Annotated in this window: 50 protein-coding genes (2 of these 50 running past the window's edge); 31 read left to right on the top strand and 19 right to left on the bottom strand. The window is 46.1% G+C overall.

The features are described from left to right. From gcvH to gcvPB, 4 genes are all read left to right on the top strand, one after another. Positions 1-80, top strand: partial view of a glycine cleavage system protein GcvH gene (gene gcvH, locus ACODJP_RS03165; RefSeq protein WP_422478381.1) — the final stretch only. 307 nt of this gene lie to the left of the window's left edge; the window shows 80 of its 387 coding nt (coding positions 308-387); its start codon lies off the left edge, out of view; its stop codon occupies positions 78-80. An 81-nt stretch (positions 81-161) separates the two neighbouring features. Then, the gene (locus tag ACODJP_RS03160) at positions 162-1,034 is read left to right on the top strand and encodes a hypothetical protein (RefSeq protein WP_422478379.1); all 873 of its coding nucleotides are present in this window, start codon (positions 162-164) and stop codon (positions 1,032-1,034) included. Between the two features lie 58 nt (positions 1,035-1,092). After that, positions 1,093-2,445, top strand: coding sequence for an aminomethyl-transferring glycine dehydrogenase subunit GcvPA (gene gcvPA / locus ACODJP_RS03155; protein WP_422478377.1), 1,353 nt, complete (start codon positions 1,093-1,095; stop codon positions 2,443-2,445). Continuing rightward, a complete protein-coding gene (gcvPB, locus tag ACODJP_RS03150) occupies positions 2,442-3,896 on the top strand; it encodes an aminomethyl-transferring glycine dehydrogenase subunit GcvPB (RefSeq protein ID WP_422478375.1) in 1,455 nt (484 codons plus the stop codon). Before gcvPA ends, gcvPB begins: the two co-directional genes overlap by 4 nt. A gap of 7 nt (positions 3,897-3,903) precedes the next feature. On the opposite strand, the gene ACODJP_RS03145 is transcribed toward gcvPB, so the two are convergent. After that, positions 3,904-5,097 (bottom strand): serpin family protein, encoded by a 1,194-nt coding sequence (locus ACODJP_RS03145; protein ID WP_422478373.1) that lies wholly within the window; start codon positions 5,095-5,097, stop codon positions 3,904-3,906. A gap of 87 nt (positions 5,098-5,184) precedes the next feature. Here ACODJP_RS03145 and ACODJP_RS03140 point away from each other — a divergent pair, with 87 nt between their 5' ends. Then, positions 5,185-6,570: an amidohydrolase family protein gene (locus ACODJP_RS03140; RefSeq protein WP_422478371.1), complete on the top strand. Its 1,386-nt coding sequence runs from the start codon at positions 5,185-5,187 to the stop codon at positions 6,568-6,570. A gap of 17 nt (positions 6,571-6,587) precedes the next feature. Here the strand turns inward: ACODJP_RS03140 and ACODJP_RS03135 are convergent, their stop codons facing one another. The 3 genes from ACODJP_RS03135 to putP form a co-directional block, all read right to left on the bottom strand. Then, positions 6,588-7,421 carry an SDR family oxidoreductase gene (locus tag ACODJP_RS03135; RefSeq protein ID WP_422478369.1) on the bottom strand — a complete coding sequence of 278 codons (834 nt, stop codon included), beginning with the start codon at positions 7,419-7,421 and terminating at the stop codon, positions 6,588-6,590. 3 nt (positions 7,422-7,424) lie between these two features. Then, a complete protein-coding gene (gene mscL, locus ACODJP_RS03130; RefSeq protein WP_422478367.1) occupies positions 7,425-7,877 on the bottom strand; it encodes a large-conductance mechanosensitive channel protein MscL in 453 nt (150 codons plus the stop codon). Between the two features lie 73 nt (positions 7,878-7,950). After that, the gene (gene putP / locus ACODJP_RS03125) at positions 7,951-9,522 is read right to left on the bottom strand and encodes a sodium/proline symporter PutP (protein WP_422478365.1); all 1,572 of its coding nucleotides are present in this window, start codon (positions 9,520-9,522) and stop codon (positions 7,951-7,953) included. Positions 9,523-9,671: 149 nt separating this feature from the next. Here putP and trpS point away from each other — a divergent pair, with 149 nt between their 5' ends. After that, positions 9,672-10,664, top strand: a complete 993-nt coding sequence (gene trpS / locus ACODJP_RS03120; RefSeq protein ID WP_422478363.1) for a tryptophan--tRNA ligase — start codon at positions 9,672-9,674, stop codon at positions 10,662-10,664. Between the two features lie 9 nt (positions 10,665-10,673). On the opposite strand, the gene ACODJP_RS03115 is transcribed toward trpS, so the two are convergent. Both ACODJP_RS03115 and ACODJP_RS03110 read right to left on the bottom strand, forming a co-directional pair. Continuing rightward, positions 10,674-11,885 carry an MFS transporter gene (locus ACODJP_RS03115; protein ID WP_422478361.1) on the bottom strand — a complete coding sequence of 404 codons (1,212 nt, stop codon included), beginning with the start codon at positions 11,883-11,885 and terminating at the stop codon, positions 10,674-10,676. Between the two features lie 12 nt (positions 11,886-11,897). Beyond that, positions 11,898-12,470, bottom strand: a complete 573-nt coding sequence (locus ACODJP_RS03110; RefSeq protein WP_422478359.1) for a helix-turn-helix domain-containing protein — start codon at positions 12,468-12,470, stop codon at positions 11,898-11,900. 176 nt (positions 12,471-12,646) lie between these two features. On the opposite strand from ACODJP_RS03110, the gene ACODJP_RS03105 reads away from it, so the two are divergent. The 4 genes from ACODJP_RS03105 (at position 12,647) to ACODJP_RS03090 (ending at position 17,173) form a co-directional block, all read left to right on the top strand. Next, on the top strand, positions 12,647-13,339 hold the full coding sequence (locus tag ACODJP_RS03105; protein ID WP_422478357.1) for an AzlC family ABC transporter permease: 693 nt from the start codon (positions 12,647-12,649) through the stop codon (positions 13,337-13,339). Next, a complete protein-coding gene (locus ACODJP_RS03100; RefSeq protein ID WP_422478355.1) occupies positions 13,336-13,668 on the top strand; it encodes a branched-chain amino acid transporter permease in 333 nt (110 codons plus the stop codon). Before ACODJP_RS03105 ends, ACODJP_RS03100 begins: the two co-directional genes overlap by 4 nt. Before the next feature lie 143 nt (positions 13,669-13,811). Then, entirely contained in the window at positions 13,812-16,037 is a 2,226-nt protein-coding gene (locus ACODJP_RS03095) for a DUF4954 family protein (RefSeq protein ID WP_422478353.1), read from the top strand. A gap of 17 nt (positions 16,038-16,054) precedes the next feature. Then, positions 16,055-17,173: a hypothetical protein gene (locus ACODJP_RS03090; protein WP_422478351.1), complete on the top strand. Its 1,119-nt coding sequence runs from the start codon at positions 16,055-16,057 to the stop codon at positions 17,171-17,173. On the opposite strand, the gene ACODJP_RS03085 is transcribed toward ACODJP_RS03090, so the two are convergent. Genes ACODJP_RS03085 through accB form a run of 4 tightly spaced genes read right to left on the bottom strand, consistent with a single transcriptional unit; the run spans position 17,174 to position 20,649 of the window. Continuing rightward, positions 17,174-18,112: an acetyl-CoA carboxylase carboxyltransferase subunit alpha gene (locus tag ACODJP_RS03085; RefSeq protein ID WP_422478349.1), complete on the bottom strand. Its 939-nt coding sequence runs from the start codon at positions 18,110-18,112 to the stop codon at positions 17,174-17,176. Continuing rightward, positions 18,096-18,887: an acetyl-CoA carboxylase, carboxyltransferase subunit beta gene (gene accD / locus ACODJP_RS03080; protein ID WP_422478347.1), complete on the bottom strand. Its 792-nt coding sequence runs from the start codon at positions 18,885-18,887 to the stop codon at positions 18,096-18,098. The genes ACODJP_RS03085 and accD overlap by 17 nt, the downstream gene beginning before the upstream one ends. Before the next feature lie 5 nt (positions 18,888-18,892). Next, entirely contained in the window at positions 18,893-20,221 is a 1,329-nt protein-coding gene (locus tag ACODJP_RS03075; protein WP_422478345.1) for an acetyl-CoA carboxylase biotin carboxylase subunit, read from the bottom strand. Continuing rightward, positions 20,218-20,649: an acetyl-CoA carboxylase biotin carboxyl carrier protein gene (gene accB / locus ACODJP_RS03070; protein WP_422478343.1), complete on the bottom strand. Its 432-nt coding sequence runs from the start codon at positions 20,647-20,649 to the stop codon at positions 20,218-20,220. Before accB ends, ACODJP_RS03075 begins: the two co-directional genes overlap by 4 nt. 299 nt (positions 20,650-20,948) lie before the next feature. Between accB and ACODJP_RS03065 the strand changes: the two genes are divergently transcribed. The 8 genes from ACODJP_RS03065 (at position 20,949) to ACODJP_RS03030 (ending at position 29,596) form a co-directional block, all read left to right on the top strand. Further along, on the top strand, positions 20,949-21,941 hold the full coding sequence (locus tag ACODJP_RS03065) for a beta-ketoacyl-ACP synthase III (RefSeq protein ID WP_422478341.1): 993 nt from the start codon (positions 20,949-20,951) through the stop codon (positions 21,939-21,941). After that, the gene (locus ACODJP_RS03060) at positions 21,935-22,879 is read left to right on the top strand and encodes an ACP S-malonyltransferase (protein WP_422478339.1); all 945 of its coding nucleotides are present in this window, start codon (positions 21,935-21,937) and stop codon (positions 22,877-22,879) included. The genes ACODJP_RS03065 and ACODJP_RS03060 overlap by 7 nt, the downstream gene beginning before the upstream one ends. Continuing rightward, positions 22,876-23,625, top strand: coding sequence for a 3-oxoacyl-[acyl-carrier-protein] reductase (fabG, locus tag ACODJP_RS03055; protein ID WP_422478337.1), 750 nt, complete (start codon positions 22,876-22,878; stop codon positions 23,623-23,625). The genes ACODJP_RS03060 and fabG overlap by 4 nt, the downstream gene beginning before the upstream one ends. 17 nt (positions 23,626-23,642) lie before the next feature. Next, positions 23,643-24,899: a beta-ketoacyl-ACP synthase II gene (gene fabF / locus ACODJP_RS03050; protein ID WP_422478335.1), complete on the top strand. Its 1,257-nt coding sequence runs from the start codon at positions 23,643-23,645 to the stop codon at positions 24,897-24,899. A gap of 76 nt (positions 24,900-24,975) precedes the next feature. Continuing rightward, positions 24,976-25,422, top strand: coding sequence for a 3-hydroxyacyl-ACP dehydratase FabZ (fabZ, locus tag ACODJP_RS03045; RefSeq protein WP_422478333.1), 447 nt, complete (start codon positions 24,976-24,978; stop codon positions 25,420-25,422). Between the two features lie 6 nt (positions 25,423-25,428). Beyond that, positions 25,429-26,616 carry an enoyl-ACP reductase FabV gene (gene fabV, locus ACODJP_RS03040; protein ID WP_422478331.1) on the top strand — a complete coding sequence of 396 codons (1,188 nt, stop codon included), beginning with the start codon at positions 25,429-25,431 and terminating at the stop codon, positions 26,614-26,616. Positions 26,617-26,669: 53 nt separating this feature from the next. After that, the gene (locus tag ACODJP_RS03035) at positions 26,670-27,842 is read left to right on the top strand and encodes a helix-hairpin-helix domain-containing protein (RefSeq protein ID WP_422478329.1); all 1,173 of its coding nucleotides are present in this window, start codon (positions 26,670-26,672) and stop codon (positions 27,840-27,842) included. 86 nt (positions 27,843-27,928) lie between these two features. Next, entirely contained in the window at positions 27,929-29,596 is a 1,668-nt protein-coding gene (locus ACODJP_RS03030; RefSeq protein ID WP_422478327.1) for a Na/Pi cotransporter family protein, read from the top strand. 93 nt (positions 29,597-29,689) lie between these two features. Here ACODJP_RS03030 and ACODJP_RS03025 read toward each other — a convergent pair whose 3' ends face one another. After that, positions 29,690-31,585: a phosphoenolpyruvate carboxykinase (GTP) gene (locus ACODJP_RS03025; protein WP_422478324.1), complete on the bottom strand. Its 1,896-nt coding sequence runs from the start codon at positions 31,583-31,585 to the stop codon at positions 29,690-29,692. 277 nt (positions 31,586-31,862) lie between these two features. On the opposite strand from ACODJP_RS03025, the gene ACODJP_RS03020 reads away from it, so the two are divergent. From ACODJP_RS03020 to ACODJP_RS02975, 10 genes are all read left to right on the top strand, one after another. Continuing rightward, positions 31,863-32,675, top strand: a complete 813-nt coding sequence (locus ACODJP_RS03020) for a hypothetical protein (protein ID WP_422478322.1) — start codon at positions 31,863-31,865, stop codon at positions 32,673-32,675. A 201-nt stretch (positions 32,676-32,876) separates the two neighbouring features. Continuing rightward, positions 32,877-33,731, top strand: coding sequence for a DMT family transporter (locus ACODJP_RS03015; protein WP_422478320.1), 855 nt, complete (start codon positions 32,877-32,879; stop codon positions 33,729-33,731). Positions 33,732-33,777: 46 nt separating this feature from the next. Then, positions 33,778-33,996: a hypothetical protein gene (locus tag ACODJP_RS03010; protein ID WP_422478318.1), complete on the top strand. Its 219-nt coding sequence runs from the start codon at positions 33,778-33,780 to the stop codon at positions 33,994-33,996. Next, the gene (locus ACODJP_RS03005) at positions 33,977-34,288 is read left to right on the top strand and encodes a YbjQ family protein (RefSeq protein WP_422478316.1); all 312 of its coding nucleotides are present in this window, start codon (positions 33,977-33,979) and stop codon (positions 34,286-34,288) included. The genes ACODJP_RS03010 and ACODJP_RS03005 overlap by 20 nt, the downstream gene beginning before the upstream one ends. Positions 34,289-34,331: 43 nt before the next feature. After that, positions 34,332-35,867 (top strand): nif-specific transcriptional activator NifA, encoded by a 1,536-nt coding sequence (gene nifA / locus ACODJP_RS03000; protein ID WP_422478314.1) that lies wholly within the window; start codon positions 34,332-34,334, stop codon positions 35,865-35,867. Between the two features lie 255 nt (positions 35,868-36,122). Then, positions 36,123-37,445, top strand: a complete 1,323-nt coding sequence (locus ACODJP_RS02995; RefSeq protein WP_422478312.1) for an ammonium transporter — start codon at positions 36,123-36,125, stop codon at positions 37,443-37,445. A gap of 13 nt (positions 37,446-37,458) precedes the next feature. Further along, entirely contained in the window at positions 37,459-37,800 is a 342-nt protein-coding gene (locus tag ACODJP_RS02990) for a P-II family nitrogen regulator (protein ID WP_422478310.1), read from the top strand. Positions 37,801-37,966: 166 nt separating this feature from the next. Next, entirely contained in the window at positions 37,967-40,090 is a 2,124-nt protein-coding gene (locus tag ACODJP_RS02985) for a glutamine synthetase III (RefSeq protein WP_422478308.1), read from the top strand. A 17-nt stretch (positions 40,091-40,107) separates the two neighbouring features. Further along, a complete protein-coding gene (gene gltB / locus ACODJP_RS02980; RefSeq protein WP_422478306.1) occupies positions 40,108-44,697 on the top strand; it encodes a glutamate synthase large subunit in 4,590 nt (1,529 codons plus the stop codon). Continuing rightward, positions 44,684-46,108, top strand: a complete 1,425-nt coding sequence (locus ACODJP_RS02975; RefSeq protein WP_422478304.1) for a glutamate synthase subunit beta — start codon at positions 44,684-44,686, stop codon at positions 46,106-46,108. The genes gltB and ACODJP_RS02975 overlap by 14 nt, the downstream gene beginning before the upstream one ends. Here ACODJP_RS02975 and ACODJP_RS02970 read toward each other — a convergent pair. The 5 genes from ACODJP_RS02970 to ACODJP_RS02950 form a co-directional block, all read right to left on the bottom strand. Beyond that, positions 46,082-46,867 (bottom strand): glycerophosphodiester phosphodiesterase, encoded by a 786-nt coding sequence (locus ACODJP_RS02970; RefSeq protein ID WP_422478302.1) that lies wholly within the window; start codon positions 46,865-46,867, stop codon positions 46,082-46,084. The genes ACODJP_RS02975 and ACODJP_RS02970 overlap by 27 nt on opposite strands. A 106-nt stretch (positions 46,868-46,973) precedes the next feature. Continuing rightward, positions 46,974-48,251, bottom strand: coding sequence for an ABC transporter substrate-binding protein (locus ACODJP_RS02965; RefSeq protein ID WP_422478300.1), 1,278 nt, complete (start codon positions 48,249-48,251; stop codon positions 46,974-46,976). 66 nt (positions 48,252-48,317) lie between these two features. Beyond that, the gene (locus tag ACODJP_RS02960; RefSeq protein ID WP_422478298.1) at positions 48,318-49,169 is read right to left on the bottom strand and encodes a carbohydrate ABC transporter permease; all 852 of its coding nucleotides are present in this window, start codon (positions 49,167-49,169) and stop codon (positions 48,318-48,320) included. A gap of 9 nt (positions 49,170-49,178) precedes the next feature. After that, the gene (locus tag ACODJP_RS02955) at positions 49,179-50,111 is read right to left on the bottom strand and encodes a carbohydrate ABC transporter permease (RefSeq protein WP_422478296.1); all 933 of its coding nucleotides are present in this window, start codon (positions 50,109-50,111) and stop codon (positions 49,179-49,181) included. 106 nt (positions 50,112-50,217) lie between these two features. Then, positions 50,218-51,708 (bottom strand): aminotransferase class I/II-fold pyridoxal phosphate-dependent enzyme, encoded by a 1,491-nt coding sequence (locus ACODJP_RS02950; protein ID WP_422478294.1) that lies wholly within the window; start codon positions 51,706-51,708, stop codon positions 50,218-50,220. Between the two features lie 235 nt (positions 51,709-51,943). Here ACODJP_RS02950 and ACODJP_RS02945 point away from each other — a divergent pair, with 235 nt between their 5' ends. Then, a complete protein-coding gene (locus tag ACODJP_RS02945) occupies positions 51,944-52,912 on the top strand; it encodes a calcium/sodium antiporter (protein ID WP_422478292.1) in 969 nt (322 codons plus the stop codon). Here the strand turns inward: ACODJP_RS02945 and ACODJP_RS02940 are convergent. The 3 genes from ACODJP_RS02940 to ACODJP_RS02930 are packed head-to-tail and all read right to left on the bottom strand — an operon-like array spanning position 52,905 to position 55,925. Beyond that, on the bottom strand, positions 52,905-53,675 hold the full coding sequence (locus ACODJP_RS02940; RefSeq protein WP_422478290.1) for an ABC transporter permease: 771 nt from the start codon (positions 53,673-53,675) through the stop codon (positions 52,905-52,907). The genes ACODJP_RS02945 and ACODJP_RS02940 overlap by 8 nt on opposite strands. After that, positions 53,644-54,753 carry an ABC transporter ATP-binding protein gene (locus ACODJP_RS02935; protein ID WP_422478288.1) on the bottom strand — a complete coding sequence of 370 codons (1,110 nt, stop codon included), beginning with the start codon at positions 54,751-54,753 and terminating at the stop codon, positions 53,644-53,646. Before ACODJP_RS02935 ends, ACODJP_RS02940 begins: the two co-directional genes overlap by 32 nt. Beyond that, a complete protein-coding gene (locus ACODJP_RS02930; protein WP_422478286.1) occupies positions 54,753-55,925 on the bottom strand; it encodes an ABC transporter permease in 1,173 nt (390 codons plus the stop codon). The genes ACODJP_RS02935 and ACODJP_RS02930 overlap by 1 nt, the downstream gene beginning before the upstream one ends. A gap of 197 nt (positions 55,926-56,122) precedes the next feature. Between ACODJP_RS02930 and ACODJP_RS02925 the strand changes: the two genes are divergently transcribed. Further along, the gene (locus tag ACODJP_RS02925; RefSeq protein WP_422478284.1) at positions 56,123-57,505 is read left to right on the top strand and encodes a mercuric reductase; all 1,383 of its coding nucleotides are present in this window, start codon (positions 56,123-56,125) and stop codon (positions 57,503-57,505) included. 53 nt (positions 57,506-57,558) lie between these two features. Further along, positions 57,559-57,671, top strand: the start of a protein-coding gene (gene osmF / locus ACODJP_RS02920) for a glycine betaine ABC transporter substrate-binding protein OsmF (protein WP_422478282.1). It continues 838 nt past the right edge of the window; the window shows 113 of its 951 coding nt (coding positions 1-113); the start codon lies at positions 57,559-57,561; the stop codon falls past the right edge of the window.

Here is a 57,671-nt window from a genome sequence, read left to right as displayed (position 1 = left end):
TGAAGGATTTTAATGCATCGGATCTGGATGATTTGCTCGATTCCGATGCATACGGGGAATTTCTGAAGACTTTAGACTGATTGGTGATGAAATCACTAGCCGTTTCCAAACGCTTTCGATAAATTGAATTCAATATAAATTTGAATTCTATCGGAGGCGTTATGAAACGTATTCTTACTCTTACTGCAATCTTCTTATTTGTCCTTGCTTCAGTGTCCGCAGTCTCCTTCGAACCTTTCGTGGAGACTGAACAGGGTACTATTGCTGTACTCTACCACACATACCGCAATGGATCAGGTCCAGATGATTCGACAATGACAACTTTCGATTATGTGAATATGGGTGGTCAAGATAGGCTCTTTCCCTTCGAACGGTACGCTGTCGGAGCTACCATCGCCGGAAGACATCGCGCCTGGTTCACCTACCAGCCATTCGAATTGGTGACAAATGTAAAAATCCCAACAACAGCAAGTCCAATCAATATTGGAGACTCGGTTTTTGAACCTGGAACTCCCATGGAGATTACCTATAGTTTCCCATTCTATCGTTTCTCCTACACCTATGATGTGTTGGGTAAGCACGACAATGCAATCTTAGGTCTCGGTATGGTTTTGCAGATCCGCAATGTGTCGATCCAATTCAAAGCTTTGGATGACAATGATTCTACAACAACTGCTCAAGATCTTTTTGTCTCCAACAACGTCGGTCTTGTTCCGGCACTTGCCATCTATAGTGAATACCGCTTCCCGTTCGGTCTCAATCTCAGTGCCGACATCGCCGGATCCTATGCCAGCTCATCGTTCTTCAATGGAGCCGATTTTGACTTCGAGGGCTCAATCCTCGATGCCTCACTAAGGATGGGTTATCAGGTGACAGATAATTGGGAGCTCTTCGGCAATGCCCGTTTCTTCGGAGGTACTTCAGATGGTACCAGCCAGTACGATGTCGATACGTGGACAGAAAGTACTTCCCGCTATTCTCAGAACAATATCGCCACGCTATCTGCTACAGTAGGAGTCAAGTGGACGAATTGACATTGCCAGCGACCCTCCGGTGATTTACACTGACTGTGTATGTCTTTCCGGAGGTGCTATGGTTCCCTATATTCCCCATACCGAGGATGAACGCAGACGGATGCTCAAGTCCATCGGCGTTGAAACGATCGATGCTTTATTTTCACAAATCCCCGAAGATATTAGACTGAAACAGGACCTCTTCTTTCAGCCAGGAATGGCCGAGGAGGAGGTTCTTCGACATATGAAGGCCTTAGCGGCGATGAATCGTGTTGGCATCTCATTTCAAGGAATGGGCTCATATGACCGCATCATTCCATCTGCGGTCCAGGAGTTGGCCTCTCTTCCTGCATTCGTTACCGCCTACACACCATATCAGCCGGAGATATCCCAAGGCTTGTTGCAAGCGATATTTGAGTTTCAGACCATAGTGTGTGAGTTGACAGGAATGGATGCCGCTAACGCGTCATTGTATGATGGGCACACTGGTGCTGCCGAGGCAGCTGCAATGATGCTGTCAGCGAAACGGAAGAGTTCGGTCGTACTCGTATCTAGTACAGTTCATCCTTACACGTTACAAGTATTGGAAACTTGGGCTTATGGTACCGATTTCCATATACAGGTAATCAACGAGTGCAATCGTACAACTGATATTGCTCAAGTCTCAGCTAATCTCTCGGAAGATATAGCAGGAGTTATCGTACAAAGTCCCAATCGATATGGATTTCTGGAGGACTATACGCAGTTGGCAGAACTCGTTCATGAGAATAGGTCGCTTTTGACCATCTCCAGCGATCCCCTATCTTTGGTTCTGCAACATTCTCAAGGAGAATGGGGAGCCGATATCGCTATCGGTGATACCCAACCATTAGGCTTACCTTCTGCGTTTGGAGGCCCCTGTTGTGGTTACATGGCCGTCAGGGAGGCCTTGATCAGAAAAATGCCGGGAAGGATTGTTGGCCAAACAATCGACCTTGAAGGAAAGAGAGCCTTCGTCCTCACGTTGCAAGCTCGCGAACAACATATTAAGCGGGAACGTGCAACGAGTAATATCTGTTCGAACCAAGCGTTGGCAGCACTTACCAGTACTATCCATGTTGCTCATGTCGGGTATGGAGGGCTTCTTGAGGCCGCCCGACAAAGTTGGGATAAGAGTCACTATCTAGCCAACCGCCTGGCTTCGCTACCGCATATGGTCGTTGGTGGCCATAGACCCTTTTGGACAGAGTTTCCTTTGGTTTTCGATTCCGTCGAACGGATGGAAACCGTATTGGAGAGGTTAGCGAGAAACAACATACATGGAGGGGTAAGATTGGGCGTCCTCTCAGAGCGGATGGAAGATCTTTCAACACTTGTTGTCGCAGTAACAGAAAAACGGACACGAGAAGAGCTTGATCGGTATGCCGATATCGTAGCGGAGGTCTTGGTATGAGTGGATTACTGGTATTTGAGAAGTCCCAGAAGGGAAGGAGAGGCTATACTTATCCACCATCTGATGTTCCCTGTGCACCCCAGCTCTCTGCAAAGTTGTGTCGTCAAGAACCTCCTCAGCTTCCTGAATTGTCGGAGCTTGATGTGGTGAGACACTATTCAAATCTTGCAAAAATTACCTGTGGAGTCGATTTCGGACCGTATCCCTTAGGCTCGTGCACCATGAAGTACAATCCAAAACTACATAATTTGGTAGCCAGAATGGAAGGTTTTTTCGCAATTCACCCATTACAAGATTCCGATAGTGTCCAAGGCGCACTTTCTGTCATGTTCCATCTACTAGAGATGCTCGCAGTTGTAACTGGCATGGATTGGGGAACCTTGCAACCGGCAGCTGGAGCCCATGGTGAGTACACAGGGTTAAAGATTATCAGATCCTACCATCTATCCAAGGGCGATAGTACTAGGACTAAGGTGCTCATCCCATCCACAGCGCATGGAACGAATCCGGCATCGGCCGCACTCAACGGATTCAATGTTGTAGAGATCCCTACCGACAAACGGGGCCTGGTTGATCTTTCATCTTTGGAGAGCCTATTGGACGAAACTGTAGCTGCAGTCATGCTCACCAACCCCAATACATTGGGATTCTTTGAGCGTGATATCACGAGAATTGCAACGCTCGTACATGAAAGTGGTGGGTTGCTCTACTATGATGGTGCTAATTTGAATGCCATTCTCGGTATGGTTCGCCCTGGAGACATGGGCTTCGATGTTGTCCATCTCAATCTTCACAAGACGTTTTCGACACCGCACGGAGGCGGAGGTCCAGGAGCCGGACCGGTAATGGTCAAATCGTTGTTGAGACCCTTCTTGCCAAAGCCTGATATGGTAAAGGACGACAGCGGGTACAATTTCGATTGGGGTAGCCAGTCATCGATTGGCAAGGTAAGTGGATTTTGGGGTAACTTCTTGGTATTGGTGAGGGCGTATGCCTACCTTCTTTCAATGGGAAGCGATGGTTTACGATCAGTGGCACACCATGCTGTGCTTAATGCCAACTACTGCTTGGAAAGATTGAAAAAAGAGTTCACACATCCCTTCGGAGGTCATTGTATGCATGAGTTTGTTCTCTCACTCCAAGATTTCAAGGATCTCTACGGTGTGGGAGCACTTGATTTTTGTAAAGCCCTGCTCGATAGAGGCTATCATCCCCCAACGATGTATTTCCCCCTATTAGTCCATGAAGCACTGATGATTGAACCGACAGAAACCGAATCTATTCAGGATCTTGATGCTCTGGTGGAAACCTTGCTTGAATTGGCTCAGATAGCCAAAACCGCTCCTGATCAACTTACGAATGCTCCTATTTCTACAGTGATCAGAAGAGTCGATGAAGTCAGAGCAGTAAAAAGGCCAATACTTCGATGGCGCCCATCCGGCGATTCATGAGCAATACTTATGGAGCTTCTGGAGTTTGCATGACTCCCAAGAAGAGTGCCTGACCGGTCGACTTGTCCAATATTCCATAGAGGAAGGGACGGTCAAAAACTATGGGGATACCGGCAGGCATCATACTGGTGAGGCGCATCGTCACAGCGGTGACTGCTGCTGCTTCAGTTCCCTTTTCATCGACTCGGATGAAAGTCTTATGCAAGACATCATCTATGAACAGATCACTTACTCCATCAGCATGCAAGCCAGAGAAATTTGCCCTAGTAGGATCGAACGGTAGCGTCATCCCGATTTGCTGCAACATGGGAGAGAGTCTTACCTCATAGTGATCGAGAAATTTTGGAAAAGCGAGTTGAACCCGTTCATAGGAACCTTTTTCCAAAGACTTAAATAGATTTTCGACTAGGGCGGAGCTCTGTGTAGCAATCCACTGTTGGATCGTGAGATTCTCTGGTGGCAGAAGAGCTACGAAAACAAAACGCCCATGTTCGTACGGAAGGGCAATACCTAGGGCTTTAGCATAATCGAGTACTAGGGTCGAACGTTCACTATGCAAGAATGGAGTTCGATAATCACCACTAGGAGCATGGAAAATCCTGTCACGGGTATCGTTGGCATCGAACGGGTCAGCCCAATCGGCAAGGAAATGGACAGCGTTGACCAAGATCATACGCATATCGGGCTTCAATTCCTCAATAATGGTATCTATCTTTCCATTGGTCTTCTGGAAGACCCAGTCGTTGATTTTAGTAGGGCTCAGGGAATTGGAGAAATCGAGTGTTTCTACCTCTGCAAAGAACAATTCCTTCGTTTGTCTAATAAAATGGGAGGACACCGGATAGCGCTCGTCCACCCAAATCGAGTTAGCTATTGATAGGCCTGTTGCATCTGGAAATGGATTTTCCAACACTTGTGGGATAGAGAGTAGCTGCTCCATCTGCCGCTTGGTCTCTCCTTCGGCGCCAAGGGCTGTCATGGAAAGTGCCGTGTGGATCGAGAGGGGTGAAAAGATCAGGTTCCCGTCTCTCTCCTGCGCTACAAGCTCTTTGGTAAGGGCTGAGGAAAACTGTTGGGGTGTCATCGTATTATGGTAGTTTCGACTCTGCACGTTGTCCTGATACTCATGGAAGGCAGCTGCAGAAAGAGGAGAAATGAGCAACAACAACATAATGCATATACTGGAAAGGTATAGTTTCATACGTGACCTCCTCCGTTTCCGGTAAAACCACTGTATCGTGGTAAAAACAATTTGCCAAGGCAACTCTTCGATAGTATGCTTTTAGTTATGAATACTACACTGATACGCGATGGATTATTGGTTGAGTCAGATCGCTCTTGGAGAGCCGACCTGTTGATAGAGGGAGAAAAAATCACAAGGATCGCTCCCAGGATTGATACAAAGACCCTACCCGACGATACCGATATCGTTGAAGCAGAGGGGCTTTGTGTCATGCCCGGTCTCATCGATTCCCACACTCATTACCATTTGGTCTCAAGAGGAACTGTGACGGCTGATAGCTTTATTGAAGGTTCCAAGCTGGCTGCCTTCGGTGGCGTGACTACGGTGGTCGATTTTGCCGACCATGACAAAAAGAGGCCATTGGTTGCTTCGACCAATGACCGTATAGATGCCATGGAGAAGGAGATGGCAATCGACTTCGCGCTCCATCAGGGAGTATATGGTATGCATGAGGGGATTGGAAAAGAGTTGGAGGAATTGCTCAAACGGGGTGTGAGTACTATTAAGATCTTCACTACCTATAAAAATGTAGGTTATCTCATTGGCATGGAAGGTCTGAGAGACCTCTTCTCCCTGTGCAAGAAAAATCAGATCATGATAAGCGCCCACTGTGAGGATGATACGCTCATAGAACAGGTTGAGAAGGAACACAAAGGAAGCTATACACCTGCCGATCATGCGTTGCTCCGACCAGCGGAAGCTGAATATCGGGCGATCAAATATCTCGGTTCATTAGCTGGAGAATTCTCCATGCCTCTTTATGTGGTCCATCTCTCTAGTTCCCGGGGCCTCGATGCTGTACGGGAGTTGCGCAGTAAAGGAATTCAGGTTGTAGTGGAGACTACCCCGCATTATCTTTTGCTCGATGCTTCCAGATTGGAGGGGCCACAAGGCCCATTGTATGTCATGACTCCTCCGTTACGGACCCATCATGATAATCGTGATATTCAGGATGCCCTTATCGCAAAAGAACTGCAGGTTGTTGCAACAGACCATTGTGCATTCACTAGAGCACAGAAACTCGCTTCGGACGATTGTCGGACTATATTCCCAGGAATTCCAGGGACAGAAGAGCTCTTGCCTCTGGTCTATACTTTTGCCGTAGCTTCCAGTCGGATGTCTCTATCCGACCTTGTTGGAATCCTTTCGTCGACGCCGGCAAGGTTATTCGGTTTGTATCCCCAAAAAGGATCGTTACAAATCGGAACGGATGCCGATATCGTATTGTTCGATCCAGAAGCCACTTGGACGCTCTCGAGTGATACCGTACATAGCGCATCTGAATATACTCCCTATGAGGGATTCAGTGTTGCCGGAAAGGCTGTGATGACCTTTCTCAGAGGCCATCTGATCATGGGTGATGATGTCTATGTGGGTAAGCCAGGGGAAGGTAAGTTTCTTAGGGCAAAAACTTCTTCAGCATACGATTGATTGGAAGGATATCTACTTTATCCCACATACAATCGACTGAGTATCCATTCAACGATGCGGTCGGGGAGCAAGCGCTTTGCTAACATAAGCAGTTTATAGCTTACCCCGACTGCAATCCTTACTGGTGGATGTCTTCTCGTTGAAACGGAATAAACGACAGATGCCACTTTCTCGGGAGCATACCCCTTGCGTTCATCCTGTTCCATTTTACCTATCGCCCGCTTTGCGTCATCTAGATAGGGCGAATCGGTGGGTATAGCTAGAACCCGCTTATTGGTGAATTCTGTGTGGGTATCACCGGCCTCGACAATCGTAGCGTGTATTCCGTGGGAGGCCCCCTCAATCCGAAGCGCTTCAACGTATGCCTCCAATGCAAATTTAGATGCACTGTAGTGGCTTTGATACGGAATGCTAATTCTTCCGGCTATAGAACCCAAGACAATCACAAGGGAACGGCTCCTGGAGCGCATCAGTGGAAGGATTTCACTGTTCACACGAAGGACTCCGAAGTAGTTTGTCTCCATCTGGTCTTGGACAGCCGCAATAGGAGTATCTTCAGCTGCTCCTCCAATACCATATCCGGCACAATGGATAATGATACCTATGCCATCTTGGGTACGTTGGACTGCATCTTTCCATATCTGCTCCATACCCACTGCTACTGAATTTGCATCAGTCACATCCATTTTCGAAAAGCGGACAGAATCTGGTACGTCGATATGATCTGCTCCAGAGCGTGAGACCGCCCAAACCTGGTATCCTTTTTTTGCGAAAAGATGCAGACAGGCGAGTCCTATGCCTGAACTCGCCCCTGTTATGAGAATATTCTGTCCGTAAGGTCTATAAGGCAACGGTCAATCCTTTTTCTTTAGAAGATCACGAATCTCGGTGAGCAGAATAATATCCTGGGGTACAACCGGTTCTGGAGCTGGTGCGGCAGCAGCTTCAGCAGCAGCTTTGGCTTTTTCCGCTCTCTCACGACGTTCTCGGAATGTGTTGATTCCACGAACGATGAAGAATACCACGAGTGCGATCAGGAGGAAGTCAATAAGAGCTTGTATGAAGTTTCCGTAGGTAATCGCAAGTCCCGGAACTGTCTCTGTAGCTTCACGAATTACAATCTTCAGTGTCTTGAAATTTACTCCACCAAGAATTACTCCGATAAAAGGCATGATAATATCGGCAACCAGTGATTTCACGATAGCCGTGAATGCAGTCCCGATAATGATCCCGACTGCCATATCCATAACGTTACCGCGAGAAATGAACTTTTTGAACTCATCTACCATTTTCGTTTTTTCTGCCATGATCGATTCCCCCTTTACCAATGATACATGTTACCACGTCACAACCTATATTGGATAGGTTATAGTTTTTACGTTACAACTGTTTTTGGTTACCGACTGCGCGGTTAAACTCGTCTTCGATTTCCTTTGATGGCTCGGGCGACAGTAGACTCGCAACGATAATACATAAGGAGCTGAATAGGAATGCGGGCAGCAATTCGTAAATAGCCCAAGGGCCACCAAGTGGGGCAACCAGATTTTTCCATACCAATACAGCGATAAAACCTCCAGACATACCAGCTACTGCACCTGCGAAGGTTGTTCTTTTCCAGAACAGGCTGAAAAGCATGATTGGACCGAATGCAGCTCCGAATCCTGCCCATGCGTAACTGACGATTCCGAATATTGAGGAGTTAGGATCAGCGGCAAGGAAGGCTCCTATAATTGCTACCATGATAATGGTGAATCTAGATACCCAAAGGACCTGACTATCAGAGGCCTCTTTTTTTAGTACGCCCTTGAAAAAGTTTTGGGAGACAGCTGAGGAGGTAACTAGAAGCTGTGAATCGCTGGTACTCATAGTAGCGGCAAGTATTCCACTGAGGATGATACCGACAAAGACCACAAGAATCCCAGAATACTGGCCAAGTAACTGAGTCATTACGATAAAGATTGTCTCGCTCTGTGCAGAGAAGGCTCCGGTTTTTACGCCATCTAGGAGTTGTGGTACGGCAGCTACCCCCACAACACCGATACAGACGGCAGCAGCAAGTGAAACAACGACCCAGACCATGGCGATGCGACGAGATCTGGTCAATTCTTTAGCATCTCTAATAGCCATGAATCTCAACAAGACGTGTGGCATGCCAAAGTATCCGAGTCCCCACGCTAGCGAGCTTGCTATCTCCAGGAAAGAAACCTTGGTACCTACTCCAGTTGCACGGTTATGACTGGTGAATAAACTTCCGAAACCTTCCATCGAAGAGATTGTAGCTGCAATTTCCTGGAATCCTCCAGCTTCTATGATTCCAGCGATAAGGATGATAATGAGAGAGAAGAACATGAGAGTTCCCTGCATAAAATCTGCTGTACTCTCGGCAAGAAAACCTCCAACAATGGTATATACGACTACAACAAAAGCCCCAATTATCATCATAAGGGTGTAATCAAAACCAAAGAGACTGTTGAACAGTTTCCCTAGGGCTGCAAAGCCTGAGGATGTGTAAACAATAAAAAAGAAGAAGATTACCAGAGCTGCCAATGTCATGATTATTTTCCTAGAATCGTGGAAGCGGTTTGAGAAGTAGTCTGGCAACGTGATTGCATTACCGGCGATATGGCTGTAGGTCCGTAGGCGATAAGCGACGAATTTCCAGTTGAACCAAGTTCCTACACCGAGTCCGATAGCGGTCCAGCCTGCGCTTGCAAAACCGGAAAGGTAGGCCAGTCCCGGAAGTCCCATCAGTAACCAACTGCTCATATCCGAAGCTTCCGCACTCATGGCTGTTACCCAAGGTCCGAGCGATCTGCCACCAAGGAAGAAGTCTTCAGTACTCTTGTTTCTTCTACTGTATAGGAGTCCTACTAGGATTACCAAAGCCATATAGATCATCATGCCGACGAAGGCAACGGTCTTTTCTCCAGGTGAAAGTATATTCAGATTCATTGCATCTCCTTTTTTCCCTCGATGATACCGGAATAGGTTGCCTATGTGAACCAAAGACTACCAAAAACTGTACAGATGCTAGGCACTTTTTCTAAAGGAGCGATTTGTTGTATACTCATGGAAAATCGGTATCAGGGAGATTCGAGACGATGGACACTGGAAAAAAGAGAATATTGACAGGCGACAGGACAACAGGAAAGTTGCATCTTGGACATTACGTAGGAAGCCTTAAGAGCAGAGTCGAATTGCAAGATGCATATGATACCTTTATTCTCTTGGCCGATATCCAAGCACTCACTACCCACTTCGAAAATCCACAGTTGCTCAATGAAAGCATTTTTGATGTAGCTATAGACAACTTATCAGTCGGACTTGATCCTAATAAGGTTACCATTGTCCAACAAAGTGCGGTAAAGTCGATCGCGGAAATGACCATATTCTATTCCATGTTGGTAAGTGTAAATGTGCTTCGCCATAATCCGACCATAAAGACTGAAGCCAAACAGTATGGGTATAGCGACATGTCCTATGGTTTCTTGGGGTATCCGGTAAGTCAGACAGCCGATATTACCTTCTGTAATGCAGATCTTGTCCCTGTCGGAGAGGACCAATTGCCACATATCGAACTCTCTCGAAGGATTGTTCGTAAATTCAATGGGATGTATGGAACTTCGATTGTCGAACCACAAGCCAAATTGAGTGAGGTCTCCCGCCTTGCCGGATTGGATGGAAATGCAAAGATGGGCAAGAGCCTCGGCAATGCCGTCTATCTCTCCGATACCGCAAAAGAAGTAGATCAGAAAGTACGAAAGGCCGTTACCGACCCAGCCAGAGTAACCGTCGATATCCCAGGAACACCTGAGATCTGTAATGTGGGTAAATATCATAAGATCTTCACACCAGACGAATGTGACAATATATGGGAGATGTGCCGAACCGCGAAAATCGGATGCGTAGCCTGCAAAAAGAAATTAACCAATAGTCTGAATACCCTATTGGATCCTATGCGTGAGAAGCGGGCCTATTATGAGGCTCATATGGATGAGGTCAAGGATATCATCGTCAGTGGTACCAAAAAGGCGAGTGCTATCGGCGATGCCCAAGTCGAGACGATGCGGCAAGCGATGCATTTGACTATCTGATGCTCTATTCTACAGTTTAAAGCCTCTATAGAGATACACTTTGATAAATGGCGCTATCGATATAATCGTAAGGATGACAGCTATCAACCAAAGCGAAGGTATACCCCATTTTCCATTGTGTAGCCAGATTGCTGCAAATAAAGATGACACCAAACCACCTATTTGAAGCGAGAATGAAGAAACCGAGAGAAGCGATGCTCTCATTCTGCTCGGAATTTCACGGTTAAGCAAAGTTTGTTCGGGAATCTGGGAAATTGCCAAGAATAGATAAAATCCACCATAGGCAATCGTGAAGACCATTGGCCCGGTAGCTAATGCGACAGCCACCATACTAAGAGCGAATATGCTTTTGAATACAACTACATATATTGCGCTCCTCTTTGGATGTTTATGGAGCAACCGACCTGCTAAGATGGACCCACCTAACGCTGCCATGAATCCAATGAAGGAGATTACTCCAAGGAGAATGACTCCTGTATGATCGGTATCGGTAATCTCCAATAGGCGTGGTTGCCAGTACTTTTCAATCGAAGAAAGTATGAATCCGAAAGCGAACGAGAGGATGAAAAATGGGAGGAGGGTGCGACTTCTGACGAGATCTACCAATCCCAGCTTACTCTGGGTTGCCTCCTCTAAAGGAGAGGATTCCAAGACTGGTTCTTTTATCCACGAGAGGGTCAAAACGATTACCAAAACCTGTATCACAGAGCTAATCCAAAAGTTTCCCAGATAGGGTGTCTCAAGTGGCTGTAAATTCTGGAATGCTAGGGTTACGAATCCGGAAGAGAGGGCGCCTCCTGAAAGTCCTAGGGTATCCCACACTGCCATGTGTGAGGTGATTCTATGGAGTCTGTCAATTCCGAATTCTTGATTATGCCAGTCTACGGTCAATGCTTCGAACGATCCGGAAATGAATGATCTGGCTAAGCCAAGTGCTAGTACTGCTCCTATGAGCGATACCGTAGATGATCCGAAAATCAAAAAGAGTGAGCCTAATAGCATCATTGTCTTTGAAACGATGAACGTCATACGTCTTCCGAACCGATCGCTGAACATACCACTCGGAATCTCCGTGGTTACGATAACCACACTGTATACTCCCATGAATAGGGCGAGGGTGCTCAAGGTTGCCCCTTTATCAAGTATCAAAAGGTTCATCACAGGTAGGGTTATTCCCAATCCGAAAGAGGATAAGATAGCTATGATTCCGAATCGAATCATTTTTGTTCCTCCTCAATGATTGGTTTCATAACAAAGGAATGCAAATTCCCATGCACTCTCATCATTTCCTGTTGGAAGTGCATGTTCATCTAAAAAGGTTCCAACCATATCATAGAGACGTTTGGCATCCGCTTGGCTAAGGTGAGCTATTCCTGTGATGAGGTCACCAGAAAAATGATTGGGATCCTTCATAGATTCATTTCGTTGGTTCGATAGCGTGTCCATGAACCGGTTTGTGATATCAGACAGGATAATTCGGGTTGTTGCCTCCCGTTGGAATGAAAGGGGGTCATCTAAATTAGTCCCAATGGAGACGTTCACATCGGTTAGGCGAAGATAGTCTGCTCGAATTCCATGTATCAATTCATACCGATCATGCTCAACCAAGCCGATTTCACGTAACTTGAGAAGATGATGACGAGAGGAAGATGGCGATATACCTAGGTGGTCGGCGACTTGTTTCGCAGTGATGGGTTCTCCATGTATTCGCATCGTCCGTAGAATCTTTTGACGGAGAGGTAATGAGTAGATTCTTAGTTGGTGTTCCGTTTCCAGACGAATAAGGGGTTTTTCGCTCTGATACATAACCTTCCTCCAGATGTTCTTACATAGCAATTTTTTTCGTTACACTTATTGTAATGTACAATATATTGTAATGAACACCAGCTGTCAATTATCCTAATTATGTTCTGTTGACAGCAAAAGACGCAGGTGATACAACAGGACAACCGTCAATCCGACGGTACTTGAGAGGATCCAACGTGCCGGAAAGGAAGATCATAAAACAAGCATTCTTGCGTACTATCCCAGTCATGATGGGCTATGGGGTATTGGGCATGGCTTTTGGGCTGCTTCTCCAAAGGGCGGGGTACCACTGGTTGTGGGCACTCGGAATTAGTCTATTTGTATTCGCAGGGTCCATGCAATTTGTTCTTGTTGGTCTTCTCGCGCAGCAGGCATCCTTGGCAACGGTACTGCTCACCACGATACTGGTCAATTCCCGTCATATCTTCTATGGACTCTCATTTATTGAACGATTCAAAGCTATGGGTAGACGAGGGCTCTATATGATATTCGGTTTGACCGATGAGACGTATGCTCTTCTCTGTGGTCTAGGCGATGTAGGAACCCAAAAAGATCGGGATGCTTTGTCCTTTTGGATAACTCTTTTGGACCAAGGGTATTGGGTTGCCGGCTCTACGTTCGGAGCTCTTCTCGGTTCCTATGTCACGCTTGATATCACCGGAATAGATTTTGCCATGACAGCACTATTCACCGTAATCTTCGTAGAACAATGGACCGCTGTGAAGAACCACATTCCGGCAATTGTTGGTGGAGTATGTTCAATTGTATCGCTTGTATGGTTGGGACCTGGGAACTTTCTTTTGCCGGCTTTGATCGCTACCGTTACGATCCTTCTGATCTTGAGAAAGCGGTTGGGGGTGCATATATGAACATCGGTTTTTCCCTCTTGATCGTTCTGGTCACTGCATTGGGTACCCTAGCCACACGTGCGATGCCGTTTGTCCTATTTGGTAACAGAAAAAGAACTATTCCCGAAGCCATTCTATTCTTGGGAAAGGTTCTCCCTCCTGCGGTCATGGCAGCATTGGTAATATATAGTCTCAAACATGTTTCCTTTTTGGACAATTCCCTCTGGATGAATGAAGCTATAGCAGTATCGGTAACTGCATTGATACATGTATGGCGTAAGAACACACTCTTGAGTATCGGTGTTGGAACATTGGTTTATATGGTCTTAGTCCAAGGTAATTTTTTGTAACCGATCACCAGTCATTGCCAAACGAAGTGAGTGGAAAGGGACCATGAAATGTTCCTCTTCCGAGCGAGTGCAGGCAATGAAAGCTTACTAGCATGCCATTCATTTGTTGCCTATGGGTAGCAGAGGGTGTATGATCAGAAACCATGAAAAGACAACCTATCGATGATTACGGTTACGGCTTCATTACTGATGGATTCGTACCTACTGGGAAGGATGAATATTACTATCGGAACATGCAGATAGCCGATTGGCAAGCAACGTGGCGTAACCTTACGACCGGAGAGCGATCCCAGTTGGAAAACCAAGGAAATTTCTGTCCAAATTGGGATGATGTCTTGGTTGAAGATCCTATCGACATCTCGCTTATACGTCATAATTATTTCTATGGCTTAGTCAGGATAGGATCTTTGGAACCCTATACGGTGAGTTATCATGATTTCATGCTGCCTGAGGGTATCCGTGATAGCCATATCATCTCTTGTGATATTGGTCGACATTGCGCCATCCATCGTTGTGCCTATCTCTCACATTATATCATTAACGAACAATGTCTGCTCAATGAGATTGATGAGATGGATGCGACAAACCATGCGAAGTTTGGCAATGGTGTGCTTAAAGAGGGAGAGGATGAGTCGATAAGGATCTGGCTGAGCATCATGAATGAGGCTGAGACACGGGCTATTTTGCCATTTGAGTCTCTTACTTGTGCCGATGCATGGCTTTGGGGTACATATCGGGAACGTCCGCGTCTAAATACATCTCTTGTTTCACTTACCCAAAAGGAGATCGGAGACAAGCGGGGGTGGTATGCTCAAGTCGGCTCTCATTCAGTAATCAAGTCCTGTAGGGTGATAAAGGATGTATTGTTCGGTCCCCATGCCTATGTTAAAGGTGCGAACAAATTGAAGAATCTGACGATACGGTCCAATGCAGATTCGGCTACACAGATCGGAGAGGGCGTTGAACTGGTGAATGGAATCATCGGATATGGATGCCATGTGTTTTACGGTGTGAAAGCTGTCAGATTCGTCATGGGTAACAACAGTAATTTAAAGTATGGTGCACGGTTATTGAATTCGGTTTTAGGGGACAATTCCACAATAAGTTGTTGTGAAGTACTCAATACCTTGGTCTTTCCATTCCATGAGCAGCATCACAATAATTCGTTCCTCATAGCATCTCTTGTTGGTGGTCAGTCCAATATGGCAGCTGGTGCCAATATCGGATCGAATCACAATACCCGTGGAAATGATGGAGAGATGCAAGCGAAGCGGGGATTTTGGCCAGCCCTCTCTAGTTCTCTCAAATTCAATAGTTCATTTGCCTCTTTCACCCTTATCACGAAAGGTGACTATCCGAATGAATTATCCATCCCGATTCCGTTCTCCATGGTTGGGTATCGAGAACTTACCGGTCGAATAACGCTCATGCCTGCATACTGGTGGATGTACAATAGATATGCCCTTGAGAGAAATGGATGGAAGTTTCAAAATCGTGATAAACGTGTTTACAAGACCCAACACATAGAAGCCGATTATATTGCACCCGATACGATAGAAGAGATCGTCAAAGCATTGGATTTGCTGAGCCTCTGGGTTGGAGAGGCTGCCCTTGCGGCTTCTCTGGTCGCCCCTGGAAAAGGCGCCGATTCCACGGCCTTGTCAGAGCAGGGACGTCTACTTCTTGAAACCCATCCCGAACAGGTGGGCACCCTAGAAGTTCTCGCAACCGGTATAGAGAGATCTGGAACTCCAGCCTTGGTCTCTAAGGCTGCGCAAGGCTATAGAGCCTATAAGGAGATGCTTATCTTCGGTTGCATGCGTATCGTTTTACATTACTTGGAAGAACATGGCCTCTCCTTGTCCAAATTCCAAGCAAAGACCATAAAAAGTCTTTCCGACGATGTCCATTTCAAATTGGCTGTAGCCGGACCATTCAGGAATATGGGAGGTCAATTGGTCTCAGAGCCACTGATCATGCAGTTGCTGCAGAAAATTGAAGATGGCGATATCGATTCCTGGAACGCCATCCACGCCCAATACGATGTATGGTGGGATGAGTATCCATTGGTCAAGGCGATAGTGGCTCTTCAGGCACTGCAGCGAATTATGCAGACTGTCGAACTCCAGGAAAGTCACTGGAAGAATCTGATAGCTCGTTATCTTGTACTGTGTGACCAGAACGCCCAGGAAGTATATCGTTCTCGGAAAAAAGATTATGATGATTCCTTCAGAAAGATAGTGTATCGTAATGCCGAGGAGATGGAGGCCGTCTTGGGACGACCTGAGGACAACGATTTCGTTAAGAAGAGTAGAGCAAAGATGGAACTGGAGAAGGAGCTCGCGCGACGCTTTTCGACTTGGACCTGATGTGTTACATTAAGGATATGGAACATACTAGGTATACGGTACCGAAAGAAGAATTATATACATCTCCCGTCTTCAGCCACGATCTGTTGAGAAGCATTATGGATACTGATGACGCACTCAATCTCGAGCTGTTGCATAATGCAGCGATATCGGCAACTCCCGAGTACTCAATTTCGGCTTGCCTAGAAGCCTATAGTAAGGACCATCTCAAGGATTTAGCCCAAGACCATGAGTTGCATATTCCCTCCTCATATAGGAAAAAGCAGGTTGTTGGAAAGATCGCACCACATCTTGTCTCACAGTTTCCGAAGATGCTTCCTTACTTTCCTCATAGGAATCTGGAATTTCTTACACGGTTCAAAGAGAATCCTTCCATTGAGATTGCTCACGATGCACTCAGGTTCAGAGATATTTCCCATGCTCATAACTATGGCTTCCTCTACCTGTTCAAAACTGGGGACACCTTCACGGCTGTTGTTCCGAGAGAGCTGATTCCCGCGCTACACATGCTCGATGAGACCACTATATGGGATACGGTCAGCCTGCATCAACGATTGAACGCGTATGCCGTATCATTATCCAATCTCTATGGTGTCTTAGATATTGACCAATATGCAGTTGTTTGGAATCGATTCGAATCTGAAACGCTCACTCCTGCAATGGTGGCCGATGAATTAGTGGAACTGGGTAAAGTGCAGTACTACTGGTGGTTCGAAGACGAATTGGTCATATCCTCATATTTCCAAAACGAGTTAGAGGTAGCCGAATTCCTCGATAAGGTCAAACAGGTGTCCTACTATGCTCCGTCGCGTGATGATCTGGTAAAATACTTCCAGACTCCGTATGACGACGAATCGCCAGCTGCAAATGCAATGCTAGAGTTTCTTAGTGGTTATCGTTTGCCGGATGGGGAGCAGATCGAAGATCTCATGGATGACATCTCAGACACCTGCATCGTTGGTGAAGGGATGCAGGATGTCTTCGACTTGCTCAACGAATACGGGTTGTTGTTTACTGGGATGGAGGAGATCACCCGATTCACCGAATTGTATGCACAGATGAGCGATCACTGCAGGAAATGGGAATTGCGGGGCCATACTCCAGTCGGCTTGAAGAAGCATAGCCCCTCCAGCTAATTACGACCGAAGATCGCTCGTTAATTTAAATACATCCATTAATGTAGTCCACCATGCATCGGAACCTTCGAATTCTCCGATTCCCCTGATTTTTCGGATCCGGTATCGTACAAGATTGGCCGATGGTTTGCTACAGAGTGTATTGAAATCCCGTATTATGGTCTTTCGTATCTCTTTTGCGGTGAATTGGGGGTCCTTATGGGCACCTTCGGGAACCTCAGGAATGATATCGTGGATAATATTGAATCGTTTGAGATCCCTAGCTGTCATTTTCATTGCCTCTGCGGCTTCTTGAGCCCTAGAGGGGTCTCTCAAGAGTATGGAAGCGAATCCTTCCGGAGTGATTACAGAGTATACAGCATTTTCTAACATATATAGTTTGTCCCCGACTCCGATACCTAATGCACCACCGCTTCCACCTTCTCCGATTATGAAACTGAGGACAGGGACTTTAAGCATGGAGAACTCCTTCAAATTCCGTGCTATAGCCTCTCCTATACCCCGCTCCTCAGCTCCTAATCCCGGAAAAGCTCCAGGAGTGTCGATGAAACAAACAATAGGGCGATTGAATTTTTCTGCTTGCTTGGCTAACCTGAGTGCCTTTCGATATCCTTCAGGATTACTCATTCCATAGTTTCTCTCGATATTCTCACGGAGGTTCATCCCTTTTCTATTCCCGATAAAGGTAATTGCCCTTCCCTCGATAGTACCAATTCCACCGATCATAGCTGGATCATCGCCAAAGGTTCGATCTCCATGCAATTCCATGAAGTCATCACAGATCAGGTCGATATAGGTAGCTGCACCGGGTCTTCCCTGCTGTCGGGATAGTAGTACGCAATCCCATGAGGATCTTTCCTTAGTGCGAGGGTCGCTTGAAGCAAACTCTTCCAATCGAGAGACCGAATCCTTCAACAATTCCTCATGCTTCTTGTTCATGTACGGATCCTCCATGTGTTTTCATGAGAAATGCCAATCGGCTACGTAGTTTGTCACGGGATACAATGGCATCCACAAATCCTTTCTTCATCTGGAATTCCGCTTGTTGGAATCCTTCAGGGAGTTTTTGACCAATGGTTCCTTCGATAACCCTTGGACCGGCAAAGCCGATCAAGGCTCCTGGTTCGGCAAGGATTACATCGCCCAACATGGCGAACGATGCTGTGACTCCACCTGTAGTGGGATGGGTAAGTACGATGAACAATGGCACTCCTGTCTTTTCCAATAGGGCAGCTGCACTTGCTGTCTTTGCCATCTGCATGAGACTGAAGATTCCCTCCTGCATACGGGCTCCGCCGCTTGCGGTGAATATGATCACCGGTGTATGAGAGAGGGCTCCTTCAAACATCGCTTGGGTAATTTTCTCACCAACGACAGAACCCATGCTACCACCCATGAAATCGAAGGACATGACTGCAAGTACCGCTGGAAGATTCTCAATAGTACAGTTTCCAGTTACAACAGCATCGTTCATTGATGATTTTTTCTGACTCTGCAATAATTTTTCGGCATAACCATCCAACTCAATGGGATTTTTTGAACACAACTCACCGGAAAACTCTACGAACGAGTCGCGATCGGCTATCTGCCCAATCCTTTCTGTTGCGTCGAGTCGATGGTGGAAGCCGCATTCAGGGCAAACCATAAGGTATTTCTCAAGTACATCGTGCGAGACCATTCGGTGGCACGATGGACAACTCTCTGTCTTTCGCATAGTGATTACCTCGTATTCTCTCCGTCGAAAAGACGGGCATGGAGATCAGTTCCGAATGAACCCGATCGGAAAGGCTTGGATTGTAGGATGATACACTGTGATTCGATATTGGTTTTAATTCCCTCTATTTTGAATTCACGGAGAGCCCTGAGCATGATCTCAATGGTCCTCTGGCGATCCGGACCATGGACTATCACCTTAGCGACCATAGGGTCGTAGTGGGGGCTTACTTGGGCTCCCTGGAATAGATGGGTGTCTACCCTGACCGAGGGACCCAATGGAGGTGAGAATGTCGTTACGATTCCAGGAGTGAGAGCATTGACTCGACACTCCATGGCATGACCAGTCAATTTCGCAGCGCTTCCATCCAATTCTATTGATTTTCCACTTGCTATGAGGATTTGCTGTCTGATGATATCTGTTGAACAGACCATTTCGGTTACAGGATGTTCTACCTGTACCCGAGCATTCACCTCCATAAACCAATAGTTGCCATCCTGGACAAGAAATTCGATCGTTCCCGCTCCTCTGTATCCGATATGGGAAAATAGACGTACCGAATCCGCACCCATCTGTCTTCTCATCTGTTCATCTATGATAGGGGAAGGGCTCTCTTCAATCAGTTTTTGGTGGTTCTTCTGTACTGAGCAATCCCGTTCGCCCAAATGGACCACGTGCCCTTTTCCATCGGAGAGTAATTGGATTTCTACATGTCGTGGATTCAGAAGGTATTTTTCCATATGGATGGTGCCGTCTGCAAAGAATGCCAGAGCTTCGCGCGAAGCTATTGAGATTGCCCCTGGAAGCTCTTTCGGCTCTCGGACGATACGCATACCCCTTCCACCTCCGCCTGCAGCGGCTTTGAGGATAACCGGATATCCGATCTCATCTGCTATCTGGGCAGCGCTGGTGGCATCGCTTATCGGCTCCATACTTCCCGGGGTAACGGGAACACCAGCTTCTACAGCGGTATGTCTGGATTGAACCTTGTCTCCGAGCATCCGGATGGTTTGGGCTGTGGGGCCTATGAATATCAATCCAGATTCCTCCACTGCTTCGGCGAATTTTGGATTCTCCGAGAGGAAACCCACTCCGGGATGTATGGCATCACAGCGAGTGGTACAAGCTGCGGTAATAAGATTTCCAATATTCAGGTAACTGTCTTTAGATGAAGCGGGACCTATACAGACAGCTTGGTCTGCCATCTGTGTATGCAATGAATCCCTATCTGCCTCTGAATAGACTGCAACGGTCCGGATTCCCATCTCTTTGCATGTCCTGATTATGCGCACGGCTATTTCGCCGCGGTTCGCAATCAGCAACGATCGGATCATAGCGGTTTCACCTCAAATAACGGTTGCCCATACTCGACCATGCTCCCTTGGGTAGCGAGTATAGCGATTATCTCGCAACGGTATTCGGCTTCCAGTTGGTTCATGAGTTTCATTGCTTCAAGTGTGCATACGATATCACCTTTTTCTACCGTATCACCGACTTCAACATAAGGAGGGGAGTCGGGAGAAGGCGTCCTATAAAAGGTTCCCACGATAGGGCTGGTAATGATCCGGTGGTTTGATGGTGTCGTCTCTGGTTTAGTTTCCACCTTTTCAGGGCGATGGACGATTTGACTATATTCGGCCTCCCTGCTTGTTTCAGATTGCTTCTTCATACGGATAGTGAATTCTTCTGATGAGAATTCCAGTTCACTCAATGAGCTCTTTTCAAACATGTCGATATACGATTTAACGGTTTTCTTATCCATAGGGTCCTCCCGATGTGTAGGGCCACACGACCAATACTTGAGATGATAACGGGATAGAATAAAAGTGTCAATATTGACAAAATAGTAAATATTGTAATAAATAGAGGTAGGGTCACTACCCAACAAGAGAATGAAAGGTTTCAATACCCCAGGGCAAGCCCTGGAAGAGGAGGCGTTGCCTCCTACTCCGCCCCGAAGGGCGAGGTATAGCAACTTGCGTTTCCTGCACTCGTTCGGCAAAATATCCATGTATATGGATACGCTGCCCTCGCTTTGTTGGGAAATAAAGGAGTTTTCCTATGATTAAACCAGCTCATGCGTATATTCGGGCTGTTGGAGCATATGTCCCGCCGAAGCGGGTGACAAATGATGAACTGGCCAAGACCGTCGATACAAGTGATGATTGGATTCGATCACATACTGGAATAGGCGCCCGGCATCTGGCTGATTCAGATACTGCAACCAGCGATCTCGCTGTAGGGGCTGTGAAAGACCTATTTCGCCGTCATGGAATCAGAAAAGAGGAAATTGGAGCTATTGTACTGGCTACTGCTACGCAAGATTTTCCAGGCTTTCCCGCTACAGCGTGTGTTATCCAAGACAAGTTAGGACTTTCGGTGATACCTGCGTTCGATATTGCCGCTGGTTGTACAGGGTTCATCTATGCTGTCGAGGTTGCTAGGGGTCTGGTCTCCAATGGAACAGTGCCCTCTGTTTTGGTTATTGGTGCGGAAAAACTCTCTGCCGTTACCGATTGGAGCGATCGAAACACGTGTGTACTGTTTGGTGATGGCGCCGGTTGTGTTCTGGTGGAAGCCTCTGGAGAATCCGATGGAAAGATAGTCGATAGCGTTCTCCATGCCGAAGGAAGTGGTTCCAACTATCTCTGTATTCCAAAAGGAGGTACCAATACCACCAATGGATTGGCCAATACCGGAAAAGGCGATAAGCTCCACATGGATGGAAGATCAGTATATAATTTTGCAGTGCGGGTATTGGGTGAAGTGGTGGATGAGTTGTTGAGTAGGAATCAGCTCACTATTGAGGATATCGATTGGATAGTTCCCCATCAAGCCAATAGTCGGATAATTAGTGCTGCTGCAAAAAGACTGAAGATCGATCAGGATAAATTTTTCATGAATATTGAAGATTATGCAAATACATCAGCTGCCAGTATCCCCATTGCATTGCGGGAGATGGAAGAGGAGGGGTTGCTCAAGAGAGGTCAACGGATTATGACTATCGGTTTTGGAGCAGGCCTTACATACGGAGGAAATCTCATACAATGGTAACCTACGCAGCATGTTATCCTGGGCAAGGTGCCCAGAAGCCACAGATGGCCTTGGATCTCCATGCACATTCCCAACGAGTGAGAGATCTCTTCTCCTTGGCTTCTGAAGTTTGCAGCTTAGATCTCTTCTCGATCCTTCAAAACGCAGATGGAGCAACGTTGCAGCAAACGGAATTGACCCAAGTAGCAATAACTCTTGCCAATCGTAGTGCTTCATTGGTTCTTCAAGACCTCGGTATAGACTTCTCATGTCATGCTGGCTTCAGTTTGGGAGAACTCTCTGCCTATGCAGGTTCTGGAGTGCTGGATGAACAGTCGCTTTTTTCTGTCGTTTCCAAACGTGGGAGGCTGATGGCAAAAGCTTCGGTTGATGCCGAAAAGACTTATGGATTGCTCGGTATGGCCGCGGTAATAGGACTTGGGTTCGATGCAGTGCAATCGGTACTCTCTCATATGGGTTCAGATACGCTGTTCTGTGCGAATGACAATGGACCTAAACAAGTAGTACTTTCAGGGACTGCAAGAGAACTTGAGCGCTGTGAAGATGCACTAAAGAAAGCTGGAGCTCGCCGGATTATTCCCCTTCGGGTGTCAGGTCCATTTCATACCCCCTTCATGGAGGATGCAGTGAGAGAGTTCAGCGAATTCTTGGAATCAGTACCCTGTTCCGATCCACAAGGAATCCTGTATGCCAATGTGACCGGTAATAGGGTTGAATCGGGTGCTGAAGTAAGAAAACTTTGCGCGATGCAGCTCTCATCGCCCGTTAAATGGATTACTACCATGGAGCATATGGTACATGATGGTGTATCAAAGGCTCTTGAGATTGGTCCCGGCAGTGTGCTTACCGGTTTGTGGCGATCAAGTGGATTATCGGTGGATTGTACTCCTGCGGGGACATATGATGAGATAGAGAAGATAAGGGAGGCTCAAGCATGAGTACGGATATCAAGAGAAAGAGCGCCATTGTTACTGGTGGTTCGCGGGGAATTGGACGGGAAATTGTTATCTCGCTTCTCCGTGAGGGAATAGAGGTATGGTACCTTTCGCGGTCAGAAGGCCTTCCTGCCGATGAATTATGTAAGATGGCTGAAGCTCCCTCAGGACTCGCTCATTGGGTAAACTGTGATATGGCGGATGCTGGATCTGTAGAAGAAGCGCTTTCGACAGTCCTTGCGCAGACTTCTCGAGTCGACATTCTGGTAAACAATGCTGGAATCACTCGGGATGGATTGATCATGAGGATGAAAGACGAAGCTTGGGAAGATGTTTTACGGGTGAATTTGACAGGAGCATTCCTTACTTGTAGGAAAATTAGCCGGGTCATGGCCTCCCAGCGTACAGGAACAATTGTAAACATCTCCTCGGTAGTTGGTATCATGGGAAATGGTGGACAAACGAATTATGCAGCCTCAAAGGCAGGGCTAATTGGCTTTTCCAAGAGCCTCGCCCGTGAGTTAGCTGGTCGTTCGGTGAGGGTGAATGTAATAGCTCCGGGTTTCATTGAGACAGATATGACCGATGTTCTGCCGGAGAATGCCAAGGACAGTCTAAAGACACAGATACCATTGGGAAGGATTGGTGATGCAACAGAAGTTGCTCAAGCAGTGGCCTTCTTGTGTAGTGATAAGGCTTCCTATATTACCGGTCAGGTACTTGCCGTCGATGGCGGCATGGCAATGTGAAAGAGGAGAATACTGTAATGGATAAGAGAAGGGTAGTTGTTACCGGAATGGGAACGGTGAATCCTCTAGGATCACGAGTTGATGAGTTGTGGAAGAATATCAAGGCTGGAAAAAGTGGTATAGGGCCACTAACCAAGTTCGATATAAGTGAATATCCAGCTAAGATTGCCGGTGAGATCAAGAATTTCGACCCCTCCGATCTGCTTGACCGGAAAGAGGTCAGATCAATGGCAGACTTTTCACAATATGCAGTCTATGCAGCTGTACAGGCAATGGCTGAAGCCGGTCTGGGTCCACAGGGTGAAGGTGGGTATGATCCTGAACAGTCGGGTGTGTACCTTGGAAATGGAATTGGTGGATTCGAGGTTGTAGAGGAAAATCTGGAAAAATTGTTCGAACGGGGGCCGCGTGCAGTAGCCCCGCTGACTATCCCGAAATTGATAGCAAATGAGGCTGCTGGTAATATTGCCATGAAGTATGGAATTAAAGGGCCCTGCCATACTACCGTGACTGCTTGCGCATCCGGAACAGATGCAATTGGAGAGGCTTTCCATGCCATTAAACATGGGATTGTCGATATGGCAGTAACGGGAGGAACGGAAGGTGCTATCACGAAGTTGGCAGTTGCCGGTTTCTGTAGGATCCAAGCACTCTCAACGGCTTATAATGATACTCCGGAGCTCGCTTGCCGACCATTTGATGCCAATAGAGATGGGTTTGTCCTTGGGGAAGGGGCCGGTATTCTGGTTCTCGAGGAACTGGAACACGCTAAGGCTAGAGGCGCGAATATCTTGGGGGAGATCGTGGGATATGGTATGACGTGTGATGCTTTCCACCTTACCGCTCCCGATCCTGAAGGAAGCGGAGCAGCGCGTGCGATGCGGGCTGCGATTCGTGAAGCGGGACTATCTCCTGAGGATATCGACTATATCAATGCCCATGGGACAAGTACACAGGCTAATGATGTCATGGAGACGAGAGCTATAAAAAGTGTTTTCAAAGACCACGCCAAGCAGCTTAAAGTCTCTTCCACCAAATCTATGACTTCACATTTAGTTGCTGCGGCTGGAGCCGTGGAGGCGATAATTTCACTTCTGGCTATCCGCGATTCCTATTTCCCTTGTACCCTCAATCTGACCAATGCCGATCCTGAGTGTGATCTCGACTACGTACCTAATGTTGGCCAGAATGGCAAGATACGGTATGCTTTGAGTGAATCCCTTGGTTTCGGAGGTCATAACGGAGCCTTGGTATTTACTGGATATGAATCTTGAAAGGGTTACATACCTCAGGGCAAGCCCTGGAAAGAGGAGGCGTTGCTTCCTACTACATCCTAAGGAGAATGATCAAATGAATGAACAATATCAACCGATTGAAGAACTTCTGATTCACCGTTTCCCCTTCCTCTATGTGGATAAGCTGACTGAAGTAGACGAGGAAACAATAGTGGGAACGCGCTATTTCGGTCCCAATGAACCGTTCTTTCAAGGTCATTTCCCCGAATATCCTGTTGTTCCCGGCGTCATTCTCATTGAGACTATGGCCCAATGTGGGGGAGCTGGTCTTAGACAGCTTGAAATTCTCAAGAAAGGTGTCCTCTTTGTCTTGGGAACGGTAGAAAAAGCCAAGTTTAGGCAACAGGTGCGCCCAGGTGATACTGCGAGGATTGAAGTGAAGAATCTCAGGATATCCCAGCGGGTTATTAAGCAAAGCGGGAAGATTTTCGTAGGCGATGTGCTTGCAGCCGAAGCGACATGGATGTGTGTCTTGAGCGAACAATCGGTAGAGGAGAGTTGAATCGATATGATTATTAAGCAGAAAGTAATGCGTAATGTCTCTTTAACCGCGCATCCCACAGGATGTGTACGCTATGTCGAAGACCAATTCGCATGGTTGGATGCCAAGAAGGGAAGTGATCACGGTGATCGATTTCCGAAGAGGGTATTGGTAATCGGTGGTTCCACTGGATACGGTCTTGCCTCACGTATGGTTGCAGCTGTCATGGGAAATGCTGCCACAATCAATGTCTCGTTTGAGCGGGAACCAGCAGAGAAGAAAGTTGCTACTCCCGGGTGGTACAATACCATGGCGTTTGAACGCGAAGCCCGTAATCGCCGATTGTACGCAGAGAGCCTTTTTGGCGATGCCTTCTCGAAAGAGATGAAGCAGGCAGTCGCCGACCTGGTAGAAAAAGACCTTGGGCAGGTGGATCTGGTTGTCTACAGTTTAGCTTCACCCATGAGAATAGATCCAGAAACAGGCGAGACCTATAAATCGGTCTTGAAGCCGATTGGAAAAACCTACACCGCACTCTCGGTCGATGTACAATCGGGAATCATAGAGAAGGCTGTAATCGAACCTGCCGAAGAAAATCAGATAGCAGAAACCGTAAAGGTAATGGGTGGCGAGGATTGGCAGTTATGGATAGATTTCCTTGCTAGTCGCGGACTCCTTGCCGAGGGCATAAAAACAGTTGCATACTCCTATATCGGACCTGAAATCACTTTTCCAGTCTATCGTGAAGGAACTATTGGAAAGGCAAAGGAACATCTGGAACACACAGCCAAGGTCTTAACCGGACGTCTAAAAAATCTCCAAGGTTCTGCATATGTTGCTGTAAACAAGGCATTGGTTACCCGGGCAAGCGCTGTCATTCCAGTAGTCCCCCTCTATATCGCACTATTGTACCAGGTGATGAAAGAGATGGGCTTACATGAAGAGTGTACTCAGCAGATGTTCCGTCTGTTTACCGATAGATTGTACAAAGATAATGATGTCCCTGTCGATGAGGAGGGGAGAATCCGACTCGATGATTGGGAAATGCGGGAAGATGTTCAGGCTGAAGTCGATAGGCGATGGAAGTTACAGACAGAGGGAGAATCCCTCGTAAAGGGAGATCTGGAAGGGTTTCGTCAATCTTATGATCAGATTCATGGTTTTGGCTTCGATTCAGTCGATTATGAAGCCGATGTGGATCCTCGGAAAATTTAAGAAGCGACCAATTTACTCTTTGAAAAGTACTATACATATGTTACCATTCGAGCATGGATACCGCTACGAAATTAGATATTCTTGCTCGAGATGCCCAATATGATCTCTCCTGTGCCTGCTCTACAAAGAGGCCTCAGGAGCATCGTAAGAGGACAGATTCAGGGTCTTGGTTATATCCTGTCACAGTCGCAAGTGGCGGTTCAGGAATAATGCTCAAGACCCTGCTTTCGAATTCATGTACAAACGATTGTAAGTACTGTCCATTACGGGAGGATACTGACACTCGACGTACTTCCCTTAAACCTGAAGAACTCGCCAGTTTCTTTATGGAATTCCAGTCCAAACGTCGGCTGATTGGTCTTTTTCTCAGTAGTGGAGTCATAGGATCGGCAGATTATACTATGGATAGGCTCATTGCAACAGCCGAGATTCTTCGTAAGCAGTATCGCTATCGGGGCTATATCCATATGAAAATCATTCCCGGTGCATCAACGGATGCAATCGACAAGGCCTTATCCCTCTCTTCTGCTGTATCTTTGAATATTGAAACTCCAGGTGCGAGCCATTTCGCCAAACTCTCGGAATCCAAACACTACGATACCGATATCATTGGCGGTATCAAGTACTTGAGTGCGATGACAGCCAAGGGAAGTCCGTTCGCAAAAGTAACCAAGACTAGCCAGTTCATTGTTGGGGCTTCAGATGAGACCGATAAAGAGATTCTCAACTATACTTGGGCGATGTATCGAAAGCTTGGCTACAACCGACTCTATTATAGTGCCTACCAATCGGGTTTGGGAGATCCTCGGATACCTGGCGAGCAACTAGGTCTTCAAGCTACCCCAGTAACCCAAGCTTCACTCTTTCCTGAGATACGTACAGCGGCGGGCAACCCACAAATACTGATGCGTGAACATAGGCTCTATCAGGCAGATTATCTGTATCGGCAGTATGGTTTCACTTTCAATGATCTTCTGTTCGACCAAACGGGAAATCTAGACTTGAGCTCCGATCCAAAATTACTCTGGGCTAGGCACCATCCTGAATTTTTTCCCGTCTCTATCTCGAAAGCTTCGAAAGAGGATCTTCTGAAAGTTCCTGGAATTGGACCGATCTTGGCAAATCGTATCGTGACATACCGAAAAAACACTCCTATCGGTTCTTTGGAAAATCTGAAGATGCCACGGTACCTGCTTGAGAAGGCTAGAGAGTATCTCGTCCGTTAATGTCTGAATTGAACATTGCTTAATTTCCCCCTTTTCAATCGTTGTCGTCTCTGATACATTCTCAAGTGGTTCTCAGAGGAGCGCAGATGATTTATCAGTTATTACAAATTGTCGGAAGTTTAGGCTTGTTCTTATTTGGTATGAGGACGATGAGCGACGGTATCCAGAAGGCTGCCGGTGAGCGTCTCCAATCCATTCTGAATTTTATGACCGGGAATCGGGTTTCTGCGATACTTACCGGGTTCGCAATCACTGCGATTGTCCAGTCATCATCCGCAACAACGGTTATGGTGGTCAGTTTCGTCAATGCCGGATTGTTGCAGTTGACCCAATCCATCGGGGTGATCATGGGTGCCAATATTGGTACCACAGTGACTGGATGGTTGGTAGCGATCCTAGGATTCAAAGTCAAAATCAGTGCAATGGCTCTGCCAGCTATTGGATTTGGATTTATTCTACTTTTAATCAAGAAGCTCAATAAACAAGATCTTGGTGAGACCCTCATTGGATTCGGACTGCTTTTCATGGGTCTGGATTTCCTGAAGGGGTCGGTTCCTGATATCAGTCAGCACCCCGAGATGCTCGAATTCCTAGCAAATTTTACTGGCCATGGTTTGGCTTCCTACTTCTTGTTCATTATCGTAGGTACACTACTTACCATCATAGTACAATCATCATCGGCCGCCATGGCGATTACCCTTACCATGGCCTATGCAGGTTGGATCGACTATCCAACGGCAGCAGCGATAGTTTTGGGAGAAAATATCGGAACTACGGTGACTGCTTATCTTGCATCCATTGGGACTAGTGTAAATGCACGTCGTGCCAGTCGAGCCCACACGCTATTCAATATTTTTGGCGTATTGTGGATGACCCCCATATTCTATCTTTTCCTCAATCTCGTGAATACTATAGTGCCTGGGGATGTGTATGCATTGGATGGGGCGAAGGCCTTGCCGGCTCACTTGGCAATGTTCCACACGTTATTCAATATTACCAACACGTTCCTCTGTAGTTTTTTCGTTAATCTGATAGCGAAGATGGTGACAAAGCTGGTTCCCGATGAAGAGGGCATTCCCACAGCATACTCGCTCAAATACATTCGGGCTACGTTGCAAGACACTCCTGAGCTCTATCTCCTTACAGTAAAGAGAGAGCTCGCCAAAATGGCAGACATCATCTCAGATATGTTTACTCGATTTTGGGATATTTTCAGCCATCCTGAGAGCCCCATGGCCAATGAAGTTGAGACCCAAAAGAAGATGGAAGACCTCACCGACCAGATGCAGGAAGAGATCACCAAGTTTCTCTCCCAATGCAGCATGGACAATATGAATCAAGTCAGTGCAAACAATGTATATAGCATGATGCGTATTACAAATGAGTTGGAGAGTATTGGAGATAGTTGTTATAACCTGATGATCCTGTCAGAGCGAAAAACAAAGCAAAAGATCGAGATGGATCCAAAAGCAATCGAAAAACTGCTTCCGTATGTCGATCTGGTAAAACAATTCATCCATTTCATCCGTAGTCACCTGAATGAACATATGTCGAGTGAGAATGTCGCTGTCGCTGTAAAGCTGGAGAACGAGATTAACAAAATGCGTAATATCCTCAAGCAATCAGCCTCAAAGAGACTACAATCCGGTGCTGATGTAAAAGTTGAACTTCTCTATATCGACATTGTCAGGCATGTAGAGCAGATCGGTGACCACTGTCTGAATATTACTGAGAGTTTGAATAGGCTCGGATAATCATCACAACCATTCAGAGGGTGAAAGAAAAGCGGCACGTATGGAATTTCCACACGTGCCGCAAATATTATGTGCTATAGAACATCCAAAGGATTATCCTTTGAAGGTGCCGGGAAGAATGAGATCACCATATGTATCCTTGGCTTTTGAAATTCTTTCGATAGTAGCATCCCAATATTCGAAAATTTCCTGTGGAGTATTCGGGTCCATCTTCTTGTAATAGGCTTTCGTTCTCTCCAGCTTCTCAATCCACTTGGTGCAACGGAAAGTAAAGAGGTAATCGTACTTCTCTTTTGGGAAGTCCTCATTCAGGTGTTCCTTGAAGAGGTCCTTCAAGTCTTCATAGAGAGGAATCTTTCCGGTGGGTGTATCATATGCCTGATATTCGTTATGAATACGACCATCAGCCCAGTGCAACCAAACCTTCTTCGCCAACTTACTGGTCATGAAATTACCATTTTCATCTCTCATGAAGTAGTTGTTGCTGAAGATCTTCGGTGTATCTTTGACTCCCTCACCAAATTTGATGTTGTTCATGGTATAGGTACCCAAGGGGTAGGAAACAAAGTCCATATTCGCCATGGGGCTCGGTGTGCGAACACCCTCTTTCCCTAATGTGGCGCTGGTAGTCTCGGATTCAAGGGTTGCAGCCTTGAGTAGGATACCGTCCTTCCAGTTGGGAGACTCTTCGACAGGTACAGTTATATCGCTATCACGACCGCCGTAGAGGACTCCGTCGACCTTGACGCCTTCCTTAGCTTCGAATCCAACCTTGTCAATATTGTCCAGATAGTCCAGACGCATGGTGTAGCGTGCGTTACCGTGAGCAACACCTACTTCCTTGCCATCTGCATCCTTGGTGCCCTTCTTCCATTCTCCGAAGTGGTTCCGGCCTTCATCAGGTGAATCGACACCCATTCCAAGCCAATATGGCTTATTGTCTGGACCACGTAAGATGTTGGAGAAAATGACCTCCTGATCAATCATGAGGTTTTTGAAGATGACAGGATCATCCTGCTCATTCACATCCTTGATGATACCGAACATACCGAACTCGACGTTTACAGCTCTGAATTCACCATTGATGTTTCTAAAGTATGCGATATCGTCACCAACAATCTGCTCTCCTGGAATCATCGCAGTGGATGTTTTTCCACAGGCTGATGGATAGGCTCCACAGAAGTAGGTCTTGCGATTTTTCTTCTTATCCAAGGCTGCCATGACGAACATATGTTCACACAACCAACCTTCATTGCCCGATTTGTTAATTGCAAGGCGCATGGAGTGTTTTTTCAAACCAACAGAGTTACCGGCATACTGGTCGTTCATTGAATATACGATGTTATTTTGGGTATCCATGTAAATCCTGCGGTTCTGGAGATTGACGGAACAGCCATTCTTATCCAATTCGCCAGCAGAGTGGATGAAGCGGAAGAAGTCGTCTTTCTCGGCTTCCTTCATCTTAAGGAAATGGTTGTAAGCAGTACGGTAGAGAATGTTTTCCGAGTGAGCAACGTACCAACTGTCGGTAAACTGGATACAGGGGATAGTGAATGGGCTTTCGGTCGGACCTTCAGAATAGAACAGGACAACCGCGTCCTTACCTTTCATGATACCTTTAGCGATTCCCAGGATCTCAGCCAATCCCTCTTCATACTCGATTGAGTTGAGGCTTGCCATCTTATCCATGTTCTCTTTATAGACCATGAATCTGGTATTTTTCTTGTCACGAGCTTGGTCTCCATAACCGTCCCAGTGGATGGTTTGTTTAGAGTTTGCTAGTGGATGTTCCTCACCTTTGGCAAGAGCCTGCTCACGGACATACTGAGTGTCCTTCTCGCTGTCATCGCAGACATAGATCGATTTTGGATCGCAGTGTTCGGCGAACGTTCCGACGAACTCCATGACCTTGTCGTTCTTCAAGGCTGCAATCTTGGCGAAGCTTTCTTCGCTCATCTTTGCTTTAAGTACTGTTTCAAACTTATTCATATAATCTCCTTATGATCAAGGTTATGTCTCTATTGTTACCTTTTTATTCCATTTATTCAACCGCACAGTTGCGTGTATGGGAAAAGTGGATTCAATCGGATACCGATTTGGATATATTAGTTAAACTATATGGGGAATTCGTCAACCATCGGAACATTAATGCCATCGCCTCGGTGTGGAAAGTGTCCGCTTGCTTGCATATCATTCATTTACATTGATAATCATATGGAGTTGAATTATCCTAAGCCCTATACCATGACCGTCATGGAGGATGTCTATGAGAAGAGTCTGTTGTCTTGCCAGTATAGTAATTGTGTTGCTCCTTTCTTTCGGTTGTGTAAACTCGAAAACTGTCCCCCAAGGGGGAGATCGGACTATGGAGACTGCTCAGTTATGGAATTTGGATGAATATCCTTTGAATGTCTTCATGGGAGTGTCAGCTCCCTATTCAACAACTGAAAAGGAAATTGCCGAAGCTTTGTATAATTGTGCAAGGAGCATTGCGATAAACGAGGGTCTTCAGGTTACCAGCAAGTTGGTGAGTGAATCCTCTAGCAATGGACTTCTCTCGTTCGCTACCGATGGCAGTGCACTGTACTCTGAGAAAGATGTGCGCATTATTCTCGAACGCTTAGAGTTGTTGGAGGTTCGGAATGCCGGAAGAGAGGGTGTTGTAATCATCGCCTCCGATCCTGTGAAAAATGCGATGGCAAGACCGTATAAGCAAAAGTTCGATTCCGATGGTAAGCCGACGTGGGTGCATCAACTACCTACGATCGATGGATATCTGGTGGCGGTGGGGGAAACCTTGGGATATGCTTTTGTACGCGATTCTTTAGAGGCTTCTGATGTCTTAGCAGCAGAAGCTCTTATCGAAAAGAGTTCGGCAGCAATAACTGAATCGAAATCCTATGCCATGAATATCGAATCAGAAGGTTCGTTGGGAAAGGGTTCCTATTTTCAGGAGGGTGTTCTTCAAGTCGCCTCTGGAACACTTGATGGATTTGTGATATTGGCTCGTTGGTATGATAGCAGTAACAATCACTATTATTCGCTGGCTGCTTCCCGAAAACCTGCTACACAGAAATGAATGGTGTCGTGACCCCAGGGCATGCCCTGGACCCTGGAGGCTTCGCCTCCGGTGCCGCCCCAGGGGCGGGGTATCTCCCCATACGATTCCTGCACTCTCTCGGTAATGGACCAATAGTGATTGTTCCGCTACCCTCGTTTCGTTGGGAAATGAAGGAGATGATAATCGCTTCAAATGTATAGATTTCAAATAATCCTGGCAATGGCTACTTTCGGCACGCTTGGTATCTTCGTCAAGAATATTGCACTTTCATCGGCAGAGATCGCTCTTTGGCGCGCCATTGTGGCTACGCTAGTTCTTCTCACATATATGGTCGTAACCAAACGATTGAAAATGATACGACAATCTGGTCGTAATCTGATCAAACTGGCACTCTCCGGTGCCGCAATGGGGTTCAACTGGATATTCCTGTTCGAGGCCTATAGATATACGAGTGTGGCTTTGTCTACCTTGAGCTATTACTTTGCTCCTACGTTAGTGATTGTTGCGAGTGCTGTTTTTCTCAAAGAGAAACTTGATACAAAGCAGATTATCTGCTTCATTATCTCCACCAGCGGTATCGTGCTCATCATCGGAGTTAGTGGAGGCGGGTCCAATGATATTCTTGGTGTCCTCTACGGCCTAGCTGCTGCAGTACTATATGCTACGGTCGTGATGTTCAATAAAGCATCCGCAGCGGTCGATGGAATTACTAGGACTTACTTACAGTTCGTTGCTGCCATGATTGTTCTCATCCCCTATGTAAAAGTGACGGAGGATTTCCATATTGGTACACTCGAAACAAATGAATTGTTACTTTTGTTGATCATAGGAGTGGTTCACACTGGCATCATGTATGTTCTCTATTTTACTTCGCTTTCCCATGTGAGGGGGCAACAGGCTGCAATTCTCAGCTATATCGATCCCGTTGTGGCTGTGTTGCTATCGGTGTTTGCTTTACATGAGCAGACAACGCTTTTGCAGATGTTGGGAGGTGTATTGATCCTCGTAGCCACTGCTGCGAATGAATTAACGTTCAGCAGAAAGGTAGTGTCGGTATCAACTTCAAACAATTGAATAATTTAACATGCACAAATTCGCAAAAACACGCTATACTCAATCTATGAGAAAAACGATGATTGCCCCTATACTGTTCGCATTCCTTACATTGGCTGCAGTGATCGGGTATGCTGCAATTTTTTTGTATCTTCCACTTCCTATGGTACTCAAGGTATTGATTGCGTTGGTGGTGCTAGCGTTAGTGGTTGCCATGGGGTATGTATTAGTACAGAGAAGCAGAGAGTTGGAAGAGGAGGAACGTGATGATTTTGGTAAATACTGATTTTATTTCCGGTAAGGAACTTGAAACTTTAGGTATCGTAAAAGGGTCGACTATCAGGGCAAAACACCTCGGCCAGGACATTCTTGCAGGATTGAAGACGATTGTGGGTGGTGAACTTACCGGTTATGGAGAGATGTTGGATGAAGCGCGTTCAATCGCCACCAAGCGGATGGTCGATGAAGCTGATGGTCTTGGAGCCGACGCGGTGATCAATATCCGCTATGCCACAAGCAACGTAGCTCAAGGTGCCGCAGAGATATTGGTGTATGGCACTGCTGTGAAATTTGTCTGAAGAGTACTTGAATAATATTTGACATGACCATACCATGTGCGTCATGAAAAAGGCTGATACGCTCCAGGTACTCTGTGAAATCAGCAAAATCCTCGATGAGACAGACGATCTCAAAAAGATCCTCCATCCTATTCTCGACTCTCTGGCAGCCCACACTCCTGTCGTCCGTGGTGCAATTACACTCATCAATAGGGATAAGAATGAGATTCTGATTGAATCTGCATATGGGTTGACCGATACACAAAAGAAATTGGGTCGGTATCAACTCGGCGAGGGCATAACCGGTCAAGTAGTGAAGACTGGAGAATGTATTGTCATTCCAGATATTTCAAAAGATAGCAGGTATATGAACAAGACAGGGGCAGAGACTGGTTTCATAGAGAAGAATCAGCAGATTTCCTTCATTAGCGTACCTGTAAAAAGTGACAAGACCACTATTGGAACGTTGAACATCACCTTTATTGAAGTTCCTTCAGATGATCTCTCCCATTATCTCAAGCTTCTCTCCATCATAGCATCCATGATAGCTCGTGCAGTGAAGATCCGCCAAGAATTGCGGGAAGAGAAAGAACGTCTTGTAGCTGAGAATGCGAGATTGAAGAAGGAACTTCAGGAACGACTTATCCCGGAAAGAATCATAGGACGTTCCCAAGTAATGCAGGAACTGTTCGATCTCGTAGCCCAAGTCTCTAAGAGTGAGGCCACGGTGTTGATTCGTGGGGAGAGTGGTACGGGAAAAGAATTAGTTGCTCAGGAGATCCATGACAACAGCCTCAGGGCGAAGAAGCCATTCATAAAGGTAAACTGTGCTGCGTTGCCCGAAGGAGTCATTGAGAGTGAACTCTTCGGACACGAGAAAGGAGCCTTCACTGGGGCACACTCTCTACGTAAAGGTAGGTTCGAGCTCGCCGATCAGGGAACGCTTTTCTTGGATGAAGTGGGAGAGCTTTCTCCTAAGATGCAGGTAAAATTGCTTAGGGCTGTCCAAGAACAAGAATTTGAACGGGTAGGTGGTGTTAGGACCATAAAAGTCGATGTCCGTATCATAGCTGCAACAAATAGGAATCTGGAAGAGGAGATGCAGAGTGGAAGATTTAGGGAGGACCTCTACTATCGACTGAATGTATTTCCTCTTCATATTCCACCTTTGCGGGAACGGAAATCCGATATCCTGCTTCTTTGTGACCATTTCATCGAGAAGTATAACAAGAAGAACCACTTCTCCATAAAAAGAATCTCAAGTAACGCAATAGACTTGCTTATGATGTACCATTGGCCCGGGAACGTCAGGGAACTGGAGAATTGTATCGAACGTGCTGTTATCCTCAGCAAAGATGACGTGATCCATGCATACCATCTTCCTCCCAGTCTCCAATCGGCAGAATCTTCCAATACGAAATTCAGCTCTACATTGCAACACGAGTTGGATAATCTGGAAAAAGAACTCATTGCCGATGCGCTCAAACATGCAATGGGCAACCGTGCCCAGGCAGCACGGGAATTGGGTGTGAGTGAGAGGATCATGGGACTGCGCATAGACAAATATGGCTTGAACCCCGATAGATATAAGCTCAAATGAGCAGTATGCTTACTCTTGTTGGATTGAAGATTACCTACCATTATGTATGGTTAAAACGGAAATCCTACCATTATGTAGGACACTCAATTCTTAGTCATGAGCTCATCCTTAACTCCATATACATATAATAGAAATTTATAAATATATATAATTAAAACAAATAATTATTAAAAATTCTCCGAATTCCAAACTAGTTGGAACAATTGGCACGACATCTGCATCGCCTGAGCTATCATAATAAACAGGAGTTGGATGATGAAGCGCAAAAAGTATCTATGGATCATGTTATTTGTGGTAGGAGGGTCTGGATCGATATTTGCATCGGACATTACTGCTACTGTAGCTATCCACCAGCAGTCATTGGACATGATTTGGCTTTTACTGTCAGCTGCTTTGGTTTTTTTCATGCAGGCTGGATTCGCTATGGTGGAATTGGGACTGACCCGTGCAAAGAATGCGGGGAATATCATCATGAAGAACCTTATGGATTTCTGTGCAGGATCGCTCATGTTCTGGGCTATCGGCTGGGCACTGATGTATGGGAATTCCGTCAATGGTCTGTTTGGGTTCTCCCAATTTCTTATTCGTGGTGCAGATTCCTTGTTGTATAGGGATTGGATGTTCCAAGTTGTCTTTGCAGCGACGGCAGCTACAATTGTTTCAGGCGCCATGGCCGAACGGACAAGATTCAGTGGCTATCTTTTGTACAGTATTATCATCTCAGGCCTAATCTACCCGGTTTCTGGACACTGGATCTGGGGTGGTGGATGGTTGGCTTCACTGGGATTCCATGATTTTGCAGGATCTACCGTTGTTCATTCTGTAGGAGGCTGGGCGGCTTTGATGGGTGCCATAGTCCTAGGCCCCCGAATAGGTAAGTATGTCTCTATTGGCGGTAAAGTCTCATCGAAGGCAATCCTAGGGCATAACCTTCCCCTAGCAAGCTTGGGTGTATTCATCCTTTGGTTCGGTTGGTATGGATTCAATGCCGGATCCACTTTGAGTGGTACGGATGCGACTATGGCAGTTGTTGCTGTCACGACCACCTTAGGAGCCTCTAGCGGTGCCATAGGTGCAATGGTGGTATCATGGATCAAATTCAAGAAACCAGATGTAAGCATGTCTTTGAACGGAGCTTTGGCAGGTTTGGTCGGAATCACCGCTCCAACAGCTGTAGTTACACCATTAGGGGCAATCCTTATTGGGTTGGTTGCCGGGCTTCTCGTAGTTTTTTCGGTAGAGTTCATAGATAAAAAACTCCATATAGATGATCCTGTGGGAGCTATCAGTGTCCATGGCGTCTGTGGAGTTTGGGGAACTCTCGCGGTTGGACTTTTCGGGGCTACAGACGATATCAGAGGTCTCTTCTATGGAGGAGGGTTCTCACAGCTTGGTATCCAAGCTTTGGGTGCCTTGGCGGTAGGCTGTTGGGTGCTGCTGACAACCGGGTTATTATTCTATGCTATCAATAGGACGATCGGACTTCGGGTTGAGCAGCGTGAAGAACTGGCAGGATTGGATTTGTCGGAACATAGTGCCGAATCGTACAGTGGTTTTCAGATTTTCACGACAATGTAAGAAGGAGAACTCCATGAAACTCATAATCGCATATATCCAACCGGAAAAACTCAATGCTGTGAAGCAGGAGTTGTATAAACGTGAAATCTTCAAGATTTCTGTAACGAATGCCCTAGGATGTGGACAACAGAAGGGATACACAGAAATGTATCGTGGTGTCGATGTAGAGGTGAATCTTCTGAAGAAACTGAGAATAGAGATTGCGGTGAATGAAGATTTTACCGAATCTACTATTGAAGCGATCCTCACTGGAGCTGGTACTGATACGATCGGTGATGGCAAGATCTTCATTCTCTCAATAGAGGAATGTATCCGTATAAGGAATAGGGATACTGGGGAACGTGCTATCGGATAGTTCCTACATATTGGTAGGTTTTGGGGCTTCATTCCTACATAATTGTAGGTTGTCATGAGGCCCCAAATTATGAGTTTCTATAACAATTATTTGCCATAAAATATATTACATATCTTGGCACGGATATTGCAATCTCTTATGAAACTACGTATAGGAGAAGAACGCCATGTCCGAATGTATCGACTACACAAAAACCTCGTTGATGGAGGTCTACGGAGAAAACTGTTTCAGTGATGCTGTCATGCGGGAACGACTCCCAGGGAATGTCTACCATGAATTGAAGGCTGTTCAAGCTGGGTCCAAGAAATTATCTACACAAGTTGCCGAGGTCGTCGCCAATGCTATGAAGGATTGGGCTATAGAGCGGGGTGCTACCCATTTTACCCATTGGTTCCAACCTCTTACTGGATTGACAGCGGAAAAACACGACTCTTTCATCTCTCCTCGACCGGATGGTTCGGTACTGTTGGAGTTCTCCGGGAAGGAGTTGATACAGGGTGAACCCGATGCTTCATCTTTTCCGAATGGAGGACTTAGAGCTACATTCGAAGCACGGGGATACACCGCTTGGGATACCAGTTCTCCAGCAGTGGTTAAGGATCTGCAAGGTGTTAAAACTTTGACGATACCTACGGCTTTCATCTCCTATACAGGGGAAGCGTTGGATAAAAAAGTGCCCCTTTTGCGGTCTATGTCTGCAATCAATAAAGAGGCCTTACGGGTGATTCGTGCTCTTGGCAATACCACCTGTACCCGTATTTTCACTAATGTGGGACCTGAACAGGAATATTTCCTAATCGATGAAAAATTCTATGATCAACGGCCTGATCTCAGACTGAGTGGTAGGACTGTTTTTGGAACGATGAGTGCCAAGGGACAGGAGATGGATGACCACTATTTTGGGGCAATCAAGGAGAGGATCGGGTTGTTCATGAAAGAACTTAACTACGAACTTTGGAAACTCGGTATATCAGCCAAGACCCAGCACAATGAAGTAGCACCCAACCAATTTGAGATTGCGACTATCTACGAATCGGCCAATATCTCCACCGATACCAATCAGTTGCTCATGGAGGTTATAAAGAATGTAGCCCGCCATCACGGATTGGTTGCATTGCTCCATGAAAAACCATTTGCTGGTGTCAATGGATCTGGAAAACACAACAACTGGTCTATCGGTACCGATGATGGTCAAAATCTCCTCGGTCCTGGCGATAGCCCAGGGGAAAATGTACAATTCCTCCTCTTTCTCACATCGGTCATCAAGGCTGTCGATACCTATGGCACATTACTGAGGTTGTCGGCAGCTACAAGTGGAAATGATCACCGACTAGGTGCGAATGAAGCTCCTCCTGCAGTAATTTCCCTATATCTTGGCAATACGCTCACAGAAATCCTCGACTGTATCGCAGAGGACCGTCCGTTAGTGAAAAGGGATGGAAAGTTGGTAGAATTAGGGTTAACGACAATTCCGACTTTCCCTATGGATGATACCGACCGTAACCGTACTTCCCCCTTTGCTTTCACTGGTAATAAGTTTGAGTTCCGGATGGTAGGAAGTTCCCAATCGCTTGCCAGTCCCAATACGATGCTGAATGTAGCGGTTGCTGAGGTTCTCTCTGAAGTCGCGACAAGATTAGAACAAGCCGATGATACGCTGACCGAAGTCAAGCATATCATAAAAGAATTCTATACCAGTCATAAGCGAATCATATTCAATGGCAATGGTTATGCACCCGATTGGCTAGAAATCGCCTCTAATCGGGGGTTACCAAATCTCACGAATACCGTAGAGGCTTTGTCACATTTGGATGATCCTGAGTATACCAAATTGTTTGGGAAACATGGGGTTTTCACCGCTGCCGAACTACATTCCAGGAAAGAGATCTATCTGGAAACGTACTCCGGACAACTGCATATTGAGGCTGGCCTTATGGTTGAAATGGCGAAACGGAGGGCTATTCCAGCAGCAAACCGGTATCTAAAGGACCTTTTGTCTACAATGGAAGCTCAAATGTCTTTCGGTATGACTCCTCGTTCGCAGAAGACTCTGGCTCAAAATCTTTTCGATCATATCGAATCTGCGTTAGATGCATTGGAATCCTTGGAACAGACTCTTGTAGATGTGTTGGAAACAAAAGGAGACGCTTTGGAGGAAGCTAGATACTATCATGGGAAGGTGGTACCAGTAATGGAGATTTTGCGAAGCCATGTTGATGAACTCGAACGTCTGACAGAGAAATCGTATTGGCCCTATCCTTCCTACGAAGATATGTTATTCCACCTTTGAAAGCCATGTGAGGATCTATGCAACAACCACAACAAGTAAAGAACTGTACGTCATTACGAAATCAAACCATACGAACCGGGTCGTATGGTCTCTACCGTACCGAATTCGACCACGATAGCTGTGGTGTGGGATTTATTGCCCATCTAGACGGGGTCGCCCGCCATTCCATTGTCTCCAACGCCCTTGAAGTGCTTCAACATATGGAGCATCGAGGTGCGGTTGGTGGCGATGCCAAGACTGGAGATGGAGCAGGGGTGATGGTACAGATCCCCGATTCCTTTCTTCGAAAGAAGGTGCCTGAACTACTCCCTTCCGAAATTGAATCCTATGCTGTGGGAATGTTGTTCTTGCCTAAAACAGGGAGTATAGTCGAACGATGTGTCGACTTGATACAAAAATTGAGTGAAGATGAGGGATTTCCCTTGCTTGGTTGGAGGGAAGTTCCGGTAAATTCCGAGATACTTGGATTGTTCGCAGCCGAGACCGAACCATCAATACAGCAATTTTTCCTCTCACTTGATACTAACCTTGGAGAGGGAGTCCAGAGAAAGCTTTTTGTTCTAAGGAGAAAGATGGAAAAGGCAATAAAGGCATTAGACGGAGAGACCGATGCATGTTATATATGTAGTCTTTCCCACACCTCTATAGTCTACAAGGGTATGTTGACAGGGAACCAAGTCCCCCAATACTTCCAGGATCTTTCAGACCCCGATTTTTCCAGTGCCTTCTGTATTGTGCACTCTCGTTTCAGCACCAATACACTTCCCCAATGGCGCTTGGCTCAACCATTTCGACATATCGCTCACAATGGAGAGATCAACACGCTCAGAGGGAATGTCAACCGGCAACGGGCGAGAGAAGGCTTCATGTCCTCAAAGTTGATTGGTGATGATCTGCAAGCCATTACACCGATCATAGATGATACGGGTAGCGACTCGGCGGTATTCGACAATGTACTTGAACTATTTTCCGCCGCTGGCCGGAGTGTACCCCATGTCATGATGATGATGATTCCCGAAGCATACTCTCCTGAGATTCAAATGAGCGCAGACAAACGAGCGTTTTACGAATACCACTCCATACTCATGGAACCATGGGATGGCCCCGCTGCCGTTGTATTCACGGATGGACGATACGTAGGGGCGACTCTTGATAGGAACGGTCTACGACCAGCCCGCTATACGATTACCCAAGATGGGTTGGTAATCCTAGCTTCCGAGACCGGGGTGATTGACCTACCTGTGGATCAGATACGTGTCAAGGGCCGTTTACATCCAGGGAAAATGTTTCTCGTTGATCTGAAACGGCATTGCGTTGTTCCCGACAATGTGATTAAGGCAAAACTATCCCGTCAATATCCTTACCGTCGATGGGTCAAGGATAGCAGGATAGAATTACGGGGCTTGTTCGCACCCTCTGGTGTTCCATCGATCGAGAAACAGGAGTTGTTGGAGAAACAGGTCCTCTTTGGCTATACAGATGAAGATTTGAAGACGATCATCACTCCCATGGCCGCCCAGGGGCAGGAAGCGATCGGGTCCATGGGAAACGATACCGGGTTGGCAGTATTCAATGAACATAGTCATCTTCTCTTTTCCTATTTCAAACAGATGTTCGCTCAGGTAACAAATCCTCCGATAGACCCGCTGCGGGAACAATTGATGATGTCTTTGGAAAGCTATATTGAAAATGAGAGCAATCCATTGGATATCGACCAAAGACAATACAGAAGCCTTAAGCTGAACCATCCTGTTCTCAGTGCTAGGGATATGGTTAGAATCAGGAACAATACCCACCAAGATCTGAGACCGGTCGATATCGATATTACCTTTGCGGCCGACGCGGAAGGTGAAGTTGTCCGTATGACCATGGATCGGATTTGCAGGGAGGCAGAATTTCATGCACAGCACGGCTCATCGTTGATCATCCTCAGTGACACCAAGGCTGGAAAGGGTAGGGTCCCCATTCCATCGCTCTTGGCTGTCTCTGGGCTTCACCAATACATGTTGGATCGGAAATTGAGAGGTCGTATTGGAATAATTATTGAGACAGGAGAGGTCAGGGAGGTTTTCCATTATGCTTTACACCTTGCTTTCGGCTGTGATGCCATTTCACCCTATATCGCATTTTCTACAGTGAGACAATTAGCCGAGGAGGGTAAATTGGGACATCTCACACCCGAAGTAGCTGCGGACAACTATGTGAATGCAGTTAAAAAGGGACTACTTAAGACATTCAGTAGAATGGGAATCTCCACACTGCATAGTTTCTTCAATACCCAAATATTTGAAGCCGTGGGGTTGGGTGCACAGATCATTGATAGCTATTTCCAAGGAACGATATCAAGAATTGGAGGAATCGGTCTCGCAGAGTTGACCGAGGATATCATGCATCGTTACCATCAGGCCTTTCCTGAAAAAAGTCTACCACCAACCCTTCGGGAGCCGGGAGGATCGTATCGATTCCGGCGTGGCTCAGAGGCTCATTATTGGTCTCCCCAGGCTATTACCCTTCTTCAGCAAGCTACCAGAGCGAATGACTATAGTCTATTCAAACAATTTTCCACGCTCATGGATTCTTCCTATAGGAACAATGGTGAGCTTCGAGGTCTACTCGATTTTATCGGTGGGAAGCCGATAGATATCAATAAAGTGGAGCCTGTTGAAGAGATCACCAAACGGTTCGTTTCTGCAGCCATGTCAATCGGTTCCATAAGCAAGGAGGCCCATGAGACGGTAGCTATTGCCATGAATAGGCTTGGGGCAAAGAGCAATAGTGGCGAGGGTGGTGAGGATCCTTCCAGGACAGCAATGCTCCCCAATGGGGACTCTATAAGATCGCGGATCAAACAGATAGCCTCCGGTCGTTTTGGCGTAACTACCCAGTATCTTATGAGTGCCGATGAGCTACAGATAAAAATGGCACAGGGCGCAAAGCCGGGTGAGGGTGGCCAGCTCCCAGGAAATAAAGTTTCACCGTATATCGCAAAGATCCGCCATACGGTTCCAGGGGTTACACTCATATCTCCTCCTCCCCATCATGATATTTATTCAATTGAGGATCTGGCCCAATTGATTTCCGATTTGAAGAAGGTGAATCCAAAGGCTGAGATTTCGGTGAAGCTGGTTTCAGAAGCAGGTGTAGGTACCATTGCTTCCGGTGTTGTGAAAGCAAAAGCCCATCGAGTCCTCATTTCGGGGCAGAATGGTGGTACGGGAGCCTCCCCGTTGACAGCTATTCGACACGCAGGTTTGCCTTGGGAATTAGGGTTGGCTGAGACACAACAGGCTTTGGTTGTAAATAAATTGCGCGAACAAGTGATCGTGCAAGTGGATGGACATCTCAAGACCGGCAGAGATCTTGCCATAGCAGCATTACTTGGTGCGGAAGAGTTCGGTTTTGGAACCTCCTTGCTCATTACTCTTGGATGCATGATGGTGCGTAAGTGTCATCTCAACACCTGTCCTTTCGGTGTTGCTTCCCAGGATCCCGAATTACGAAAATTGTTTCACGGGAAAGCAGATTTTATTGTGAACTTCCTTCGATTTGTCGCACAGGAACTTCGTGAGTATATGGCTCAGCTAGGCTTCAAGAAGGTAGAGGAAATGGTGGGACGTGTCGATCTGTTGACTCTGCGGCCTAATCCAGAGCGTAAGCGGACTGCCTTGATACAATTGGATGCCATGCTCCGATCGGATCATGTTCACCTGGGTGAACCTCTCCATTATTGTGGGAAGCGAGCTCCTGAAAATCAAACAAAAATGGATCGACATATAGAACATCGTCTTCAATTGTTTTGGGCTAACCCAAAACCAAAGACTATCAATCTTTCGGTTGCAAATACCGATAGGACTGTCGGAGCGGCTCTTGGTGGTAAGATTGTCTCATATTTTGGAAACGAGGGCCTTCCCGATGGTGCTTTGAACCTGAATTTCGAAGGATCGGCTGGACAAAGTTTTGGCGCTTTTATAACACCTGGCCTAGCACTTCGATTGCAGGGAGAAGCAAACGATTATTTGGGTAAAGGTCTGAGTGGAGGATCGATCGTACTCCTTCCTCCAGATAATGCTCGATTCCGTTCCGATCGTAATATCATTTGTGGGAACGTAGCTTTGTACGGCGCAACATCCGGCAAAGTCTTTATCAGTGGGATGGCTGGTGAACGGTTTGCGGTTCGTAACAGTGGAGCGACTGCCGTAGTCGAAGGTCTCGGTGACCATGGATGTGAATATATGACTGGGGGAACAGTCGTGGTTCTTGGTTTCACGGGTAAGAATTTTGCAGCAGGAATGAGTGGAGGTGTTGCCTACGTATATGATCCTACAGAGATGTTTGACACACGGTGCAATCTCGATATGGTCGAATTGGAAGGCGTGTGGGATAGGGAAGATCGGAGCACTCTGAAGAATCTGATCGAACAACATGCCCAGTTAACTGCAAGCCGAGTGGCCATGAATATCTTGGATGATTGGAAAGCCCAATACCCTCTATTTGTGAAGGTTGTTCCTATTGAATATAGGAAGGTATTGGAGCGGATGAAATTGAATGAATACAGGGATGATGAAACCATATCGGCAACAGAGGAGGTCTATCATGGCAAAGCTTGACGGTTTTTTAACTATCGATCGTACAGATCCACCTTATCGCCCAATAGATAGCCGGGTAAGTGACTTCTTTCAAGTTAAGCTATCCTTACCCGAAGATTCTGTGGCTGACCAAGCCAATCGTTGTATGGATTGCGGAGTCCCCTTCTGCCATATGTATGGATGTCCATTAGGGAATCGAGTTCCTGACTATACTGAATCGGTAGCTGATGGTAACTGGCGTGAAGCCTTGGAAATTCTCCACAGTACCAACAATTTCCCAGAAATTACAGGTCGGGTTTGTCCAGCACTCTGTGAAGCTGCCTGCACCTTGGCAGTAAATTTTGCACCATCACTCTGTCAACATATTGAGATGCAGATTGCTGAACATGCATGGGACAAAGGATGGATACTACCGAAACCACCCCTGAAACCGAGTGGAAAGCGAGTTGCAGTAGTGGGCTCAGGTCCAGCTGGACTGTCCGCTGCACAACAATTACGGAGATCCGGCCATGAAGTGGTCGTCTTTGAGAAATCGGACAGAATCGGTGGATTGCTCATGTATGGTATTCCCAATTTCAAGTTGGAAAAATGGGTTATCGAGCGAAGACTGGAGCAAATGGGTGCCGAGGGGGTATTGTTCGAGACGAAAGTCGAAGTTGGCTCCGATATTTCTCCACGATACCTTCTAGATAAATTCGATGCTATCCTTTTGACGACGGGAACCCCTACACCACGGGATCTAGATATTCCCGGAAGACAACAGGGCGGAATTTATCAGGCCGTCGACTTTCTTACACAACAAACTCGATTGGTATTGGGTGACGAGATTGGAGAAGATGAGCTGATAGATGCTAAAGGTAAGCATGTTGTTGTCATAGGAGGAGGAGACACTGGCTCCGATTGTGTCGGTTCGGTGATCCGAAGGGGCTGTGCATCGGTCACCCAGATCGAGTTGCTACCACAACCTCCTCATGAACGGACCTCCGATAACCCGTGGCCCCAATGGCCTAAGATACTGAGAACATCCTCTTCCCATGAAGAGGGCTGCGACAGGTTGTGGAGTATTGGTTCGAAAGAGTTCGTGGGAGATGGAACACAGGTGAAGAAACTTACATGTGTCCGACTCCAATGGTCAGATAAAGGATTTGAAGAGATTCCTCAAAGTGAATTCTCTCTTGATGCCGATCTCGTATTATTGAGTATGGGTTTTAGTGGCAACCAGCAATCTCCGTTGGTCGAAAGCTTTGGGCTCTCACTTGACGAAAGGGGGAATATCGCAATTGATCAAAACTTCCGCACTTCTGTCGATAAGGTCTTCGCAGCTGGGGACGCAATCACAGGGGCCTCATTGGTTGTAAGAACAATCGATTCGGGACGAAGGTGTGCACAGGCGATCGATTCCTATCTATTCGACGAGTGTTGCCCGCAATAAATCTGGATAATCTGAAGTAATGAAGTCCACACCCATAGCTGCAATCCGTTGCATTGCCGCCTTCTCATTTACAGTCCATGCGCCAATACCAAGGTCTTGTTCTTTAAGTACCTTGTAGAGTGTTGGATTCAGATAATTATAGTTGACCGCAACGTAATCGACACCAAGTTTTTTCATCTCATCAGCGATTGCTTTAGGGCCTTTTGTGCCAATTTGGGTAAAATAGCCTTTGCTGATTAGCGCACCTAGTTTGATGGAGGATTCTTTTTGCCCTATGGACTCAAGAGTGGGAAAATCGAACGAGATGATAATAGTTCGATCAATGATCTCCTTCGCTTTTAAAACAGCGATTACAGTTTCCTCTATTTTTTCATATCGAAGGCCATCGCTTCGCAATTTAATCTCAATCTGGTAACCGGTTTTACCCTCTGTCTGTGTTTCAACCAAATCGATAACCTCTTCTAAGGTAGGTATTTTCTGGAACCCGAATTGATGATCAACTGGGAATGTCGCTGTTGCATCGAAAGTCTGCAATGTCTTGCTATCATAATCGGCGATTGCTCCAACTCTACCTGTTGTACGTTCTAATAATGGGTCATGCATGACTATTAGTTGTCCATCCTTACTCAGATGGATATCTAGTTCTACCATATCCGGTTGGTAGGTTAGACCAAGTGCGAAGGCAGCCAACGTATTTTCTGGCGCGAGTGCGGATCCTCCCCGATGGGCTACAAGCAATGGCTGTTGTGTTTTGTTCATGGAATTACATCCTATCAAGAACGAGAGAAGAGCTATAAGCAACAGAAGGGGACCGGCGGTCGCATATACGACCACCGGCACGAACTGATTCCTAATCAATGGATCTCTACTTGAACGACTCATTATATTCCTTGGTCAAGTCGGCGGAGGTCTCTTGCATGACCTTCCTTACATCCATATTACCTATTAGGAGCTTTTCGATCATCTGTCTCAGGATTTCTGTACCTTTGCCTAAAGAAATCACGCTTGCTTGCGGTCTCGTATATTGCAATTGATCGACGGCAACTTTGCGTATAGGATTTGCTTCATAGTAAGCGACTGTATCTGGATACTCCATGGATGATTTACTTACTGGCATGTATCCCGTCTTGATCACTATATGGGAGTTGGCCTCTGCACTGGTCATATATTTCATAAACTTCCATGCCGCATCCTGCCGCCATTTGTCATTACTGGTCATCGCCAGAACCGATCCACCAACAGGGACCAGATTCTGTACCTGACCAGGCATAAATGCTGGAATCACTTCAAAATCGGCCCGTCCTAACAGATTTCCCATACTTCCTGTTGAACCAAAGACCATGGCAACTTTCTTATTCAGGAAGTCATCGTGACTATTTGAGGGCATCGCAGTCTTATCTTTGAAAACCATATCTTGCCATAGCGTTGCAAGTTTGATAGCAGGCTCCTCGGTCAAGTGGATATTGAAATCTTCATCCGAGACCAAGCCTCCGAAAGCATAGACTGCTCCTTGGAAATACCAGTGGGCGCTTGTTTGACCCATAGTGAATCCAGCCCCAAGTTGGATTGGCTCTCCTGCTACATTGTACTTGCTTACCTTCTTGCTGAATTCCCTGAATTCGTCCCAGGTTTTTGGAGCTCGTCTAGGAAGTCCTGCTTCGGCAAACATATCTCCATTCACATACAGGAGAGGAGTACTGCGCATCACCGGGAGTGCGAATAATGTACCGTCGTAGTAGCCATCCGCAATCAGACCTGGAATGTAGTCATCAATATCGAACGATGAATCGGAATCTACGAATCGGTCCAATTCAACCAAGGCTCCGTCCTTTGCAAAAAGAGCGACGAACGGTGAATCGAGTAGAACTACATCGGGAACTTCTCCTGCTGCCATTGCTGCGAGAAGTTTTTGTAGTAGTTCTGCATAAGCTCCTTGGAATTGAGCCTCTACAATCACATCGTCTTGGGATTCATTGAATCGAGCGACCAGTTCCTCCTGTGCTTCTCCTGCTACACCAGTCAAACTTCTCCAGTAAACAATTTTAACTGGCCCTTCAGGAGCCTGTTCTGCTGCTCCTGCACCCCAAAGTGTGGTCGAACCTACGATCAGAACGACCAACATGATAATGAGAAACTTTTTCATGAAAACCTCCTTAAGTTTTCTCAAGAAACCGTATAACGGTCTCTATCATTAGCTTCCAATACCCTTCTATCCCTTTACGGCACCAGTTGCGATGCCTTCTATCAGCTGCTTTTGAGCTAAGAAATAGACGATAAGCGGTGGAACCAAAACAAAGAGGGAGGCTGCCATAAGGTGTTCAGGACCAATTGCATATTCGGCAGTCCGCACCATTGCCAATCCGACTGGCAAGGTTCGCATGTTTTGTGTATTAGTTACAATCAAAGGCCATAAATAACTGTTCCATTTGGCAAGGAAAAGATAGAGGACTAGAGTACCCAGCACTGGCCTTGCCAAGGGAAGTGCAATATAGACAAGGGTTTTTACATGCCCCATACCATCGATTTCAGCGGCATCGTAGAGAGATGCAGGGACAGAGAGAAAATATTGTCTGAGCAGGAAGGCTCCAAAAACGCTGGAGACATGGGGAATTACTATACCTTGATAGGTGTTGATCCATTTCAGATGTTTCAGTACTACATAATTCGGTATCAGTGCTACTTGACTGGGAATCATCATTGCGGCAAGCATGACAAGAAACATGATGTCTCGGTATTTGAATTTTATACGGGCAAAGGCATAGGCAGAGAGGGCGGCGATTGAGACCTCAAGAAAGACTCCAGTAGAGGCGGTAATGATACTATTGATATAAAATCGTCCAAAAGGTGCTAATCCCCAAGCGGTTGAGAAGTTGTCCCAACGTATTGTTTCTGGCCACCAGATAGGGGGGAACACAGCAACTTCCGCAGGACTTTTAATGGAAGTTGTCACCATCCAGAAAAAAGGTATCCCTATTACAAGGGATGCAATGACCAGCAAAAGGTGAGAACCGGCTTTCCCAAGATACCATGAGGTTGGATGCATTTTTTTTACTGTTTTCATGTCATCCTCCTAATAGTGTACCCACCGTTTGGAAAGTCTGTTTTGGGCAAGTGTTATTACCATGATCAGAATAAACAGAATTAGAGCTAAAGCTGATGCGAAGCCTGTCTTGAACCATTGGAATGCATTTTGATAGAGGTAAAGTACATAAACATTTGAACTGTTCATAGGCCCCCCATCGGTCATGATGGCGATAATGTCGAAAGCTTTCAGGGCCCCTATGAACGATGTAACGGTTAGGAAAAAAGTTGTTGGACTAAGCAATGGGAATGTGATGTACAGGAAGTTTTGTAAAGGTGTTACTCCGTCAACCAGTGCCGCGTCGTAAATTTCTTGAGGAATATTTTTCAATCCAGCAAGGAATATGACCATATCATAACCAATTCCACTCCATATGAGGACTATGATTACTGCAGGTAGGGACCAGTTTACATTATGGATCCAGTCGGGGCTGACCATTCCAAATGCTTTGAAAAAGAAACGGAAGAGCCCGTATGTTGGCTCGAATATCCAAGTCCATACCATGGCGACTGCTACGCTGGTAGTGAAAGTTGGACTGAATATGATAGCACGATACACAGATTGCCCTTTTGGTTTCTTATTCAATTGCATCGCTAAGCCTAATGCGATTCCCAGCTTACACACTACAGTGAAAATCGCTAATATGAGGGTATTGCGCGTAACCTGCCAAAAGACCGGATCTTGGAACAGTGCTGTATAGTTGTTCATTCCAATGAATGTCTTCTTGGGAGAGATCATATTCCATTTGAAGAAGCTGAGATAGAGACTGTAGATTATTGGCCAGAAAATAAAAAGGCCAAGGAGTATGAAATTTGGGGCGGTAAATCCAATAAATGCCCAAACATCCTTTTTTGCCCTTCTGGACATTCTGGGTCGCCTGAATTTACCATTGCGAAATACGTTTCCTTCCCTGTTTCCCATGTGCGAAATACTCCCACAGCCTCATCGCAAGGACGAGGCTACTCCAGTATATCCCACACGCTGGAAAATACAATTAAAACTTTTTGTTGAATAATGTTAAATTTTTCTAGCCATCAATAACATCTATATGCAGCTCTCCATCGAATTCCTCAATTCCAATGATTGTGAACCCCAGACCATGATCATGGTATATCTTGTGTATTGCGGCATCATTGATCCTTTCCCCTGGAATTATTAGAGGAAAGCCAGGAGGATAAATACATACCATACTCGCTGAAATGGCATGTTCTGCCTCTGATAAGATCACGGGATTTTTTGGAGCATAGTAAGCATCTCTTGGGGTCATCTCGAATATCGGGAGTTCTCGATTGTCGACAAAATCATCCTCTTCCTCTACATCTCCGTATCCATCGATTACCAATTGTTCGATTGTCTTGGAAAAGTAGATGAGTTTTTCTCTTGTTTGTTCCAAATCCACAGCATCTGCGAGAGAGAGAGTAAGCAACAGGTGTTTCTCTCCTGCCAGTTCTATTTCGATACCATGTTTTTCGGATAGAAGTTCCTTGATTCGAATCAAGTTTATCTCTTCCCTTTCAGCACTACGGAAAATAAGTTTAAGCGGATCGAAGTTGTTAAAACCGCCAGCAAAAAGGACACCATCAGGAGGTTCCACTACGATGAATTCACTAGAGTGTAATTCTGGTCTGAGATAGGTAAGCATCTCCAGAAGGTCGCCATACCGCTGTTTTCCCAATTTTTCAGCTTCTGCCAGCGCAGCATCGATACTCATGAGGAAAAGTGCACTGGGAGAGGTGCTTTGGAGCATTGAAAGCATTAAATCAATCCTCTCATCGGCTTCTGGTTCGCGACCTGATGAGTGGAGTAAAGCAGTCTGGTAGAGACCTCCCAATGTCTTGTGCATGGATTGGACAGAATAGTCTGCTCCGGCTTCCAATGCTGAGGAGGGAAGATCGGGATGGAAAGCGAAGTGGGTTCCGTGTGCTTCATCGACAAACAACGGAGTTTCGTGTTTATGGCAGATTTCGGCCATTGCTGCAATGTCCAAACTGATTCCGAAGTAGTTTGGGCTGGTAACCATAACTAATTTGATATCATGCTGAGAAAGTAATTCTTCTACCTTTCCCAAATACACAGAGCCATAGGCATATTCTGGAAGGTTTGGCACCGGCTCAAGATAGATAGGTACTGCACCAGAGAAAACCAAGCCCATGAGAACAGCCTTATGGCATTCTCTATGTACCAAAACTTTTTCGCCAGGTTTTACCAAAGCTCCAAGGATGGCATGGATTCCTACTGATGAACCATTTACCAGGAACCATGTCCGCTGAGCTCCCATGATCTTGGATGCCCGTTCTTGTGCAAATTTCAGTCCCTTCTTCGGGAATGCAAGGACATCGCTTTTGGAAACTTCGGTGATGTCATAGGAAAAAACTTTATCTCCCCAGATCTGTTTAAGGAATTCGGGTGCACCTTTCCCTTGTTTATGCCCAGGCATACAGTAGAAAGTCTTGGAGTCTTGAACATATGTACGTAGTTCCGATGCAAAAGGAATATCCTTTATTTCTTTGTTTTGCATGGAGCAACCTCCTATGATTCCCTAGTGGGGAGGGGTACCACAAAATTGTGCCGCCCCACTTTGCCCTATTCAGAGATATTTTACAAGTTTAACACAGGTAATTATGGCAATCCCATAGAAAAAAATGAAAGATATGAAAAGTATGTATACAAACTGTTCTTCGGGTTGCATAAAATGACATATTCACATTTCTCCCATTTGACACACCACTACCAATTTTCTTATAGTTTGTCCCGTGATAATTCCAATTTTAGCTATAGTCATTGGTATCCTTATATTGATCTGGAGCGCCAATCGCTTTGTCGACGGTTCCTCCGCATTAGCCCACCACTTCGGAATGCCTCCGCTATTGATAGGTATGGTGATTGTCGGTTTCGGGACATCTTCTCCAGAAATGATAGTTTCTGTACAATCTGCGTTGCAGGGTAGTCCTGGAATCGCTTTGGGAAATGCATACGGCTCCAATATAACCAATATTGCACTAATCTTGGGATTGACTGCGATAATTAGTCCCATAACCGTCAAATCACGGATATTGAGGAATGAATTACCCCTTCTATCTCTAGTCACCATACTCTCTGCATGGGTTGTCTATGATGGCCAGATTACCCGATGGGAGTCCGTTCTCCTTTTAGCGCTGTTCTTCCTATTGATGGGGTGGAGTGTTAAACAAGGTATGTCAAAAAATCCCGATGCCTTGGCAGTAGAGACTGAAGAATCATTGGCAGGAGCACACCTTAAACCGAAGAAGGCTTTGTGGTGGATGCTTTTCGGTCTAGTTCTTCTGATCGGGAGCGCAAGGTTATTGGTTTGGGGTGCGGTGGATATCGCACATACTCTTGGCGTTGATGATCTCATTATTGGTTTGACTATCGTTGCCGTAGGAACATCATTACCGGAACTTGCCTCTTCCTTGGCTGCAATACGTAAAAACGAACACGACATAGCTTTGGGAAACGTATTGGGATCTAATCTGTTCAATACACTTGCGGTAGTTGGGCTGGCCGGATCTATCCATCCTATGGAGGTTGGGCGAGAGATCTTTACCCGTGATATGGTCGTCATGGGAACGCTGACTCTATCGCTGTTCGTCATTGGATATCGTTTTCCCTATGGAAAGGGTAGGATCAACCGATTCGAAGGCATCCTCTTACTCAGTGCCTATATCGGATATACGACATACCTCATCTCGGGTCTCATGTAGTTTCGGAGGTTCGGTACTTCTTTGCAACGATATGGAATACCTGTTCACCAATGAAAGCAAGTAGGCTTATCACGATTGTACCGCTAAGCACCAATGCAGAATTCCTTAATGTGAGACCACTTATAATAATAGTCCCCAAGCCCTCTCCTCCAATGACTGCCGCTATAGCTGCTGTTCCTAGATTTAGGATATAGCTGTGTCGAATACCGGTAATTATCATGGGGAAAGCTTGGGGGAATTCTGCTATCCAAAGCTGTTGGACGGGTGTCATGCCCATACCTCTTGCAGAATCCTTTATCGCATCACTTACCGATCTGAACCCGACAACGGTATTTCCCAAGACGGGAAACAACGAATAGAGAAACATTGCCAGAAGAGCTGGTTGCCATCCGAACCCGAGGACTGGAAAAGCTAGGATAATAACTGCGGATGGTGGGAAAGTTTGGATAAAAGCATTCAATTTGACTACCAACTGTTGGAAATCTTCGCCTCCTTTTCTTGTCACCAGGACACCAATTACTGTTCCTACGAAAGCCGACAAACCAGTTGCACCCAAGGTTAGAAGAAGGTGTGATCCTGTCATTTCCAGCACACTTTTCCTACTATGAGTGAATTGGGTTTCAGAGGGGAAAACGAGAGATAAAATTGTACTTTGGACTGTTTCGGAATAGATGTATAAAACCAATGCTAAAAGGAGGAATACGAGAGCGATAAGACTCTTGATCATTATCTTACGAGATGCTGATACGTTGGATAGTTTCAAAACGTACCTCCCCACATAAGCGTCCATCATCATCTACGACTGGAGCTGCTGTAAGTCCTAGACTGAGGATAGAAGACATACACTCTTTTAGCGATGAATAGGTTTGTACCGTATGGGTATCGCTGTTGATCTGCCGTTCAACGAATTTCCCTTGGATCCAAGCACGGCCACTTACGGGACATCCGTTCTTATCTACTACCCAGTGGCAACAGGATGTATCATCGTTGTGATTCTCTTTACCATCCGAATCGTGTACCGATATAGCCTTATCCATACAGCGATCTGCGGTAAAAAGGGTAAGCCTCTTGAGGGATCGATCTGGTCCGAGAAAGCGCTCAACAAATGTATCCGCTGGATTTGCCAGGATATGCTCAGGTGAATCGGCTTGTACAATAATTCCATCCTTCATGATCACGAGATAGTCTGCTAGTCGTACTGCTTCATCGATATCATGGGTTACAAAGACAACAGTCTTCTTCAGTTGCCTTTGTATCCTGATGAACTCATTCTGCAGTTGTTCCCGCGTAAGAGGGTCAACAGCCCCGAATGGTTCATCCATCAACAATACTGGTGGATCTGCACCAAGTGCACGGGCTACACCTACCCGTTGAGCTTCTCCTCCAGAGAGTTCGTCAGGGTATTTATTCCTATAGACATCTGGATCCATGCGAACCAATTTCAGTAGTCTTGAGACGCGCTCAGTTCTTGAGTTTTTCCTCCAACCAAGTAATTTTGGAACCAGGTCCACGTTCTCCTCAACCGTCATATGAGGCATCAAGCCTACAGACTGGATCGCATAACCCATACTGCGGCGAAGATCGGTCTCTCCCAAGGCTTGGGTCGGTAGATCATGATATTCAATATGTCCGGAAAGAGGTTTTACCAGAGCGTTCAAGCAGCGAAGTGTGGTCGATTTTCCACATCCACTGGGACCGATCAGAACAGTTACTCGATTTGCAGGGATATATAAAGTTACATCCTGAAGTGCGACCGTATTTCCATAACGGACTGTGATCTTGTCAGTTTTAAGAAATGTTGTGGTTTCCGCGATTGTGGGATGGTTCTTCAATGTTTCCATTATTTCCCCCTGCGTAATGCTTTTGGAGTAAGAAAGAAAATTGCGATTTGAAAGATTCTGTCGGATGCTAGGGTAAGGGCAATGATGAGAAGCATGCCTAAAAGTACCATATCTACCGAAGCCTGCCCCAAACCTTCAAAGACTAATACACCCAAACCATCTCCTCCAATCAGTTTCGCCAGTGTAGCATTGCCGATGGTTTGTACCATTGCAACACGAACTCCATGAAGAACACCAGGAGTTGAAAGCGGAAACCGAACTAGTTTCCAGACTTGCTTCTGGCTCATTCCAATTCCCTTTGCTGCAAGGATTACAGAGGATTCAATACTGGAAAATGCTGTAAAACTATAACGGATTATGGGATAGAGTGCATACATGCTCAATGCGATGATTGCTGGTGTGTTTCCGATTCCCTTGATTCCCCATGATCGTAAAACCGGAAAGGCTTGTGAAAGAGCCGCCAATGGAGCGATGAGTAATCCGAAAAGGGCGATTCCCGGAATTGTTTGTAGTACATTGAGGATTGGGAATACCATTTTCTTTAATCGACTGCTTTGGTAACTGGCAAAAGCAATAGGAATCCCGATGATTACGCTTATACCTATGCTGATTGTTGTTAAGCGTATATGAGCAATTGTCTCGTTGTACAGTCGCGGTCCAAGATTCTTTGCTTCCAATACCATGCCCATGCGATTGAAGATTCCTGAGCTGTACATGAGAATGGTGATAATGATGACTATAGAAATTCCAAGATAATCGCTCCATTCCAATTTCGGTTTCATGAGGTAGATGACCAAAGAAGCAATAATCGAGATATAGAACCCACCAGATGGGCTGTATCGAGCGAATGTTCCTAATTTGAGAGCCGCTTGAGATCCATATTCCGCCATTACGAGGAGCGGGAGTAGGATGCCCAATGCCGCAGCCAATCCTGGGATATGCTTTTCAGAGAACTTATTATTCCATACTGCGTAAATAATCATGAGAAAGAGAGGAGCAAACAGTAGCGATGCGAAGGGGATGCCCAATGCTGTAATATTGAGAGGGATTTCCGTAGAGATTCTGTTTTCCCTTATGATTAGGGTGGGAAGAAGTAGGCTGACCGCATATAGAGGAAGGACAAGAGTTGTCATCTTCAGTGGGTACTTCGTTCTGGTTCCCGATATCTTCACGAAATCTCCAGTACCTATCCTTCCTTATCGGCCTTTTGTCGATCATATAAAAAGAAATTGGGTAAAATGAAGATAACAGATGGATACCTGCTAATCAAGTTTTTCCCGATATTCCTTGTCTCCTGGGAGTCCTAGTCCTATATTGAATGGTATATAGTCTCTCAAAGCCGGAGATTACCTATAAGGAGGTACGGCAGATGAAGAGCTACGATGTAATTATCATAGGAACCGGACAAGCTACGGGGACAATCCTTGGAAGGTTGTTGGAATTGGGACGCTCTGTTGCAATCATAGAGTCCGATAAGACTGGTGGTTCATGTGTCAATTGGGGCTGTACGCCTACAAAAACCCTTATTGCGAGTTCTCGTGTTGCCCATGTAGTCCATCGTGCGCACGAATTTGGGATAGGGATAAGCAAGCAAAGCACAAATTTCCCAAAAGTAATGGAGCGAGTAAATCAGATTCGTAATTCAGGTAGCGAAGGATTCTCAGAATGGTTGGAAAAGAGTGTCGACTATTACCGTGGATTCGGAAGTTTCATTGATCCTCATACCATAGCGATCGATTCAGGACAGCAGATCCATGGAGAACAGATCATTATCCACACGGGGACACGTTCACGTGCTATTGATGTGGAAGGAATTGAAAAAGTCGACTGGCTCGATAATAAAGGTATTCTTGCCCTTGATTCATTACCAGATCATCTCATGATTATTGGGGGGTCATATATAGCCTTGGAATTCGGACAAGCATTCCGACGTCTCGGTTCTAGAGTAACAATCTTGGAATCTTCACCCTATCTTATTCCTCGGGAAGATGAGGAAGTCAGTGAAATTGCGCGGGAAATTGTTGAAGAGGAAGGAATCACTTGTCTCACCTCGGCTTCGGTGAAAGCTGTCGAGAAAGAGAGTGACAGACAGATCAAGATATCTGTATTCCATACAGAAAAGGACAAATCGATCTCTGGTTCGCACCTTCTGGTTGCAGTCGGACGAATTCCAAATACCGATGGACTAAATCTGGAGAGGGCTGGGGTAAAGACCGATAAAAAAGGTTTTATTCAGGTGGATGACCAGTGTAGAACCTCTGTAGATCATATTTTTGCCTTGGGGGATGTGAATGGGAAAGGAGCTTTTACCCATACTTCAGTTCATGATGGACAGGTGTTCCTATCCATGCTTAATGGAGGCAACCGTAAGATTTCAGATCGTAATATCACCTATGCTCTCTATATAGATCCTCCTTTGGCAAGGGTTGGGATGACTGAAAAACAGGTGCGGGACGCAAAAATTCCTTATCTTGTTGGGCGAAAGGAGATGGCTTCGGTAAGTCGTGCAAGGGAAAAAGATGAGACGCAGGGTATGATCAAGGTCTTGGTAGACAAACGAGATGATACACTTCTTGGTGCCGCAGTCTTTGGTGTCGGTGGAGATGAAGTAATTGGTATGTTGGCCTTATTGATGCAAGGGGAATTGCCATATCACGTATTGCAGGAGACGGTTATTCCTCATCCCACGGTGGGTGAATTAATCCCTTGGGTTTTTGATGGTCTTGGTGAACCCTCTTTCGAGGATGAATAACCAAGAATTCACACTGGATATCCGATTCTTTGGGTATCGTATTGGAGGAACTTATGAAAAAACGTAGTTTGATCGTCTTTACCATGATGATTTTAATAGTACTGTTAACAATGCCTTTATTTGCGCAAGGGGGAGGCGAGAGTACAAAACTGGAAGAGGTCGTTGT

This window comes from Pleomorphochaeta sp. DL1XJH-081, assembly GCF_049310885.1.
GTDB lineage: Bacteria > Spirochaetota > Spirochaetia > Sphaerochaetales > Sphaerochaetaceae > CAYZJV01.
Note: the sequence above shows the minus strand (reverse complement) of the source record. Positions and strands in the feature narration are given on the sequence as shown.

Bases quoted from the DNA above. Each gene is read 5' to 3' on its own strand.
- ACODJP_RS03160 (WP_422478379.1), top strand. From the start codon at position 162: ATGAAACGTATTCTTACTCTTACTGCAATCTTCTTATTTGTCCTTGCT.
- gcvPA (WP_422478377.1), top strand. From the start codon at position 1,093: ATGGTTCCCTATATTCCCCATACCGAGGATGAACGCAGACGGATGCTC.
- gcvPB (WP_422478375.1), top strand. From the start codon at position 2,442: ATGAGTGGATTACTGGTATTTGAGAAGTCCCAGAAGGGAAGGAGAGGC.
- ACODJP_RS03145 (WP_422478373.1), bottom strand. From the start codon at position 5,097: ATGAAACTATACCTTTCCAGTATATGCATTATGTTGTTGTTGCTCATT.
- ACODJP_RS03140 (WP_422478371.1), top strand. From the start codon at position 5,185: ATGAATACTACACTGATACGCGATGGATTATTGGTTGAGTCAGATCGC.
- mscL (WP_422478367.1), bottom strand. From the start codon at position 7,877: ATGGCAGAAAAAACGAAAATGGTAGATGAGTTCAAAAAGTTCATTTCT.
- putP (WP_422478365.1), bottom strand. From the start codon at position 9,522: ATGAATCTGAATATACTTTCACCTGGAGAAAAGACCGTTGCCTTCGTC.
- trpS (WP_422478363.1), top strand. From the start codon at position 9,672: ATGGACACTGGAAAAAAGAGAATATTGACAGGCGACAGGACAACAGGA.
- ACODJP_RS03115 (WP_422478361.1), bottom strand. From the start codon at position 11,885: ATGATTCGATTCGGAATCATAGCTATCTTATCCTCTTTCGGATTGGGA.
- ACODJP_RS03110 (WP_422478359.1), bottom strand. From the start codon at position 12,470: ATGTATCAGAGCGAAAAACCCCTTATTCGTCTGGAAACGGAACACCAA.
- ACODJP_RS03100 (WP_422478355.1), top strand. From the start codon at position 13,336: ATGAACATCGGTTTTTCCCTCTTGATCGTTCTGGTCACTGCATTGGGT.
- ACODJP_RS03095 (WP_422478353.1), top strand. From the start codon at position 13,812: ATGAAAAGACAACCTATCGATGATTACGGTTACGGCTTCATTACTGAT.
- ACODJP_RS03090 (WP_422478351.1), top strand. From the start codon at position 16,055: ATGGAACATACTAGGTATACGGTACCGAAAGAAGAATTATATACATCT.
- ACODJP_RS03085 (WP_422478349.1), bottom strand. From the start codon at position 18,112: ATGAACAAGAAGCATGAGGAATTGTTGAAGGATTCGGTCTCTCGATTG.
- accD (WP_422478347.1), bottom strand. From the start codon at position 18,887: ATGCGAAAGACAGAGAGTTGTCCATCGTGCCACCGAATGGTCTCGCAC.
- ACODJP_RS03075 (WP_422478345.1), bottom strand. From the start codon at position 20,221: ATGATCCGATCGTTGCTGATTGCGAACCGCGGCGAAATAGCCGTGCGC.
- accB (WP_422478343.1), bottom strand. From the start codon at position 20,649: ATGGATAAGAAAACCGTTAAATCGTATATCGACATGTTTGAAAAGAGC.
- ACODJP_RS03065 (WP_422478341.1), top strand. From the start codon at position 20,949: ATGATTAAACCAGCTCATGCGTATATTCGGGCTGTTGGAGCATATGTC.
- ACODJP_RS03060 (WP_422478339.1), top strand. From the start codon at position 21,935: ATGGTAACCTACGCAGCATGTTATCCTGGGCAAGGTGCCCAGAAGCCA.
- fabG (WP_422478337.1), top strand. From the start codon at position 22,876: ATGAGTACGGATATCAAGAGAAAGAGCGCCATTGTTACTGGTGGTTCG.
- fabF (WP_422478335.1), top strand. From the start codon at position 23,643: ATGGATAAGAGAAGGGTAGTTGTTACCGGAATGGGAACGGTGAATCCT.
- fabZ (WP_422478333.1), top strand. From the start codon at position 24,976: ATGAATGAACAATATCAACCGATTGAAGAACTTCTGATTCACCGTTTC.
- fabV (WP_422478331.1), top strand. From the start codon at position 25,429: ATGATTATTAAGCAGAAAGTAATGCGTAATGTCTCTTTAACCGCGCAT.
- ACODJP_RS03035 (WP_422478329.1), top strand. From the start codon at position 26,670: ATGGATACCGCTACGAAATTAGATATTCTTGCTCGAGATGCCCAATAT.
- ACODJP_RS03030 (WP_422478327.1), top strand. From the start codon at position 27,929: ATGATTTATCAGTTATTACAAATTGTCGGAAGTTTAGGCTTGTTCTTA.
- ACODJP_RS03025 (WP_422478324.1), bottom strand. From the start codon at position 31,585: ATGAATAAGTTTGAAACAGTACTTAAAGCAAAGATGAGCGAAGAAAGC.
- ACODJP_RS03020 (WP_422478322.1), top strand. From the start codon at position 31,863: ATGAGAAGAGTCTGTTGTCTTGCCAGTATAGTAATTGTGTTGCTCCTT.
- ACODJP_RS03015 (WP_422478320.1), top strand. From the start codon at position 32,877: ATGGCTACTTTCGGCACGCTTGGTATCTTCGTCAAGAATATTGCACTT.
- ACODJP_RS03010 (WP_422478318.1), top strand. From the start codon at position 33,778: ATGAGAAAAACGATGATTGCCCCTATACTGTTCGCATTCCTTACATTG.
- ACODJP_RS03005 (WP_422478316.1), top strand. From the start codon at position 33,977: ATGATTTTGGTAAATACTGATTTTATTTCCGGTAAGGAACTTGAAACT.
- nifA (WP_422478314.1), top strand. From the start codon at position 34,332: ATGAAAAAGGCTGATACGCTCCAGGTACTCTGTGAAATCAGCAAAATC.
- ACODJP_RS02995 (WP_422478312.1), top strand. From the start codon at position 36,123: ATGAAGCGCAAAAAGTATCTATGGATCATGTTATTTGTGGTAGGAGGG.
- ACODJP_RS02990 (WP_422478310.1), top strand. From the start codon at position 37,459: ATGAAACTCATAATCGCATATATCCAACCGGAAAAACTCAATGCTGTG.
- ACODJP_RS02985 (WP_422478308.1), top strand. From the start codon at position 37,967: ATGTCCGAATGTATCGACTACACAAAAACCTCGTTGATGGAGGTCTAC.
- gltB (WP_422478306.1), top strand. From the start codon at position 40,108: ATGCAACAACCACAACAAGTAAAGAACTGTACGTCATTACGAAATCAA.
- ACODJP_RS02975 (WP_422478304.1), top strand. From the start codon at position 44,684: ATGGCAAAGCTTGACGGTTTTTTAACTATCGATCGTACAGATCCACCT.
- ACODJP_RS02970 (WP_422478302.1), bottom strand. From the start codon at position 46,867: ATGAACAAAACACAACAGCCATTGCTTGTAGCCCATCGGGGAGGATCC.
- ACODJP_RS02965 (WP_422478300.1), bottom strand. From the start codon at position 48,251: ATGAAAAAGTTTCTCATTATCATGTTGGTCGTTCTGATCGTAGGTTCG.
- ACODJP_RS02960 (WP_422478298.1), bottom strand. From the start codon at position 49,169: ATGAAAACAGTAAAAAAAATGCATCCAACCTCATGGTATCTTGGGAAA.
- ACODJP_RS02955 (WP_422478296.1), bottom strand. From the start codon at position 50,111: ATGGGAAACAGGGAAGGAAACGTATTTCGCAATGGTAAATTCAGGCGA.
- ACODJP_RS02950 (WP_422478294.1), bottom strand. From the start codon at position 51,708: ATGCAAAACAAAGAAATAAAGGATATTCCTTTTGCATCGGAACTACGT.
- ACODJP_RS02935 (WP_422478288.1), bottom strand. From the start codon at position 54,753: ATGGAAACATTGAAGAACCATCCCACAATCGCGGAAACCACAACATTT.
- ACODJP_RS02925 (WP_422478284.1), top strand. From the start codon at position 56,123: ATGAAGAGCTACGATGTAATTATCATAGGAACCGGACAAGCTACGGGG.